General features: G+C 51.0%; 55 protein-coding genes (2 of these 55 running past the window's edge). 38 read left to right on the top strand and 17 right to left on the bottom strand.

All coding sequences use genetic code 11. The annotated features are described in order from the left end of the window. Positions 1-246, top strand: the final stretch of a protein-coding gene (glnA, locus tag AC0LWF_RS05835; protein WP_474650622.1) for a type I glutamate--ammonia ligase. 1179 nt of this gene lie to the left of the window's left edge; 246 of the gene's 1425 nt are visible here — the last part of the coding sequence; the start codon falls outside the window, past its left edge; it ends in the stop codon at positions 244-246. Positions 247-433: 187 nt separating this feature from the next. Next, positions 434-1522, top strand: coding sequence for a 3-phosphoserine/phosphohydroxythreonine transaminase (gene serC, locus AC0LWF_RS05830; protein ID WP_474650621.1), 1089 nt, complete (start codon positions 434-436; stop codon positions 1520-1522). Between the two features lie 285 nt (positions 1523-1807). On the opposite strand, the gene AC0LWF_RS05825 is transcribed toward serC, so the two are convergent. After that, on the bottom strand, positions 1808-2530 hold the full coding sequence (locus AC0LWF_RS05825) for a response regulator transcription factor (protein ID WP_474650620.1): 723 nt from the start codon (positions 2528-2530) through the stop codon (positions 1808-1810). A gap of 111 nt (positions 2531-2641) precedes the next feature. Between AC0LWF_RS05825 and trmL the strand changes: the two genes are divergently transcribed. The 3 genes from trmL (at position 2642) to AC0LWF_RS05810 (ending at position 5166) form a co-directional block, all read left to right on the top strand. After that, positions 2642-3106: a tRNA (uridine(34)/cytosine(34)/5-carboxymethylaminomethyluridine(34)-2'-O)-methyltransferase TrmL gene (trmL, locus tag AC0LWF_RS05820; protein ID WP_474650619.1), complete on the top strand. Its 465-nt coding sequence runs from the start codon at positions 2642-2644 to the stop codon at positions 3104-3106. 163 nt (positions 3107-3269) lie between these two features. Beyond that, entirely contained in the window at positions 3270-3521 is a 252-nt protein-coding gene (locus AC0LWF_RS05815) for an AbrB/MazE/SpoVT family DNA-binding domain-containing protein (protein WP_474650618.1), read from the top strand. 454 nt (positions 3522-3975) lie between these two features. Then, the gene (locus tag AC0LWF_RS05810; protein WP_474650617.1) at positions 3976-5166 is read left to right on the top strand and encodes an aminotransferase-like domain-containing protein; all 1191 of its coding nucleotides are present in this window, start codon (positions 3976-3978) and stop codon (positions 5164-5166) included. A 242-nt stretch (positions 5167-5408) separates the two neighbouring features. On the opposite strand, the gene AC0LWF_RS05805 is transcribed toward AC0LWF_RS05810, so the two are convergent. Further along, positions 5409-5732: a Rieske 2Fe-2S domain-containing protein gene (locus tag AC0LWF_RS05805; RefSeq protein ID WP_474650616.1), complete on the bottom strand. Its 324-nt coding sequence runs from the start codon at positions 5730-5732 to the stop codon at positions 5409-5411. A 33-nt stretch (positions 5733-5765) separates the two neighbouring features. Beyond that, positions 5766-6494 carry a DUF2161 domain-containing phosphodiesterase gene (locus AC0LWF_RS05800; protein WP_474650615.1) on the bottom strand — a complete coding sequence of 243 codons (729 nt, stop codon included), beginning with the start codon at positions 6492-6494 and terminating at the stop codon, positions 5766-5768. Between the two features lie 519 nt (positions 6495-7013). On the opposite strand from AC0LWF_RS05800, the gene AC0LWF_RS05795 reads away from it, so the two are divergent. The 6 genes from AC0LWF_RS05795 to AC0LWF_RS05770 all read left to right on the top strand — a co-directional run bounded on the left by AC0LWF_RS05795 (position 7014) and on the right by AC0LWF_RS05770 (position 13689). After that, the gene (locus tag AC0LWF_RS05795; RefSeq protein ID WP_474650614.1) at positions 7014-8912 is read left to right on the top strand and encodes a PrkA family serine protein kinase; all 1899 of its coding nucleotides are present in this window, start codon (positions 7014-7016) and stop codon (positions 8910-8912) included. 144 nt (positions 8913-9056) lie between these two features. Further along, on the top strand, positions 9057-9437 hold the full coding sequence (locus AC0LWF_RS05790) for a hypothetical protein (RefSeq protein ID WP_474650613.1): 381 nt from the start codon (positions 9057-9059) through the stop codon (positions 9435-9437). A 227-nt stretch (positions 9438-9664) separates the two neighbouring features. Beyond that, positions 9665-11122, top strand: a complete 1458-nt coding sequence (locus AC0LWF_RS05785) for a circularly permuted type 2 ATP-grasp protein (protein WP_474650612.1) — start codon at positions 9665-9667, stop codon at positions 11120-11122. Positions 11123-11150: 28 nt separating this feature from the next. Further along, positions 11151-12155, top strand: a complete 1005-nt coding sequence (locus AC0LWF_RS05780) for an alpha-E domain-containing protein (protein WP_474650611.1) — start codon at positions 11151-11153, stop codon at positions 12153-12155. After that, entirely contained in the window at positions 12152-13039 is an 888-nt protein-coding gene (locus AC0LWF_RS05775) for a transglutaminase family protein (RefSeq protein WP_474650610.1), read from the top strand. The genes AC0LWF_RS05780 and AC0LWF_RS05775 overlap by 4 nt, the downstream gene beginning before the upstream one ends. Before the next feature lie 65 nt (positions 13040-13104). After that, a complete protein-coding gene (locus AC0LWF_RS05770; protein ID WP_474650609.1) occupies positions 13105-13689 on the top strand; it encodes an NAD(P)H-dependent oxidoreductase in 585 nt (194 codons plus the stop codon). Positions 13690-13896: 207 nt separating this feature from the next. Here AC0LWF_RS05770 and AC0LWF_RS05765 read toward each other — a convergent pair whose 3' ends face one another. Further along, entirely contained in the window at positions 13897-15342 is a 1446-nt protein-coding gene (locus tag AC0LWF_RS05765; RefSeq protein ID WP_474650608.1) for a SpoVR family protein, read from the bottom strand. A gap of 161 nt (positions 15343-15503) precedes the next feature. On the opposite strand from AC0LWF_RS05765, the gene AC0LWF_RS05760 reads away from it, so the two are divergent. Next, entirely contained in the window at positions 15504-15899 is a 396-nt protein-coding gene (locus tag AC0LWF_RS05760; protein ID WP_474650607.1) for a hypothetical protein, read from the top strand. Here the strand turns inward: AC0LWF_RS05760 and AC0LWF_RS05755 are convergent. After that, positions 15896-16489 carry an ankyrin repeat domain-containing protein gene (locus tag AC0LWF_RS05755; protein WP_474650606.1) on the bottom strand — a complete coding sequence of 198 codons (594 nt, stop codon included), beginning with the start codon at positions 16487-16489 and terminating at the stop codon, positions 15896-15898. The two genes, AC0LWF_RS05760 and AC0LWF_RS05755, sit on opposite strands and share 4 nt — an antisense overlap. Positions 16490-16652: 163 nt before the next feature. On the opposite strand from AC0LWF_RS05755, the gene AC0LWF_RS05750 reads away from it, so the two are divergent. From AC0LWF_RS05750 to AC0LWF_RS05740, 3 genes are all read left to right on the top strand, one after another. After that, positions 16653-16796 (top strand): RAxF-45 family protein, encoded by a 144-nt coding sequence (locus AC0LWF_RS05750; RefSeq protein WP_474650605.1) that lies wholly within the window; start codon positions 16653-16655, stop codon positions 16794-16796. Between the two features lie 124 nt (positions 16797-16920). Continuing rightward, the gene (gene abc-f, locus AC0LWF_RS05745; RefSeq protein WP_474650604.1) at positions 16921-18852 is read left to right on the top strand and encodes a ribosomal protection-like ABC-F family protein; all 1932 of its coding nucleotides are present in this window, start codon (positions 16921-16923) and stop codon (positions 18850-18852) included. 123 nt (positions 18853-18975) lie between these two features. Next, the gene (locus AC0LWF_RS05740; RefSeq protein WP_474650603.1) at positions 18976-20229 is read left to right on the top strand and encodes an ATP-binding protein; all 1254 of its coding nucleotides are present in this window, start codon (positions 18976-18978) and stop codon (positions 20227-20229) included. Between the two features lie 87 nt (positions 20230-20316). Here AC0LWF_RS05740 and AC0LWF_RS05735 read toward each other — a convergent pair whose 3' ends face one another. Continuing rightward, on the bottom strand, positions 20317-22182 hold the full coding sequence (locus AC0LWF_RS05735) for an LTA synthase family protein (protein WP_474650602.1): 1866 nt from the start codon (positions 22180-22182) through the stop codon (positions 20317-20319). Positions 22183-22351: 169 nt separating this feature from the next. Between AC0LWF_RS05735 and AC0LWF_RS05730 the strand changes: the two genes are divergently transcribed. Beyond that, complete coding sequence (locus AC0LWF_RS05730; RefSeq protein ID WP_474650601.1) at positions 22352-23590, top strand: MFS transporter; 1239 nt, start codon at positions 22352-22354, stop codon at positions 23588-23590. Between the two features lie 620 nt (positions 23591-24210). Here AC0LWF_RS05730 and yhbH read toward each other — a convergent pair. The 3 genes from yhbH to AC0LWF_RS05715 form a co-directional block, all read right to left on the bottom strand. Continuing rightward, positions 24211-25371, bottom strand: a complete 1161-nt coding sequence (yhbH, locus tag AC0LWF_RS05725) for a sporulation protein YhbH (protein WP_474650600.1) — start codon at positions 25369-25371, stop codon at positions 24211-24213. Positions 25372-25488: 117 nt separating this feature from the next. Next, on the bottom strand, positions 25489-26028 hold the full coding sequence (locus AC0LWF_RS05720; protein ID WP_474650599.1) for a GDYXXLXY domain-containing protein: 540 nt from the start codon (positions 26026-26028) through the stop codon (positions 25489-25491). Further along, positions 26015-27256: a DUF2157 domain-containing protein gene (locus tag AC0LWF_RS05715; protein WP_474650598.1), complete on the bottom strand. Its 1242-nt coding sequence runs from the start codon at positions 27254-27256 to the stop codon at positions 26015-26017. Before AC0LWF_RS05715 ends, AC0LWF_RS05720 begins: the two co-directional genes overlap by 14 nt. A 186-nt stretch (positions 27257-27442) precedes the next feature. Here AC0LWF_RS05715 and AC0LWF_RS05710 point away from each other — a divergent pair, with 186 nt between their 5' ends. Together AC0LWF_RS05710 and AC0LWF_RS05705 are read left to right on the top strand one after the other, a co-directional pair. After that, positions 27443-28612, top strand: a complete 1170-nt coding sequence (locus AC0LWF_RS05710; protein ID WP_474650597.1) for a GntR family transcriptional regulator — start codon at positions 27443-27445, stop codon at positions 28610-28612. 213 nt (positions 28613-28825) lie between these two features. After that, positions 28826-29620 (top strand): phytanoyl-CoA dioxygenase family protein, encoded by a 795-nt coding sequence (locus tag AC0LWF_RS05705; RefSeq protein WP_474650596.1) that lies wholly within the window; start codon positions 28826-28828, stop codon positions 29618-29620. A gap of 61 nt (positions 29621-29681) precedes the next feature. Here AC0LWF_RS05705 and AC0LWF_RS05700 read toward each other — a convergent pair whose 3' ends face one another. Next, positions 29682-30134, bottom strand: coding sequence for a hypothetical protein (locus AC0LWF_RS05700; RefSeq protein ID WP_474650595.1), 453 nt, complete (start codon positions 30132-30134; stop codon positions 29682-29684). A gap of 93 nt (positions 30135-30227) precedes the next feature. Here AC0LWF_RS05700 and AC0LWF_RS05695 point away from each other — a divergent pair, with 93 nt between their 5' ends. Continuing rightward, positions 30228-30614 (top strand): DUF423 domain-containing protein, encoded by a 387-nt coding sequence (locus AC0LWF_RS05695; RefSeq protein WP_474650594.1) that lies wholly within the window; start codon positions 30228-30230, stop codon positions 30612-30614. Here the strand turns inward: AC0LWF_RS05695 and AC0LWF_RS05690 are convergent. Then, the gene (locus AC0LWF_RS05690; protein WP_474650593.1) at positions 30605-32608 is read right to left on the bottom strand and encodes a methyl-accepting chemotaxis protein; all 2004 of its coding nucleotides are present in this window, start codon (positions 32606-32608) and stop codon (positions 30605-30607) included. The genes AC0LWF_RS05695 and AC0LWF_RS05690 overlap by 10 nt on opposite strands. Before the next feature lie 172 nt (positions 32609-32780). Continuing rightward, the gene (locus tag AC0LWF_RS05685; protein ID WP_474650592.1) at positions 32781-33248 is read right to left on the bottom strand and encodes a hypothetical protein; all 468 of its coding nucleotides are present in this window, start codon (positions 33246-33248) and stop codon (positions 32781-32783) included. A gap of 208 nt (positions 33249-33456) precedes the next feature. On the opposite strand from AC0LWF_RS05685, the gene AC0LWF_RS05680 reads away from it, so the two are divergent. Next, a complete protein-coding gene (locus AC0LWF_RS05680) occupies positions 33457-33762 on the top strand; it encodes a YunC family protein (RefSeq protein WP_474650591.1) in 306 nt (101 codons plus the stop codon). Positions 33763-33846: 84 nt separating this feature from the next. On the opposite strand, the gene mtnA is transcribed toward AC0LWF_RS05680, so the two are convergent. Together mtnA and mtnK are read right to left on the bottom strand one after the other, a co-directional pair. Then, positions 33847-34911 carry an S-methyl-5-thioribose-1-phosphate isomerase gene (gene mtnA, locus AC0LWF_RS05675; RefSeq protein ID WP_474650590.1) on the bottom strand — a complete coding sequence of 355 codons (1065 nt, stop codon included), beginning with the start codon at positions 34909-34911 and terminating at the stop codon, positions 33847-33849. A gap of 24 nt (positions 34912-34935) precedes the next feature. After that, entirely contained in the window at positions 34936-36156 is a 1221-nt protein-coding gene (gene mtnK, locus AC0LWF_RS05670) for an S-methyl-5-thioribose kinase (RefSeq protein WP_474650589.1), read from the bottom strand. A 154-nt stretch (positions 36157-36310) separates the two neighbouring features. Between mtnK and AC0LWF_RS05665 the strand changes: the two genes are divergently transcribed. The 6 genes from AC0LWF_RS05665 to sufB all read left to right on the top strand — a co-directional run bounded on the left by AC0LWF_RS05665 (position 36311) and on the right by sufB (position 42297). Continuing rightward, positions 36311-36898: a DUF1802 family protein gene (locus tag AC0LWF_RS05665; RefSeq protein ID WP_474650588.1), complete on the top strand. Its 588-nt coding sequence runs from the start codon at positions 36311-36313 to the stop codon at positions 36896-36898. 220 nt (positions 36899-37118) lie between these two features. After that, positions 37119-37898: a Fe-S cluster assembly ATPase SufC gene (sufC, locus tag AC0LWF_RS05660; RefSeq protein WP_474650587.1), complete on the top strand. Its 780-nt coding sequence runs from the start codon at positions 37119-37121 to the stop codon at positions 37896-37898. A 20-nt stretch (positions 37899-37918) separates the two neighbouring features. Further along, positions 37919-39226 carry a Fe-S cluster assembly protein SufD gene (gene sufD / locus AC0LWF_RS05655; protein ID WP_474650586.1) on the top strand — a complete coding sequence of 436 codons (1308 nt, stop codon included), beginning with the start codon at positions 37919-37921 and terminating at the stop codon, positions 39224-39226. Beyond that, positions 39223-40449, top strand: coding sequence for a cysteine desulfurase (locus AC0LWF_RS05650; protein WP_474650585.1), 1227 nt, complete (start codon positions 39223-39225; stop codon positions 40447-40449). The genes sufD and AC0LWF_RS05650 overlap by 4 nt, the downstream gene beginning before the upstream one ends. Further along, positions 40436-40864 carry a Fe-S cluster assembly sulfur transfer protein SufU gene (gene sufU / locus AC0LWF_RS05645; RefSeq protein ID WP_474650584.1) on the top strand — a complete coding sequence of 143 codons (429 nt, stop codon included), beginning with the start codon at positions 40436-40438 and terminating at the stop codon, positions 40862-40864. Before AC0LWF_RS05650 ends, sufU begins: the two co-directional genes overlap by 14 nt. 35 nt (positions 40865-40899) lie before the next feature. Beyond that, complete coding sequence (sufB, locus tag AC0LWF_RS05640) at positions 40900-42297, top strand: Fe-S cluster assembly protein SufB (RefSeq protein WP_474650583.1); 1398 nt, start codon at positions 40900-40902, stop codon at positions 42295-42297. A gap of 362 nt (positions 42298-42659) precedes the next feature. On the opposite strand, the gene AC0LWF_RS05635 is transcribed toward sufB, so the two are convergent. Next, positions 42660-43715: an HD-GYP domain-containing protein gene (locus AC0LWF_RS05635; protein ID WP_474650582.1), complete on the bottom strand. Its 1056-nt coding sequence runs from the start codon at positions 43713-43715 to the stop codon at positions 42660-42662. 141 nt (positions 43716-43856) lie between these two features. Then, entirely contained in the window at positions 43857-44594 is a 738-nt protein-coding gene (locus AC0LWF_RS05630) for a molybdenum cofactor biosynthesis protein (protein ID WP_474650581.1), read from the bottom strand. 122 nt (positions 44595-44716) lie between these two features. Between AC0LWF_RS05630 and moaA the strand changes: the two genes are divergently transcribed. The 12 genes from moaA to AC0LWF_RS05570 all read left to right on the top strand — a co-directional run bounded on the left by moaA (position 44717) and on the right by AC0LWF_RS05570 (position 56083). Beyond that, complete coding sequence (gene moaA, locus AC0LWF_RS05625; protein ID WP_474650580.1) at positions 44717-45718, top strand: GTP 3',8-cyclase MoaA; 1002 nt, start codon at positions 44717-44719, stop codon at positions 45716-45718. Between the two features lie 43 nt (positions 45719-45761). After that, entirely contained in the window at positions 45762-46244 is a 483-nt protein-coding gene (locus tag AC0LWF_RS05620) for a hypothetical protein (protein WP_474650579.1), read from the top strand. A gap of 23 nt (positions 46245-46267) precedes the next feature. Further along, complete coding sequence (locus AC0LWF_RS05615; RefSeq protein ID WP_474650578.1) at positions 46268-47710, top strand: bifunctional metallophosphatase/5'-nucleotidase; 1443 nt, start codon at positions 46268-46270, stop codon at positions 47708-47710. Between the two features lie 45 nt (positions 47711-47755). Further along, positions 47756-48607, top strand: a complete 852-nt coding sequence (locus tag AC0LWF_RS05610) for an undecaprenyl-diphosphate phosphatase (RefSeq protein WP_474650577.1) — start codon at positions 47756-47758, stop codon at positions 48605-48607. A gap of 130 nt (positions 48608-48737) precedes the next feature. Beyond that, positions 48738-49853: an HD-GYP domain-containing protein gene (locus tag AC0LWF_RS05605; RefSeq protein ID WP_474650576.1), complete on the top strand. Its 1116-nt coding sequence runs from the start codon at positions 48738-48740 to the stop codon at positions 49851-49853. Between the two features lie 271 nt (positions 49854-50124). Next, positions 50125-51255 (top strand): radical SAM/CxCxxxxC motif protein YfkAB, encoded by a 1131-nt coding sequence (yfkAB, locus tag AC0LWF_RS05600; protein WP_474650575.1) that lies wholly within the window; start codon positions 50125-50127, stop codon positions 51253-51255. Positions 51256-51316: 61 nt separating this feature from the next. Then, positions 51317-52669 carry a hemolysin family protein gene (locus AC0LWF_RS05595; protein ID WP_474650574.1) on the top strand — a complete coding sequence of 451 codons (1353 nt, stop codon included), beginning with the start codon at positions 51317-51319 and terminating at the stop codon, positions 52667-52669. 177 nt (positions 52670-52846) lie between these two features. After that, positions 52847-53068, top strand: a complete 222-nt coding sequence (locus tag AC0LWF_RS05590) for a spore coat associated protein CotJA (protein ID WP_474651203.1) — start codon at positions 52847-52849, stop codon at positions 53066-53068. 3 nt (positions 53069-53071) lie between these two features. Beyond that, on the top strand, positions 53072-53335 hold the full coding sequence (locus tag AC0LWF_RS05585; RefSeq protein WP_474650573.1) for a spore coat protein CotJB: 264 nt from the start codon (positions 53072-53074) through the stop codon (positions 53333-53335). A gap of 27 nt (positions 53336-53362) precedes the next feature. Beyond that, entirely contained in the window at positions 53363-53932 is a 570-nt protein-coding gene (locus tag AC0LWF_RS05580) for a manganese catalase family protein (RefSeq protein WP_474650572.1), read from the top strand. A gap of 320 nt (positions 53933-54252) precedes the next feature. After that, positions 54253-55278 (top strand): phosphodiester glycosidase family protein, encoded by a 1026-nt coding sequence (locus AC0LWF_RS05575; protein ID WP_474651202.1) that lies wholly within the window; start codon positions 54253-54255, stop codon positions 55276-55278. A 124-nt stretch (positions 55279-55402) separates the two neighbouring features. Beyond that, positions 55403-56083: an HAD family hydrolase gene (locus AC0LWF_RS05570; protein ID WP_474650571.1), complete on the top strand. Its 681-nt coding sequence runs from the start codon at positions 55403-55405 to the stop codon at positions 56081-56083. 160 nt (positions 56084-56243) lie between these two features. Here the strand turns inward: AC0LWF_RS05570 and AC0LWF_RS05565 are convergent, their stop codons facing one another. After that, a protein-coding gene (locus AC0LWF_RS05565; protein ID WP_474650570.1) for a YheC/YheD family endospore coat-associated protein crosses the window boundary here: on the bottom strand, positions 56244-57303 show its 3' portion. It continues 71 nt past the right edge of the window; the window shows 1060 of its 1131 coding nt (coding positions 72-1131); the start codon falls outside the window, past its right edge; it ends in the stop codon at positions 56244-56246.

The raw sequence follows: 57303 nt of genomic DNA, 5'->3' as shown, positions 1-57303 counted from the left end.
GGATACGGTCCATTCGACAAAAACATCTACGATCTGTCTGATGAAGACAAAAAAGAAATCCGTTCGGTTCCAGGCACGCTGGACGAAGCTCTTGACGCTCTGGAAGCTGATTCCGAGTTCTTGACTGAAGGCGGCGTATTCTCGCAAGACTTCATCGAGAATTTCATTGCACTGAAACGTTCCGAAGCTAAAGCAGTATCGATCCGTGTTCATCCACACGAGTTCAGCCTGTACTTCGACTGCTAATTCCGGACTTATTATTTTCATTCAAACGAGCTCTCTACCCAGAGAGCTCGTTTTTATATCTTCATTAGAAGCTAAATCCGAATATTCTTAATAGAACTGTTGGAATATGTTCGACTTTTTGACTTGATGCAAGCCGTTAAACTTGCTATCATACACATAAGCAAATTAGAAGAGTGGAGTGAGCTACATGACGAATCGCGCTTATAACTTTAATGCTGGTCCAGCAGCGCTGCCGCTTGAAGTGCTGCAGCAGGCTCAGCAGGAATTCATTGATTATGCCGGTGCTGGCATGTCAATTATGGAGATGTCCCATCGCAGCAGCATCTTTGAAGAGGTCAATGACGGTGCTCAATCCCTTCTTCGTGAATTGTTCGGAATTCCGAACAATTACAAGGTGCTCTTCCTGCAAGGCGGAGCTAGCACGCAGTTTGCCATGATTCCGATGAATCTGCTCACGCCAGGCCAAACAGCGGCATTCGTGAACACGGGCAGCTGGGCGGATAAGGCGATTAAAGAAGCAAAGCTGTTCGGCGAGACTGCAATTGCGGCATCCTCGGAAGCGTACAAGTTCAACCGCATCCCTGAGCTTAGTGAAATCGAGATTCCTGCCAATGCTGCCTACCTGCACATCACTTCGAATGAAACGATTGAAGGCACGCAGTATGCTAAATATCCGGAAACGGGCGATGTGACGCTGATCGGCGACTTGTCGAGCGATATTCTGAGCCGTCCGGTTGATGTAAGCAAATTCGGCATGATCTATGCTGGTGCACAGAAGAATCTTGGCCCATCCGGTGTGACGATCGTGATCGTGCGTGAGGATCTCGTTGCAGAAAGCCCGAAATCGATTCCGACGATGCTTCGTTACGATACGCATGTGAAGAACAATTCGCTTTACAACACACCGCCGTCCTTCTCGATATACTTGGTCGGTCTGATGCTGAAATGGGTAAAAGAAAGAGGCGGCGTTGCCGCGGTTGAGCAGTATAATCGCGATAAGACGAAGCTGATCTATGACGCAATCGATCAAAGCGGCGGCTTCTACCGCGGCTTCGCTGAGGCAGGCAGCCGTTCACTTATGAACATTACGTTCCGCCTCGGAACGGAAGAGCTCGAGAAGCTGTTCGCGAAGGAATCGGAGCAGCATGGCTTCGTCGGCTTGAAGGGACATCGTAGTGTTGGTGGCCTGCGCGCATCGACGTACAATGCTGTGCCGCTGGAGAGCTGCAAAGCTTTGGCTGAGTTTATGGCTGACTTCCAGAAACGGAACGGGTAATAGAAGGCATGACCTGCGGTCGGTATGAGCCTGCAATCGCTGTTGTAGTTTGGATATCCCGGATTGTATAAAACATTTAGAGGTTGATATCCAACTACAAAGGCGCAAATGAGCTGCATAGGTTAGACCACGCAGCTCATTTCGCCTAGGCGATTTCCGGCTTCATACCGACCTCCGGTCACTTATGCTGCCGCGGCACTGCATTTTTTAAAAACAAAGAAGACCGCCGTTCCTTCGTGGACGGCGGTCTTCTGGTTGCGAAGAGCAAAGGGCAAGAGCAAAGAATTAAGCCAATGATGAATCGGCAGCGTTGCTGCCAGGGCCAGCTAGCTTATAGCCGACGTTACGAACGGTCATAATATACTCTGGCGTACGTGCGTTTTTCTCGATTTTGTCGCGAAGATGGCTGATGTGGACGTCAACGATACGCGTATCGCCGAGGAAGTGATAGTCCCACACGCCGTGAAGCAGCTGTTGCCTGCTAAGCACTTTGCCGCGGTGACGGCAGAGGAAGAGGAGCAGTTCGAACTCCTTCGGCGTAAGCTCGACTTGCTTGCCATTCACCTGCACTTCACGCTGCTCGGTGATGACTGTCAAATGACCGATCTCATGAACGGCTTCGTTACTCTTGCCTGGCAGAGACTGTGTACGGCGGAAGATCGCTTGAATACGTGATAGCAGCTCTTGGGGCGAGAATGGCTTCGTCATATAATCATCGGCGCCATTATCAAGTCCGGCGATTTTGTCAGTGACATCCTGCAAAGCCGTTAACATAATAATCGGCACCGCATTATTTTGCTTTCGCAGCTCTCTGCATACTTGAATGCCGTCCATCTTCGGGAGCATGAGATCGAGAACGATGAGGTCGGGACGAAACGGCTTTAAGAAGTCGAATACGGCTTCACCGTCAGCAGCGCAGCGCACCTCGTAGCCGGCAAGCTTCAAATTAAATTCAAGCAGCATGGAGATGGAAGGCTCGTCATCGACGATTAATATTTTCTTCTTCATCGTTTATGATCTCCTTTTCGTGCAATTATAATTGTATTATGGCAGTCATTTTTTTGCAGGAGATTATCCAAACGTAAAAGCTATGTAAAAACTAGAAGGGGAAGGTTAACAATGGCATTCCATATCGTACTCGTCGAACCGGAAATTCCGGCTAATACTGGCAATATTGCGCGTACTTGCGCGGCAACAGGCACGATTCTCCATCTTGTAAAGCCGCTCGGCTTTAATACGGATGACAAAACACTTAAACGCGCTGGTCTGGATTACTGGTATGCGGTCGAGATTCATTACCATGACTCTTTCCAAGAGCTGAAAGACCAGTACCCAGAGGGGCGGTTCTTCTGCGCAAGCACGCGCAGCTCGCAAGTGTACACGAAGCACAGCTACCGGGACGGCGACTTCTTTGTTTTCGGCAAAGAGACGAAAGGGCTGCCGCAGGAAATTCTTGATGCACATCTGGATACATGCATTCGAGTGCCGATGACAGATAAGGTAAGATCGCTGAATTTGTCAAATTCCGCGGCGATTGTCGTATTCGAGGCGCTGCGCCAGCTTGATTTTCCCGGTTTAGAATAAAACATTTAAAAAATGTTAACTTTCAAAATATTAAATGTTACACAATACTAAGAAATTTTAAAAAGTTGAAGGAATTACAGTTTCATTATCGAATCCTTGTAGAAAGCGATAATTGTCATAACATGTTAGCTTTCAAAATGCAACTTACAGGAGATGTGGAATTGTGAAACCGGCTGGTGTTGTGCGTAAAGTGGATCAATTGGGTCGAATTGTTTTGCCCAAATCGCTGCGCAAAAGATATTCGATGAATGAGGGGGATCCTGTAGAGATACTGGTCCAAGGGGATCAAATTATTTTGGAGCGGTACCGTCCTCGCTGCGTATTCTGCAATACGCTGGACGATGTGCGCGAATTTAAAGAACGTTATCTGTGTGCAGTTTGCATGACCGAGATGACTGGACTGCGCCGGGGTTAACGAGTGCAGTTCTTGTGTGAAATGGAATGAGTGTAAACAAAAAGAAGCTTTCGGCGAATGTTGAAGAACAATCGCTGAAAGCTTCTTTTTTAAGCAAAGAACTTGCGCTGCCATCGCACAGGAGAGCGCGGTCGTTCTTGCTGATGTCCATCTTACATGCCGCTAGTCTTATCGTCGTTGTAAGACGCAGTGAGCATTGCAATTAGGAACAAGGCTGTAACGGTGAGAACGATTAGAAAATTAATGGTCATTCTTCTTACCTCCTATACTGCATGTTGCATACTAATTATTATAACCAACGCTGTTCAAAAAGAAAACGATCTAAGTTGTGAACAAGTTGTTACAGGAGTATGCTATTTCATAGGCAAGGTTGTCGAACTTTGTTGTGGTTTGGAGTTGCCCCCTTCCCGCTTTGAGCGTAAAATGTTTTATAAAGGAAAGGGAGTGGACGATAGTGGAATATCGGTTCTCAGACAATGTGCAGCGGCTTCAATCCTCGGCCGTTCGCGATATACTTAAGCTAACGCAAGGTAAAGAAATCATTTCATTCGCCGGCGGTCTTCCGGCGGAGGAGCTATTCCCGCTTGAGGCGGTTCGGGATGCGGCGGAGCGTGTGTTCCGTACAGGCAAGAACTCGCTTCAATATGGCCTTACTGAAGGCTTCCTGCCTCTACGTGAGCAGCTATGCGTCCGGATGGCGCAGAAAAATATGCATGTTGCGCCTGACGAAATGATTGTTACGACTGGCTCGCAGCAAGCGATTGACCTCGTTACGCGAGTTCTTATGAATCCCGGCGATGTCGTGCTCGTCGAGAACCCGACCTATCTGGCAAGCCTGCAAGTATTTAACCTTAGCGGACTTACTGTTGTGCCTGTCGAGAGTGACAAAGATGGTATGATCATCGAAGAAGCTGAGCGTCTGATGAAACTGCATAAGCCTAAGATGGTTTATGTTGTTCCGACCTTCGGCAATCCAACAGGACGCGTATGGAGCTTGGAACGCCGCAAAGGGCTGCTTGAACTGAGCCATCGCTATGGCGTTGCTATTCTTGAGGATGATCCATACGGCGAAATTAAGTTCGATCCGAATGCAAATTATCCGACCCTGTTCTCCCTTGACGGCAAAGCAGGTCATGTTATTTATACAAGCACGTTCTCGAAGACAGTTGCACCGGCGCTGCGTACCGGCTGGGCGATTGGTAATCGGGAAGTAATCAGCAATATGGCAAAGGCGAAGCAAGCGGCGGATCTGCACTCCAGCACATTGGACCAGCAGACGCTGGATCAGCTGCTGCAGCATTTCCCGTTGGACGATCACATTCGTACCATTAGCAAAGCTTATGGCGAGCGGCTGCAGCAAATGCAGAGCCTGCTCACGCAGCAGGGCTGGAGCGATGTGAAATGGGTGGAGCCGAAGGGCGGCATGTTCCTGTGGCTTGAGCTGCCGGAAGCACTTGATTCGGAAGCGCTTCTGCGTGCTGCGGTGAAGAAGAACGTGGCATTCGTACCAGGAGCGTCGTTCTACGCGGCGGATCCACAGCGCAATAAAGCGCGGTTGAACTTCACGTATACGACAGGCGAGCGCATGGCGACGGGAATCACGCGATTCGCGGAGACGCTTAATGAGTTTTTGGCACGCTGCTAGATCCGAGAGAGCATGAGGGTAATAGCTGCGCTGTTGAATGTTCTTTCGATCGCTGTTGTATTCGGATTCCTTTTAACAATATGAACATGGTTGGAATCCGAATACAAAGGCGAACACTAACGTTTCTCCAGAATCATTCAACCGCTCCACTATTACTGACATGCTCATCGGTTTAAAAAGAACAAAAAAACCTCTAGCGGCTTTGCAGCGCTAGAGGTTTTTGCGTTTCACAGATCAATAGCTTAAGCCTCGACGAGAACGAACTTGCCGTCGCGGATTTCTAACGGAGCGCATTCGAGTGTTTCGCCAGGCACGTTCGTTGACTCGCCTGTATGTGCGTCGAAGCACCAGTAGTGCAGAGGGCAGACGAGCTCGTTCAGATGAGGGCGGACGATGCCGCCTGCATGCGGGCAAATTGCCGAGATCAGGGTGTAGCGCTGCTCTTCGCCTTCTTTGCGCTTAGCCTCTACAATATAGTGAGGCTGCATATCGACTTTTACATGCGCTGGGAAAGCTGTGAAATCCTCAACATTTCCAATTACTTTCACTGCATTTGACTCGCTCATTCGTAAATTCGCTCCTTTAATAATATGTACTTATTATGGCTGTTTGGCCCCTTGTTTCTTCCGCCACGCCTCCACGATTTCTTCGTGTGCAGCAAGCGCTGCAATCCCCTCGGGCTTCAGCCCATATAAGCCGCGCTCGATGCGCGTGAACCACTTGTAATAGTCATCCCGCACAATCTGGCCCGTATTCGCCACATCCGTCAGCTTCTTGATCGCGCTTGGAGACAGTTGCCCGTGCTCTCTGATCGCCCAAGCGACGCGGATCGCTTTCTCTTTATACGCGGTCATGAGCTTTCGTCCTGTGCTGCCCCCGGTATTGTAATCGCCGCTTCGCTCGCGGAATTCCGTCAGCAGCTTCGCCTGCCGGGTTCGCCGCTGCCCGCGGACAGGGGGATCGCCAGGCTCGCAGAGCATTTCGAGCAGCGGCTCCTTCGTCTTGAAGAAGGTGACCGTCATCAGCCCGATTCCAAGCATCCGGCATAGCTCTGCAAGATCGCCGAAGCGTTGGTTGTGTGAGCCGCCCTTTTTACGATTGCGTTCTACTGCGAGAATAACGTTGCCGCCGAGCCGAAGCCGCTCAACCCCTTGCAGAAGCAGGGCGAGATTGAACGTTTTCTTCATCTCAACCAGAATCGTTTCTTCCGTTTGCGGATGAATGGCGACGAGGTCGCAATGCATGATTTCGCCCTTCACCTCATAGCCTTGTCTTTCAAAATACGACTTGATTGGCTTATACAGCTCAGTTTCATGTGTGATTGCCATGTGCGCGAACGCCCCTTTCCTTGCCGGCGGCAGCGAGGCGCCACTTTCGCGCAAGACGTAAGTCTTTGGAGATTATATCATATTCCTGTCCGCTCCTTCAGCCTCATTTTTGGCTTACAACGGATGTAATAACTTTATTGTGTCAGGTTAGAGCGGCATTCGTCGTTTCTTGCTGCATTCGACATTTTTCATACGGGTAGGCCGAGTCACATACAGGTTGGCATTTCCCAGCGTTTCCAATCGGCGAGCAGAGGTGAATAAGCTGTCTGTGCAACCGGAAGTGTTGTCAATCCATCGGGGAGAGGCGCGAAAATTGGCGGAATCTTGTTTAAAAAATAGGGCAACTTCCCTTAAGAAAGCGCATAGGAATGTAATACTTCAATAAAAAATGCCGGGCAGCTTTAGATGGCTGGATGGTCAACGACCCGCATTCGACGTCTTGTAATGAGCACCGGATGAACTGCGTATATGCTAACGAAGTGAGTTTTGCCTCTAGCAAAACTTATAGGAGGTTACGGCATGGATATTTTGAAACGAATATCGGCGTACAAGGCGGAAAGTGAGAAGCTAACTTGGAATGGTTCATTCAAGGACTATCTCGAGCTGCTAAGGCAAGATCCTACTCCAGCCATGACTGCGCATGCTCGTGTCTACGAAATGATTGAGTCATTCGGGGTGGTAGAGGAAGGCATCGGTACGAAGAAATACAAGTTTTTTGAGCAGGAGATATTTGGACTCGATCGTGCTGTAGAGAAGCTGGTTGAGGAGTACTTTCACTCATCGGCACGCCGACTTGATGTCCGCAAACGGATTTTGCTGCTAATGGGTCCAGTCAGTGGCGGTAAATCAACCATTGTTACGATGCTCAAGCGTGGACTCGAACAGTTCTCGCGAACAGAGCGAGGCGCTGTCTATGCGATTAAAGGGTGCCCGATGCATGAAGAGCCGCTTCATCTCATTCCGCATGAGCTGCGGGCGGAGGCGGAGCGCGAGCTCGGCGTCCGGATTGAGGGTAGTCTGTGTCCTTCCTGCCAGATGCGCGTAAGAACCGAATACGGCGGTGATATCGAAAATGTTCAGGTTGAGCGCGTAGTTATCTCCGAGGAGAGCCGTATCGGTATCGGAACATTCAGTCCGTCAGATCCGAAGTCTCAGGACATCGCGGATTTGACTGGCAGCATCGACTTCTCGACGATTACTGAGTTCGGATCGGAATCGGATCCCCGTGCCTACCGTTTCGACGGTGAGCTGAATAAAGCGAACCGCGGTCTGATGGAGTTCCAAGAGATGCTGAAGTGTGATGAGAAGTTCCTCTGGAATTTGCTCTCGCTCACCCAGGAAGGCAACTTCAAGGCCGGCAGGTTCGCCTTGATTTCGGCTGATGAGCTCATCGTGGCGCATACGAACGAAACCGAGTATAAGTCGTTCATCGCCAATAAGAAGAACGAAGCGCTGCAGTCCCGGATGATCGTCATGCCGATTCCGTATAACCTCAAGGTGTCGGAAGAAGAGAAAATCTATAAAAAGCTGATCGGGCAAAGTGATATGAAGCATATTCATATTGCGCCGCATGCGCTCCGCTCGGCAGCGATCTTCTCGATTCTGACGCGTCTGAAAGAAACGAAGAAGCAAGGTATGGACCTCGTCAAAAAAATGCGTATGTACGACGGCGAGGAAGTGGAAGGCTATAAAGAAGCCGACCTGAAAGAAATGCAGTCGGAGTATATTGAAGAGGGTATGTCCGGCATTGATCCACGTTATGTCATCAACCGGATTTCCAGTGCTCTCATTAAGCAGGATCTGCAATGTATCAACGCCCTTGATGTGCTCCGCGCGCTGAAGGAAGGGCTTGATCAGCACCCTTCGATTACGAAGGAGGAGCGCGAGCGGTACTTAAACTTCATCTCGACGGCTAGAAAAGAATATGACGGACTCGCCAAGAAAGAGATCCAGAAGGCGTTCGTTTACTCCTTCGAAGAGTCTGCAAGAACGCTGTTCGAGAACTATCTCGACAACATTGAATCCTACTGCAACTGGTCGAAGATCAAAGATCCGCTGACCGGTGAAGAGATGGATCCAGATGAGCGGCTTATGCGTTCCATCGAGGAACAAATCGGCGTCTCTGAGAATGCGAAGAAGGCGTTCCGCGAAGAAATATTAATTCGGATCTCCTCCTATTCGCGCAAAGGCAAGAAGTTTGACTATTTCAGCCACGAACGTCTGCGTGAAGCGATTGAGAAGAAGCTGTTTACCGATCTGAAGGATATCGTCAAAATTACCACCTCGACGAAGACGCCGGACGAGAAGCAGCTCAAACGAATTAACGAAGTGACCAAACGGCTTATCGACGAGCATGGCTATTGCCCAGTTTGCTCCAATGAATTGCTGCGCTACGTAGGCAGCCTGTTGAATCGGTAAGAAAAGATGCCGCAGTACGCTGTCACAAGCGTGCTGCGGCTTTCCTTTGATAAGAGGTTTATGGCACATGCGTAATGTTAAGCAGCTCCAGTTATGATAAAATAGGAACATAAGTTCTTATTTTATTGTGAAGGAGTGTTGAACATGCAGCTGCTGCTATTGAATGAAGACGATCAGCCGGTATGGCTCGGGCTGGATGAGATTTGCATGGTCACTGCGTCGCCGAAAGGGCCTGTATTTATTGCCAAAGACGGGACAAGCTGTCGATATCCACTTACGATGGAGCAGCTTTCAGCGGCTCTTTGTAATTACGGATATGAGCGAATCGACCGGAATGTGATTGGTAATGTAGCGGCAGCTACAAGCTATGACCCGGCCAGCCGCAAGCTGGCATTCCAGCAGCAAGATGACTCTGAAGCGGGAGAGCTGTTATATGCGACTGTCTCCACGACGAACGTTTCGAAAGTAAAGCATTTAATTGTTCGTGAAGATGATTATTGGAAAAGCGCCTATCTCGCTGCGTGAGCATAGTATGAAAAGATGCCGGATGGGCGTCAGATCGGACATGTGATTATTGTAAAGGGTAAAAGGATCATCGATTATCGTCCAATCACCATGTCATATAAGTTGACACCATTGTTCGGTTTTGATATCATTTAAGTAAATAACAGGTAATAATTCGTTCATGGCTTGGACAATGTTTGACAAAAGCTGACATGAGATTGACACTGAAGGTGTTGGAGGCGGTAACGATGTCGATGGCGATGAAATCCGGTTTTAATCAGTACGATTCGCAATCATTCTACGACGAAATGTTCGATCGCGAGTCAAAGGTGCGAGAACATTATGAAGGTGTTCATCGAACGTTCGCCCGTATGAAGCCGCCTGAGCTTGCTGCGCGCCACACGAAGATCCAGCAGCGCATGCTGGAAGAAGGAATTACGTTCACCTTATATGCCCAAAATCAAAATGAACCGCTTGAGCGGACCATTCCTTTCGATTATATCCCTCGTATCATTCCGCGGCACGAATGGGAAGGAATCGAACGGGGCATGAAGCAGCGAGTACAGGCGCTTAACGCCTTCATCCGTGACATCTATCATGAACAGCGGATTGTGAAAGATGGTATTATTCCAAGGCAAATGATAATCAGCAACAAATACTTTCGCCCGGAGATGGCCGGGCTTCATGTGCCGCAGAACGTCTATATGACTGCTTCTGGCATAGATTTAATAAGAGACGAGATGGGTCAGTATTACGTGCTTGAGGACAATCTTCGCACCCCGTCTGGATTCTCGTACTTGTACAAAGGAAGAAGCCTCATGAGCGAGCTTTTCCCCGACTTGTACTTGTCGAGTACGGTTTCGGACATCGAACGAAGCCTCAATGTTTTCCTCGGTTCGCTGCGCAGCTTGGCGCCTTCAGGGAAGCGGGATCCACTCATTGTGCTGCTGACTCCCGGCGCATACAACTCCGCTTATTTCGAGCATGCATTCCTGGCACAGCAAATGGGCATCCATCTTGTTGAGGGACGCGACCTCGTGTACAAGGATCACAAAATCTATTTGCGCGACCTTCGCGGTTTGCGGCAAGTAGACGTCATCTACAGGCGGCTTGACGATGATTTCTTGGACCCGCTCGCTTTTCAAGCGGATTCGCTGCTTGGTGTTCCGGGGCTCATGAACGCATACAGGGCGGGCAATGTTGCGATTGCCAATGCACCGGGAACGGGAGTTGCAGACGATAAGGCCGTCTATGCCTATGTGCCGGATATGGTTCGGTATTACCTTGGCGAAGAGCCGATTCTGAACAATGTGCCGACTTATATTTTATCGCGCAAGGAAGACAGAGAATACGCGCTTGAGAATTTGAATCAGCTCGTCGTTAAAGAGACGTCGTTATCCGGCGGCTATGGCATGCTGATTGGACCAGCAGCAAGCGCGAAGGAAATCGGCGCTTTCGCCGATGCGATTCAGCGTGATCCGAGCCGCTACATCGCACAGACGACGATGAATCTCTCGCGTGCACCGGTCATGCTTGGCGGCTCGATGCAGCCGCGCCATATTGATTTGCGCGTGTTCGTGCTGATGGGGACGCAGACGCATGTCATCCCTGGAGGGCTTACGCGTGTTGCGCTGCAGGAAGGCTCGCTTGTCGTCAACTCCTCGCAAGGCGGAGGCGTGAAGGACACCTGGGTGCTTAGTCGCTAATGTCGGAAAGTATGAAGCGGAGGGATCTATGATGCTGAATCGTAATGCAGAGGCGCTGTTCTGGATCGGGAGGTACATGGAACGAGCGGAGAACCATGCCCGGCTTATAGATATACATTATCATTTGCAAGCCGATGATATGTCGGTTATTCCAAGAGGGGAGCCTGGCGAGAAGGCGCAGACTCTCTGCAAATGGGGACGCATCGTGGATGCGCTCGGCAGCCGTGATACCTATGAGCAGCTATATGACACGTATACGGAGCGTGATGTGATCCATTACATCACACTGGACCGTGACAACAATAATTCGCTTGTTACTTGCGTCAACTATGCCCGCGACAATGTGCGGACGATGCGTGAGAAGCTGCCAAGCGAGCTGTGGGATGTGACGAATGGGTTCTATCTATGGCTGCGCGAGAAGCAGGACGGCGACTTTACAAAGGAATCGCCGCATCAGTTTTTTGGCCGGATAAAAGAGTGGACAGCGCTATTCTATGGGGTTACGCAGTCGGTCATGCCCCGTGAGAATGAGTGGCATTTCATTGAGTGCGGCCGTTACTTGGAGCGGACGGAGAATACGCTGCGCATCTTGCAGTCTGCTATTATGTCTCGGACGATGATCTATCCGGATGTGGAAGGAAGTAATGACCTCTATCCGTTCCTTCAAGCGGTGCTTCGTTCCGTGAGCGGCTACCAGCCGTTCCGCCGCTATTATGCCGATGCTCTCTCGCCTGAGGCGATTATGGAATTCTTGATCTTAAGCGAGGTGTTTCCGCGCTCGGTTCATTACTCGCTGGATTCGCTCGATGAGCATCTGCGCGGCATTCAGCTGCAGGAGAAGCAGCTGCGCGTCGCTCATGACCGGATCATCCGCCAAGTCATGAAGCTGAAGGCGGAGCTCGCTTGCCTCGAACGGGATGATTTGCACATCCAGACCGAAGGTCATGTGACGGGTGAATTGCTGCAGGCGGCAGGACAGCTTGGCGCGTCGTTCGCATCTACCTTTTTTCGTATGGGGGAGGTCAGCGCATGAAGCTGTTCATAACGCACACGACACAATATTCGTATGGAGATCCGGTGATGGACAGTGTCAATGAGCTGCGACTGACGCCATTCACGAACGAGCAGCAATCCTGCTATCAGCATTCAATCTCAGTGGAGCCGAATTCGCCTCTCTTCAGTTACTATGATTATTTCGGCAATCGGGTCCATGTGTTCTCGGTGAATAATTCGCATAAAAGCCTTAAGATTCGGACGCAAATGACCGTGGTGACCAAAGAGGCGATTAAGCCGGAGCAGGGCGAAGAGGCGATGATTCCGCAGGAGGCATGGAGGTATTTGGCTTCTGACGGGGCGGTCAACGAATTTGCGGAGTATTTGCTTCCGACCGAATATACCGGCATTACGCCTGAGGTGGCTGCTTTTGCGGAAACGCCGGTAGAAGGCGGTACGAATGAGTTGGAACGGCTAGGCGTGTTTGTCTGGTTGTCCTGCGTCTCGAATCGCATCCGCAATGAATTCGTGTACGATACGGAAGCGACGAACGTGCACACGATTGCAAGTGATATGATTCACAGGCGGCGCGGCGTATGCCAGGACTTTGCCCATCTCATGATTGCGGCATGCCGGGCTAAAGGAGTGCCTGCGCGCTATGTGAGCGGGTATCATTTTGTCGGTGATTTACAAGGCGGCAGCGCGGACTTTGAGCAAGCTTCGCATGCATGGGTGGAAGCTTATGTGCCGGGGTTAGGGTGGTGCGGGTTTGATCCGACCAATGACGCGCTAGTCGGCGAGCGGTATGTGAAGCTGGGGCATGGACGTGATTACAAGGATATTGTGCCGGTCAAAGGCGTTTATCGCGGAACGGCCGAAGCGCTGCTGAGCGTCGCAGTTGATGTGAAACGGATAGATGAATAATTCCGATGGGTCCAGGGCAATTTGAATGAATTCCAAAATTCAGCTGTCATGGAGGGTTGCCGCCAATGAAACATCTTGTCGTTATTGCACATCCGAATCCAGAAAGCTTCAATCATGCGATTGCGAAGCGGCTTATTAGCACGCTTCAAGAGAAAGGGCACGAAGTAACCATCCGCGACCTCTATGGGATCGGATTCGAAGCCGTGTTGAGCATGAAGGACTTCGGAGCGTTGCGCGCAGGTGATATACCGTCAGATATTCGTGCAGAGCAGCAGTACATTAGCAATGCCGATGTTCTGACGTGGATTTATCCGATCTGGTGGACAGGCTTGCCGGCGATTCTCAAAGGCTACGTTGATCGCGTCTTCGCGTACGGCTATGCGTACGCATACGGCGATGACGGCAATATTGAGAAGCTGCTAGCTGGCAAGAAGGGCTTCATCATCAATACGCACGGAACGCCAACCGAGATTTACGAGTCAATCGGTATGCTAGGTGCGCTTCAGAAGACGTCGGATACCGGCATCTTCGAGTTCTGCGGCATCGAAACAGCGGGTCATCTGTTCTTCGGCAGCGTGCCGCAGGTAGACGACGCCGCGCGGGAAGCGATGCTGAAGCGGGTCGAGGATGAGGCAGGACGGTTGTTTTAGCGAGGCTGTAGAGGCAAGAGCTCCGTGGTAGCTGCCCATTGCAGCCACGAGAGTGCCAAATTAGTAATCTAAGCAGTGTAATAGCCGATTTTCAAGCGCGAAGAGATCCTATATGATCTCTCAGCTCCAGAAAGAGAAGATCGCATCCCCCGGAGCCATACACATGGCTGACTCCAGAGGATGCGATCTTCTCTTTTTTACAAACCCTTATATGAACTTCCGGCTCGTCTTCTTGCCGTCGCAGCTGAACACGATGCGTTTGTCCTCGACGATGGTTTCCAGGTGAACCGATTTGCCCCACAGCTGCACGACGTGAGGGAGCGTGCGCTCCACATATTTCAGATCAAGCTCTACGCCCTCGTACTTGTGGAACAGGAACATCTCGCCGACGCGGTTGAAATCCCCGTCTACGACGACTATGCTCGGGAAGCCGCCGTTGACGCGCGAGAACACGAGCTGCTGGCGCACGGATTCCCAGGCTTTCTCGGTAATTTTCCACTCCGCGCCTTTCTTCTCGAAGATATAAAGGTCGAGGTCGTCGACGAGCTGCTTCGTCAAATAATTGCGCAGGAATGAGATGTCGGAGTCGAACTCGCGCACCTCGAATATTTTGTCACGGCCCATGCCGGGCTTGCGTCCCTGGCGTTCCTGTTCTTCTCGAGTTGGATGATCCCACCGGCGCTCGATATCCTCGAATATCTTCAGCCCGAGATAGTAGGGATTCAGCGAGTGTCTTGATGGCTGCACGACCGCCGAATTGAGCTTCGCGAACTCGATCGTTTCCTCGCTCGTTAGGTCGAGCTCTCTCAGGATCCGTTGATGCCAGTAGGAAGCCCAGCCTTCGTTCATAATCTTCGTCTCGATCTGCGGCCAGAAGTAGAGCATCTCATCCCGCAGCATGGACATAATGTCACGCTGCCAATCCTGCAAATTCGGCGAATACTCTTCAATGAACCAGATGAGATCCTTCTCGGGCTGCGGCGGGAATTTCTTCGTGTCGGAGCCGCTCTTGGCTGCGTTGCTCGCTTGTTCCTTCTCCTCTTGGTCGAGATTCCATAGGTCGTCGTATTGCGAAATGCGAGGCGTCTTAATCAATTGATTTTCCTTATTCAGCAGCTCAATATACTGTGTTTTGTCCAGCTTATATGGCCGGATTATCGTCGAATCGACGTGCTCCTGAATCGCCAGAACAGCATCTATGAACTTCTCGACCTCATCGGTGCCGTATTCCATCTCATATTGGCTGACCCGCTCAGCGGTAGCCGACATGCTCTCGACCATATTCCGGTTCGTAGCGCTAAAGCGCGCATTGTTCTTGAAGAAGTCGCAGTGAGCAAGTACGTGAGCGACGATCAGTTTGTTCTGGATGAGGGAGTTCCCGTCTAGCAGAAAAGCGTAGCAAGGATTCGAGTTAATAACGAGCTCATAAATTTTGCTAAGGCCAAAATCATACTGCATCTTCATCTTATTGAAAGTTTTCCCAAATGACCAGTGGCTGAACCTCGTTGGCATGCCGTAAGCGCCGAATGTATAGATAATATCGGCAGGGCATATTTCATACCGCATCGGGTAGAAATCGAGGCCGAATCCTTGAGCAATCTCCGTTATCTCATCAATAGCTCGTTCGAGCGCTTTGACCTCATCCTGGTGCAAATTCGTTTCCCCCTTGTCGTGCAATTGTGCTTCATAGCTATATGTATGGGGACGAAAGTGGTGATATGTGCTTTTTTTGGGTATGGGAAATGGTAGATGAATATTTAACCAAGCCGTGATATGATTAGTTCAATAGAACTAGTAGATGTGAGGGTTGAGCTATGTCCAGAGAGCTATCTGTCGCCCACTGCCCAGGCTGTGGCAACGTTTTTCAGAAAAATTTGCGCAATCTATGTTCGGACTGTTCAGCGGCGGAGGATGCAGAGCTGAATGCGCTTGAACAAACACTCAGACGCAGCCGCCACTTGACGAATGAGCAGCTCTCCGAAGCCACTTCGGTCGGTGTTTCCCGGATTCGTTCGCTGATTCGCCGTGGAAAGCTGAAGCTATACGATTATCCGAACTTGGCCGATGCATGCGATCTGTGCGAATCGCCTGTCCGTCAAGGCAAGCTATGTACGAAGTGCGTGAGCCGACTCAAAGGAGATATTGCCAAAGATTTGGAGCAGAAGAGCCAGAAGAAAGAGCATGTGTTCTTATCCAAGTTTAGACGCTAGAGATGGGCACCGGCTTGCTCCAGCAATGCAGCAATTTCGTTGAAACGTCTGCGCTTCGCATGCCGGAGAGGGGTAACGCCTTCCTTATCGGGGATATTCACATCCGCGCCGTGCTCGATGAGCAGCTTCGCGACCTCGATATGATTCTGGCTGTTATTCCCGAGCACGATGACTTCCATGAGCGCTGTCCAACCGAGATTGTTAATATGATTGACGTTAATATCGCTACCCGTCAGCAGTTCGCGTACGACATCGACATAGCCGTGTTCCGAGGCAGGGATGAGAGCAACGCCGCCGTAACGGTTCCTAATCCGCGTGTTCGCACCAGCAGCGAGCAGCAGCTTGACGATTTCCAAGTGACCTTGAGCGCCAGCATACAAGAACGGGTTGTCCAGAATATGATCCTGTTTGTGAATGTCTGCGCCAGCATCGATCAATAATTTGGCGATAATCGGATGGTTCGCGTGAGTAGCGACAAGCAGCGGCGTACGGCCGCGCTCATCCGTTGCGTTAATATCAGCACCTGCATCAATCAGCGCTTGAACGGCGTCGGCATCGCGGCGAGCAACCGCTTGGAATAGGTTGTTCATAATGGGATTACAGCCTCCTTGTCTGGATAAACTTGGATTCCATTATACGATGCGCTCTATAATCGGAACAATAGGCTGCAGAAATAGGCGAAAGCCGCAGTTGCGTAACGACCGCAGCATATGGTAATGTAATCGTAACTAATGAGAAGGAGGTGAAGGTAGGATGAATGCAGAGAAGGTGAACGACCGTGTTAGCCAGCTTCCAATTGCGATGGCTGGCATCGTGCATGTTTTTGGACCTAACGGGATCAGTCTGTCCAAAAACACGAACACGGTTACACCACTCATGCGAAGACGCCTACCTTAGACCTCGATCGGATTATGACCGAAGAGTCGCGGGCAATTTGCCTGCGGCTCTTTTTCTTGTATCTATAATCAGGGATCGGGCCAAGGTAAGGCGGTGCTTCCGACTTTATTAGGAGGATTCCATTATGATAATTGTAAATGGCGGGCATATAAAAAAATATTACGGGGCGAACCTCGTCCTCGAAGACGTGACATTCGAAGTGCAAGAGAAGGAGCGTATCGGACTGGTCGGCCGCAATGGAAGCGGTAAGTCGACGCTTATCTCGCTGATCGCCAAGCTCTCGAAGCCGGACGAAGGCATGCTCACGATACGTAAAGAGCTGCGAATCGGCTATTTGGCACAAATACCAGCGCATTGGGATGACGGTTTAGTATACGACGTGCTGGCCTCAAGCTGCAAAGAGCTGCTTGCGTGCAAGGCTCGCATGACGGAGCTGGAGCAGCAGATGTCGGATCCAAATTCGGTGGCAGGCGATTCGCAGCGCCTAGAACGGCTGCTTGCCGATTATGCAAAGCTGCAGGAGCGGTTCCAGATCGAGGGCGGCTACGAGCTTGATGCGAGGATTGATACGGTGGCGAACGGGCTGCAAATTCCGAAGGCGATGTATGAACGAAGCTATGCGTCGCTCTCAGGCGGGGAGAAGACGAAGATTGGGCTTGCCGCACTGCTGATTAGCAAGCCGGAGCTGCTGCTGCTCGATGAGCCGACGAACCATCTGGATCTGCAGAGCGTCGCTTGGCTGGAGTCGTATCTGAACGGCTACGACGGCGCATGTTTAGTCGTCTCGCATGACCGGGCTTTTCTAGATCATGTCGTTAGCAAAATCATCGAGCTGGAGGATGGCGAAGCACAGAGCTATCATGCGAACTACAGCGGTTATGTGAAGGAGAAGGAAGAGCGGCTGCTGCAGCAGTTCGCCCAATTTCAAGAGCAGCAGAAGCAGATCAAGAAGATGAAAGAGTCGATTAGGCAGCTGACGGAGTGGGGGCGTAATGGCGGCGGCGAGAAGTTCTTCCGCCGGGCGGCCTCGATGCAGAAGGCGCTGGACCGAATGGAGAAGGTGAAGCGGCCGGTGCTTGATCCGAAGAGCGCTGAGTTCCAGCTGAAGCCGGAGGACCGTTCGGGGAAGCGAGTTGTAACGATGACGAACGTGAGCAAGCGTTACGGCTCTAAAGAGCTGCTGAACGAAGCGAATGGCTTGCTGCTGTACGGTGACAAGATCATGCTTCTCGGGCGCAACGGCACAGGGAAGTCAACGCTGTTCAAAATGATTACGGGGGAAGAGTCGCCCGATGACGGTATGATTGAAGTAGGTGCGCGGGTCGAGATCGGATACTTGGCGCAGCAGGAGTATCCGGCGGACGATAAGAAGAGCATGCTCGTTTATTTCCGTGAGCAAGCAGCGATGGAGGAAGGCGAAGCGCGGTCACACTTGGCCCGGTATCTTTTCTATGGTGCTGATGTGTTTAAGAGTGTTAGCCAGCTCTCTGGCGGCGAGTGGACGCGGCTTAGGCTTGCGCTTCTCATCCTGAGGAAACCGAACCTGCTCCTGCTCGATGAGCCGACGAACCATATGGACATCGCGGCGAGGGAAGCGCTTGAAGAGGCGCTAGAGGATTTTCCGGGTACGATTCTTGCTATTTCACATGATCGCTACTTCATTAATAAGCTTGCGAGTCAAATCTGGGAGCTGCGGAGCGGCCGAATAGATGTTTACCAGGGCAGCTATGACGATTATGCTGCGAAGCGAGATCAGCTGCTTGCGGCAGAGAACGCCTGGGCTGCGGCTGTTCGTGCAAAGCCAGCTGCGACATCGCAATCAGTGACGATGCACGCTTCCAACAAGCAGCCAACCAAGTCGGCGTCTTCTTCTGCGGACGGGGCGAAGCTGGAAGCTCGCATTGAGCAGGTGGAGAAGGAGCTCTCCTTGCTTGATGCAGAGCTCATGGAGCAGGCGATGCTGCTTCAAGCAGAGGAGCTAACGAAGCGATGGGCGCATAGAGAAGAACTGCAGCAGCAGTTAAATGAGCTATATGTGTGCTGGGCTGAGCAATGATTTGTCGAATTATGAGAAAAAACTGGTAGTAAGTGGACGGCCATGTGATATAGTTAGAGGGAAAAATAACTATATTTTCCTAACGGGAACTTGTCTATATCAAGAGGAGTCGATATTGCTGCTATGCTGTCCATTTTGGTGCAAGAATTTCATGGATTGCTTTACATTTTAACAGCATGTATGATGATCCTCATTGTAAAGCCGATTGCTATGGTTAAGGTTAAGCAGAGAGGCCTGCTGTTCATCGCGATATTCGTATTGTTAAGCATCTGTTACATGCTGATGGAGACGACCGATCCTCTTGTGTTCGCTTTGTATCTCATTCCGATTCCGACCGCGCTTGGCGCCATGTTTGAAGGTTGGTTGGCAGGATTGGTTGCCTGGGCTGCTTTTCTTGTATGCGGGTATTGGATTGTGGGGACGGAGCCCGTCGCGACGGTGGTAGGCACTTCCGTAATCTTGCTGCTCGGCATTCTGTTTCATCACAGATGGCTTCGTACATGTGAGCTCAGCCAGCTGATGTACAGGACACTGCTGCTTATCTCTATCTACGAAGCTGTTTATGTTGGCATCTACTATAAGCGCGGGTATGAGGTTGAACTCAGCTCGCTTGCTGTTATATTGGCGGGGACGTTCCTGTCTGCTGCGCTCGTATTCTTCGCATACTATCAAGTAAGGAATCACGAGCGGATGCAAGAAGAGCTGTACAATGCGGAGAAATACCATATGATCGGTCAGCTCGCCGCTTCCATCTCGCACGAAATCCGCAATCCGTTAACGACGACGCGAGGATTTCTGCAGATGATGGGCAAGCCGAATATTAACACCGAGTCGCTGGAGCGCTACCGGGCGCATGCGATTGAAGGCATTGAACATGCCAATTCCATCATCACCGACTATTTGAACTATGCGAAGCCGTCGATTGAGGATGCGCGCCCGATTGATGTGAAAGCAGAGATTAATGCGCTTATCCCGTGGGTTTCACCGCTGTCCGTGATGTCGAGCATCGAGATCAAGATCATCCATGAGCAAGAGGCGAGCTGCTACATTATGGGGGAGCCGAAGAAGTTTCAGCAGTGCTTGCTCAATCTGCTTAAGAACGCCATTGAGGCAATGCCAGGCGGCGGTGTGCTCACCATTACGACCAGGGTTGTCCAATCGAACGTATATATCCAGATTGCAGATACCGGCATCGGCATGAACAAGCTGCAGCTGAAGCGCATCGGCATGCCATTCTTCACGACGAAGGAGAAAGGGACTGGGCTTGGCCTCATGGTCGTCGTCAGTCTCGTGAAGGTGATGGGTGGTCAGATCGTATTCAGCAGCAAAACAGGAAAAGGCACTATTTGCGAAATTCGTTATGTTCTCTATGGATGACACAAAGGATGACACAAAAAAGAGCACCGCTTCTCTATCAGCCTGAAATGGCTCTTAGGGAAGCGGTGCTTTTGCATGCAGGACGGGTTAAGGCTGATCGACCGGCGGCAGCTGGCTCACATAACTGTCTGAGAGCTGGAGCAGCTTGAGTGCGCGGTTGTACTGGTCCTCCGAGGTGCTGGAGTTTGTCTGTACGGTCCCTTTCAGCGGGTGATGCGTACCGTCCTTATAGGCTGTGCCTGGGATGAATAGCTCATGATCGGTAATAACCGAACCGGAAGGCAAGTAATAACGTTCCGGCAGCATATTCGAAGTCTGATTAAGCAAGTCTTGTCCGAAGTGAATGTGATCGGCTAATGAGAAGCCAAGCAGATTCGAGACAGTCGGCATAATATCGGATTGCGCCCCGAGCTGCGGGAGCACTTGATGCGGCTCCTTGATGCCTGGGCTTGAAATAATGAGCGGTATGTTAATCATATCCGTCACTCCATAATCATGACCGTAAATCTCCCGCATAAGCGCCTTATCATCATTATTAAGCGAGTAGATCGGCAGACCGAGGTGGTCGCCGTAGATGACGAAGACGCTGTTGTCCCACAGACCGCGCTTCTTCAAGTCATCAATAAACAATCCCAGTGAATAATCGGCGTAGTTCTGCGCACGAATATAATCACCGACGAAAGTGCCATCATAACGATCAGGCAGCTCCAGCTTATATTTACCCTTAGGAATCGTAAAAGGGTGATGGGAAGACATCGTTATAAGCTGTGAATAGAACGGCTTGCCCGACTTCTGCATCGTGTCCAGCTGCTCCGCCGTTTTCTTGTACAGCACTTCATCGGATGGACCGAAGAATACCATATCGTCCGTTCCGAAGAAGGATTGATCGTAATATTTGTCCCAACCTAGCGCATTGTACAACTCTTTGCGATTCCAGAAGTCAACGACATTCGTATGGAACGTAGCGGTTTGATAACCGTTCTCCTCGGCCAGACGCGGCAGGCTCGGAAGCTTACGGTCGCTGTAGATCATCGTAGCGGCGCCGGTTGGAGGCGTGTAATACGACGTATTAACGACGAATTCAGCGTCGGATGTATTGCCTTGTCCGACTTGTTGATAGAAGTTAGGGAAGTACAGGTGCTCATGCGCCAATTTGTTCATATTCGGCGTAATTTCTTGACCGTCTATTTTCAAGTCGATCAGGAAATTCTGGAATGCCTCCATTTGAACGATAATCAGGTTTTTGCCGGATGCACTCTTCCAGTACTTCGGTGATTGCGGCTCCGTAATACCTTTTGCTTGATCGATCGTTTGCTGATTAATATCGGCCATCGGAATTTCCGGCATTTTGGAATCTGCGAAGATCGTGTAGAGCTCATAATTAAGAATACCCATATCCTCTGCCTTTACCAATTCGTTCATACTGGCGCGGTTGGGCAGGATGTTGAACAAGCACAGCGCAAGCGAGCATATGAACACAAGCGAAACGACAGCTTTGTTCAATGGCACTTGGCTAAATTTCTTCCAATTCTGCAGCTTCGACTTGCGAAGGAGCAGGAAGATAAAGACGATAATATCGAGGAAAATAAACAAATAATAAGGGTCGAGAAGAGAGAAGACGCTGCTCTTGACCGCAGTTACCTGATTTGCTTGCTCAAGTGCATGGTACGTTACGATAATGCCGAAATATTTATAATACATGATGACGGCAAACAGTATGGCCGTCACGAATAAGTTGGCCGTTACGTACAGGGCGAGCTTGCGTTTTGTAGCGAACCATTCGATTAAACAGAACAGGAGCCAGAAGAAAGGAAGCTCTGTAATGAATAACGTTAAGGATGGGCCTCCGTCGAAGATGACGAGGTAGGCTAGCATGCTTTTGACAACGAGAATGAGTGTGAAAAAAAGAAACGGCCTCATCTGCAGCAGCCGTTTAAGTTGCCTTATCGGCATGATGAAATCCTCCTACGAATTAATGTGCGTCGTTCCATAATAAACTCTCATCGTACATTATGCGCCTGTGCTAGATAGTTTGTCAAAATGGTAAATGCACACAAAGGCCCAGCTTAAGTGTATACTACTTATATCTTATGAATTCTCTATGAAGGGTAACGATTCTACTATGACTAGTATTCGAGCGATGGTCTCATCGCTTCGGTTGCAGCTCGGGCCAAGAGCCTGGCATAATTTCAGTTATGATGTAACCGCTTCCCTATTATTTAGCTTCTTCAACGTGGTCTTCAACCAGTTCTATATCCCGATGGCGATCCAACAAGGCGCATCGAATATTCAAGTCGGCCTCTTGTCGGCCGCGCCTGCAATCGGGCTGCTATTCTCCCCGATGTGGGCAGGCTGGATTGAACGTTCGCAGTCGCCGAAGCCGTTTATCATCGTGCCGAACTTTATCGCCAGAGCGCTTATTCTGCTGCCTGCATTCTTCGGCGTGCCGCTTGTCTATGTATGTGCAGCGCTTATGTTTCACATGCTTATGGGAATTCAAGCGCCGGCCTATGCCTCGTTAGTTGTGCGGATGTATCCTCCTGAGCATCGCGGGAAGCTGATGGGGAATACGAGGGTTGCTATGGGATTGATTATGATTCCGACGGCGTTCTTCATTGGCAAGTGGACGGATGTTTCCGGGCCGTCTGGTCCGCTGCTCTTCGCTTCCGTGACAGGAGTCATCTCGATTCTGGTCTTCAATCAGGTCAAAGCCCGCAAAGTTCCGCCGAGCGTTGGACAAGCCAAGAAACGGGCGTCGCTCCCCGAACAGCTGCAGCTTATTAAGCAGAAACCGGAGATCGGCATCTTCTTCCTCGCTTGCATGTTCAGCGGTTTCGGCAATCTCGTTGCGAATCCGTTGTATCAGATTATTCAAGTTAACCACTTAGAGCTGACGAATACCGAGATCGGCTTCGCGCGCATTGCGTATTTCTCGTGCCTGCTCGTGTCCTATATGATCGTCGGCAGCGTTATTGATAAACTGTCAGCCAAGCATACGGTCGTGTTCGGTTTTGCTGCTTTTGCAACGGTCCCGCTGCTCTACGCCATATTCGGTAATTATCCGGCGGTGCTAATCGGCAGCGGCATGCAAGGAATTGGCGATGCGATCTGGGACATCGGCTTCCTCGCCTATATGCTGCGCCTCGCTCCTGGACGCGAAGTGATCGTGTTCGGACTGCATCTCATGCTATTCGGCATCCGCGGCACGATCGGACCGCTGCTCAGCACGACGCTGTCGGAGGTCATCCCGATCGCAGATATTCTGTATGCGTCGGCGCTTTTTGGTATTGCGGGGGTTCTGACGTTTATGTTGTACAGCCGGAGCTCGTCTGGGAAAGTGCGGAAAGTGGAGCAGGTGTGAGTGGAATAATTTCAATAAAATGAGCAAGAGCTTCTATTGTCACGATGGATTCGTGGGGGTAGGGGCTTTTTTTAATTCTGAGCAGTAGAAGGGCCCCAGAGTCGTTTCATTCGCTGAAACTGCCTCATTTTCTTCTATCCATCTCCTGCGTTCCTTGCTCGATCATTCTAACGAATCGTATTGAGCTTATTTGCCTTAAAATCGCCATTTTGGAATTCTAAAGAACCTCAGCATCGTTATTTCGTGGTTTTTGAGCAGAAAAGCCACTTTTTGATCGAATAGCGCTTGTGAGATTCGTTAGAATTGTAAAACGTCGAGAATCGGTCGAATAGCGTGTATAGGATTCGTTAGAAATTCAGGTGTGCAGTTAGATTGCTTTAGTGCACAGCGAGCGTACGAAATTGATGCAAGTAGCCAAGTGATCGAGGTTCTGAAGCATTCTATCGTTACTCGCCGCCATCACAGTGGAGCAGAAAGGTCCGGCATATAAGCTGCAACGGAGCGGGGGCGACTGAATAGAAAGCCAACAGCTCTGCCAACGCGAAACAACGAAAAGACCTCCGCCCACTAACGTGGAACGGAGGTCTTCATACGTGGAACGTTAGTCCCGTTCGAATCCACTAAACAACCAACTCCCGCTTGCGGAAGAACGACTTCAGCGCGTTGTACACTTCGCCTTTCTCGCGGATGACGTAGTGCATGAAGTTCGGCAGGTTGATGTGCTTGTAGGCCGACATTAGCGTGCTGGAGCGGTTGTATTGGTTCACCTCGCCATAGCCGAACAGATTCGCGCGTTTGAGCAGCTCGCCGATCAGCTTCACGCAGCGCTCGTTGTCGCTCGTTAGGTTGTCGCCGTCGGAGAAGTGGAACGGATAAATGTTGTACACCGATGGAGGAAACCGGCTGTCGATAATATCGATTGCCTTAATATACGCCGACGAACAGATCGTTCCGCCGCTCTCGCCGCGGGTGAAGAACTCCTCCTCGGTAACTTCCTTCGCCTCGGTGTGATGCGCGATAAACACAATCTCCACATTCTCATATTGGTGCCGCAGGAAGCGAGTCATCCAGAAGAAGAAGCTGCGCGCCACGTACTTCTCGAAGGAGCCCATCGATCCGCTCGTGTCCATCATTGCCAGAATAACGGCATTGGACTGCGGCTTTATAATTTCCTCCCACGTCTTATACCGCAAGTCATCCGGCGAAATGCCGTGGATGCCAGGATCGCCATGCGTCGCATTCCGCTTCAGGTTCTCGAGGATCGTCCGTTTCTTATCGATGTTGGACATGATCCCTTTTTTCCGTATATCGTTAAAACGAATCTCTTTGGTCTCCAGCTGATCGCGATCCTTCTGCTTCAGGAACGGCAGCTCCAGCTCCTCGAAGAGCATCGTCTCCAGCTCCGCTAGGCTGATCTCTGCTTCGACAATATCGTCGCCTGGCTGATCGCCGGCGTTCTCGCCCTTGCCGCCTTTCTGAGCGGAAGCGGGGTCGACGCCGAGCACGTCGCCGACTTGGCTGTCGCCGTCGCCTTGGCCGACATGCTTATTTTTGTTGAAATTATAGACGAAGCGGTACTCGTCGAGACTGCGAATCGGTACTTTAATGACATGCTTCCCGTCGGACATGACAATGTTCTCTTCCGATACAAGATCGGGTAAGTTCTGTTTGATCGCCTCGCGAACCTTCTGTTGGTGTCTCGCCTGATCCTGATGCCCTTTGCGATGAAGCGACCAATCCTCACGCGACACGGTGTAAAGCGTTCCCTCATTATCTGCCATGCCTCCAGCACCTCCTCATACCGTTTAAGCTTGTTGTTATTCATTCTATTCAAGACTCGGACGGTTATGTGAACGAAAAAGCGCGGAGCTTCTAGCAATCTGTCAATCGGGACGGACTTAAGGCTCTATTCTTTCAATAGCCACGCTTCCCCAAGGGGCGGCTTTCACATCGACGACGAGATCGCCTGAACGCGCGCGCTCCTCCAGTGATTTTCCCGTATTCTCTGATACGTAATACTGCTCCAGCCCGTAATGGATACGGATCGTCTCGTCAGTGACGTACTGTACGCGGCCTTTCAATACTGCCTCGTCCGCGCCGTGAGAAGGTTTGCTGCGATAGACACCTTGCATCTCATACAAACCACCAGCACCAGCTTCCTGCAAAAGCACATACACGTTATCGCCGCGCTCTGCTTTCCGCCCCTCGGCCTTCCACTTCGACCAATCTGCATTATTAATTTTGTAATTAAGCTGTACATAATCGCCGTAGAGCTGGTCGCGTGGATCGACCGGAGCGGTCTGCAGCCGGATTTCTTTGCCTACCCAGAGCGCCGAGTAGTGGTAGAGAACAATGCCGGAGAGGAAGAGAAGCTGCATCGCAACGACCACTATGAGCCAGAAGGTCCCGCCACGTTTAGAGCGGTTATTTGTCGTCATGGCGATGTTCCTCCTCATCATGCAACTCGGTCAAAAACTGTTTTTTTCGCCGGTTCAAGAACCAGCTAAGCGCTAGCAGCAGTACGCCGCCGATGATGAAGAAGATTGATTTGTCCATAAAATCCCATGCCAGCTTTCCGTAAGCCGCCATCGTGCTCGTCAGGAACAGCAGCGTACCGAGGTTGATTTTGACCGCCCATTCTTCCGCATAGCCCCGCCATAGCAGGTAGAGGGAGAAAAGGAACAGCGTTATCAGGTAAGCGGCATCCGCGCCATGAGCGAGGTAGAAGAAGGGCAGCGCGAGAATCCAATCGACGCCCGAGGATAGTCGGCCGCTGCGATACTTGCCTGCAAGAGACAACCCGCAGAACAGCACGAGTGCAAGCGCGAACCAAACGGGCTGCGCGGCTAAGTCCTTCAAGAACGAGGAATCGTTCGAATCATTCCAGAACAGGACGATAAACAGATTGTGCACGAAAGCGGCGACGAGCGGAATCGCTTGGAACGGATACACCGATTTGCGTTCCTTCGTCCAATCCATAGCGGTATACAGCAGCCAGACCGGAATGAAGAACCAGGAGAACGCCCAGTCATGTACGGTCACAAGCAGTAAGCTCTGAATCGTGAAGCTTGCGGCGAGCAGCCACGCGAGCAGCGTATTTGGCCTGCGCAGCCAATAGAAGCCAAGCCCTATGATCATGATCGCAAACGCAACGTAGCTGAACTGGCTGAATTCCGTTGAGTTATACCATTGTAAGCAGGTGAAGATGAGCAGTGTGATGATGAAGAGATAGCGGCTCTTAATGAGCCACGTTAACAGAAGCCCTGCAGTACCCCACGCGATAAATGATGTAACGTCATATGCTTGCAAATGGAACATTTGACCGATGAGCACAATGCCTGCTCCGAAGGTCAGCAAGCCGAGCCCAATCAGAGCGACGCCGAGCTTGTCATAGCTTCTTCTGCGGAAAGCTTCGCCGGATGTATAGAAGCCGATCATCGCCGCCGCTATGATGAGAAGCCGGATGAGCTGCGGGATTTGCTGCCAATTCGCAGCGACAAAGCTGAGAATTCCGAGCCCGACGAGAATGCTGCCTAGCAGCGGAATGATGCCGATCGCACGCTTCTGCTGAGGGTAGAGCGCCAGGATGCGCTGATATTGCTCTGATGTAATAATGCCTTTCTGCGTCCATGATTGTCCTTCTTGCTGCAGCCACTTTCTATCCATGTGCGGCACCTCTTTCTTGCTTCTTACCTTCAGTATAATCATCGTTCTTGCAAAACATAGTACTAACTTTCCCTAGTACCGGAGATAAGTCTAATTCGCGCTTGTGCAAAATGTTATATTCGTTATAATACAACTATACAAATACGGATGAAAATGGTACAAAGACAAAAGGATAGGAGGGTTCGTATGCAGGATGGACGAATACCAATCTACCAGGTCATCCAGGAATATATTAAGAATCAGATTACGACCGGTTTCTGGAAGATCGGGGACAAAATCCTCACGGAGAAGGAATTGATGGAGAAGTTCGATGTAAGCCGCATTACGGTGTCGAACGCTCTAACGGGACTGGCGAAAGAAGGCTGGCTGTACCGGATTCAAGGCAAAGGCAGCTATGTGCAGGAAATGAAGAAACCGCTCGCCCACATGACGGGCGGCAGCGGCCCATCGACACAAGCAGGCACTCAGCAAGCGGACTCCCGCCGCATTATCGGCTTAATCATGCCTAACTTAAGCGATTTCTTCTCGATTCGTCTGAATGGCGGCATCAGGAAAGCACTATCGCAGACGGACTATAAGCTCGTCCTGATGTTCTCGGAGAATTCAACGGAACGCGAAGCTGTTGCGATTCGTGAATTGCTCGGCATGGGCGCTGCGGGTCTTATTATTTTCCCGGTTGATGCGGAGTCGTACAACGAAGAGATTCTTCGCCTGAAGCTGGATCGGTATCCATTCGTCATTATTGACCGGTATTTGTCCGGTATTGATACGCATTTCATCGGCTCAGACGGCGTGGAGGCATCGCGTCTTGCGGTTAATCACCTATACGAGCTTGGTCATCGCGACATTGCGATCTGTTCGGATGTGCCGCTCTCAACGACAACGATCGAGCAGCGGGTTTCCGGCTATATGAGAGCGCTCAAGGAGCGGGGCGAGATGATTAATCCGGCTCTCATGCTGACGGAGTTCCACATCAATCATGATGAAGCAGAGCTTGACCAGCAGCATCCGCTTTTCCGATATGTCAAGAACGGGCTTGCTACTGCATATATCGCCTTAAATGGCTATATGGCCATGCATTTGTACAAGATTGTTCGCTTCCTCGGTCTGGAAGTGCCGAAGGATCTGTCGATCGTCACGTTTGACAGCATATCGCCGAGCAAGGAGTTTAACTTCTTCACCTACATTGACCAGCACGAGCACGAAGTTGGACGAACAGCCGCCTTGCAGTTGCTTGATTTGCTGCAGCATCACAGTCTTTCATCGAGCGAAACAAAGTACCGCAAAATCATCATTCAACCGCATCTCGTGCCGAGCCAGTCAACGGCGCCTCTGCCACTGCGTACAAACAAATAACGTTTCTTTCTAAGTATGGAGAACCTTGCGAAAGGATCTTTTTGTAATGCGCTTAACAGGGCAAATCGTCTACTAAAAAAGGCGAATCTAGTTATTAACGCTTCGACAAAACCAGTCATTGACAGTAATTCGGCATTCGAAGTATTATGACGACATATTGTATATTACAATTGGCAGCTCATATGATTAACTAGAGTTAGGAGAGATGCTTCAATGCTTAACCCGGTAGTTGCACAAGGAGAGCTTACGGATACAGACCGTTTTATTTTTGAATCATGGGGATACATCATTATTCCTGACGTATTGAATGCAGAAGAAGTGCAGGCATGTCTGGAAGCTTCCAAACGCATTCACGATGCGGCTGGAACCGAAGGGTTCGGACAAGTTGGCCGTGGTTATGAAACGGAGCTCGCTCTGGAGAAGCTGATGGATCACCCGGCTGTGATTCCGAAAGTAAGAGGTATCTACGGTGACCGCTTCATTATGCAGTCCGGCTGGAATACGAAGCAGCCTGCCTTTGGTCCGGTGGGCGGCTGGCATCAGGACGGCTCAGGCGCGTATGACTTCAAGAAGCTGAGCTTCCATATACCGCTTCTTCAGCTTCGGGCGTCATTCTTGCTGACCGATCAGACGTTGCCGAGAATGGGTAATATGGAGCTGATCCCCGGCAGCCACCGCGCGCAGGTGCCAATGCCGGATTCGATTCGCAAAGAGAAGGGCGATATCTCCATCGGCCATGTCATCTGTGCCAAAGCCGGCGACGTCCTGCTGTTCCACAACGCCGTATGGCATCGGACTTATGCGCATGACGGAGACTATGACCGCTACACGATGCACTACATTTACAGCCCGCCATGGGTGAAGCCGTCGGATCGGCTGCAGAATTCGCAGGCGTTCCTCGACCGGACGACGCCGGTGCGTCGTGCGCTGATGGGCGAATTCCATCGCCCGGATGCACCATTTGGCGCTGGCTACGAACCGCCTCCGTTTGACGCGCCAGGCGAATAGAGTGGAATAAGCAAACAAAAAAAGTGCCTAGAAGCTTCGTAACTTCTAGGCACTTTTATTATTATTGCGAGCCTCCCAGAATGATGCCGATGAAGAACAAGCCGATCAGGCCAACTGGCAGTATCGCATTCAATATGATGCCAAGTATGGAGAACGCCTTCCGTTTGTTCTTTGAAGAGACGCCGACAATGCCGAGAATAAGCCCCACGATGCCGACGATGCCCGACAAAATGACTATAAGTCCGCCCATAATAATTGGCGCATATTCCGCCAGATCTTCTTCTTGCGCTTCAACCCTATTCTTGAAGGTGTTGATGTCAGGGAAGTTGTGGTTCATAATAAATGATGTTATAACTAGGATGGCGACGATGAAGCCGATAATGCTGATGAGTCCAAGTATAAATGACGCTATGCCAAGCTTGGATTGGGTTCTGACGGGTACGGCCGCGATTTCAGACGACTCCGGATCGAAATGATCTGGCGCATAATGCTGTCCATTGTCATGTTCATTCATCGTAAGATATCTCCTTTATCCACATTATCAATCGTTTGCTATCGTTCCAATTATACTTAGACATCATAGGATTCGGAAAGGAAGGAGAATGGCATGTTTAATAAATATGGCGCTTATGGAGCCATCCACGCCCTTGTTGCTGTTGTGCTTGGCGCATTCGCCGCACACGGCTTGAAGGATCGGCTGACAGCCGAAATGCTGAACGTATTCGAAACAGGCGTTCGCTATCATATGTACCACGGTATCGGACTTCTACTTATCGCGCTTGCTTCTGACCGGATCGGTCAACAGCGCGGCATTCGCTGGGCTGCCCGGCTGATGCATACCGGCATCTTCTTATTCTCGGGCAGCTTGTATGCGCTTAGCTTGTCCGGCATTAAGCCGCTGGGAATCATTACGCCTTTTGGAGGCCTTGCCTTTATTGTGGCGTGGGCAATGGCTGCTTATGCAATTTGGAAAGCGAAGAGCAATCAGGAATAACGGGCTACGCTGCTGCCCAGCTCCTGAATCTGTTCGTTCAATTCACTCATGACAGAGGTGATTCGGTTCACGGAGGCTGCTCTAGCTTCCGCGATGCCGGACACCTCTTTTGTTAATTGCGCTGCATTTCGCGATACGGTTTCTGTCTGCTCGACCATCGCGGCCATCTCTTGGCTGCCGGCAGTCATTTCTTCTGTAGCCGCCGCCACTTCCTGCAGCATCACATTCATGGAAGTGATCGAATCGGCGATGCGAGAGAAGGAAAGCTCGGCGGTTTGAACGAGCCGTGTGCCTTCGCTAACCTCGATATGCCCCTGCTGAATGCGAGCGACAGCAACCTTGATCTGCTCGCGAATTGTCGTCACTCGCTCCTGCACCTGACCGGCTGCTTCGCCTGCCTGCATGGCCAGCTTCCGCACTTCGTCCGCTACAACGGCAAAGCCCTTCCCATGTTCACCTGCTCGCGAAGCCTCGATGTTCGCGTTCAAAGCCAGAATATTCGTCTGCGACGCGATCTTGCCAATCCATTCGGCAATTTCCACGATGGATTCCGAATGCTTCTCCAGCTTCTGCATATCATTCACGACCTGCTGCACAGAGCCGCTTGCTTGGTTCATCTGTACGACAGCATTGTTGATGCTCGTGCGGCCATCCTCAGCGAATCCGGTCGACTCCGTCGCGCTATGCGTAACCGAAATCGTGCGTTCGTAGATTTGATGAATGCCGTCTGCGATGCCGGACATCGCTTTCGTACCGCTTGCCGCGCCGACGAGCTGGGCTTCAGCACCCTCGGTCAGCATGTGCATATGATCCACGATCTGTCCGATGCCTGTCGTAGTTTCCTCGGTCTCGCCTGACAAGACAGCTGCAGTTCCAGAGGCGGAGGTAGACGTCGTTTCGATGCCTTTCACAATATCATGCAGATCGGACACTGTCGTTTGCAGCGTACCGGTAATAAAGCCGATTTCATCGCGGCGCTTCAATTCGCCTGCCGGAGCTTGAGCCGACAAGCGGCCTTCAGCGACTAACTTCAAATAGGCATGGATCCGTTTGAGCGGGGTAATGATCCGGCGTTCGATGAAGAAGCCGATAATCGCGATCAGTACGAGAGCGGCAGCACCTGCTTGCAGACTCAGCTTGCTTAAGCCCGATGCCACTTCCGAGCTGACGCGCAGCTCTCTGGCTACCGACAGAACGCCGATCGGCTTGCCCGCATAATCGGTTACCGGCAACATTTTGACACTATAAGGATGGTCAGTTTGGTTCAAGCTCGCAATGATCGGTTGTCCCGGCGAAGTCGATTTCATCTGATCATCGTAGAGCTGTTCAGCGACAGCAGCTTCTTTAACTCCAGCCTTGTCCGAATCAATCCAGCCTGTATCGCCAAGCTTCGAGTAGAACGATACGTCGACGCCGACCGTGCTGGCAATGGACGACAATGCGTCTGCATTAAGGAGTCGGCCGAAGATGAGTACGCCGGGAGAGGAGAGCTTGTTCTCTTCGTCGTTTATTTTTGAAGCGGCAATGAACGCAATGCCTTTGGACGTAACAAGCAGGCCTGAGAAATCGCCATCTGACTTCGCTTTCTGCACAATGCCGAGCTTGCTGATGTTCGGAACCATGAAATCCGCTACGTCGCCGCTCTGAAGCACGACGTTGCCGTCATAGTCAGCCGAAACGGTAAAATCCAAATTTGGTATAATATTGACCGCGCCAGCCACGTTGTCTGTAATCCATTCGAGATCATGCGTGAGCATCGCGGTTCGATAGTCTCCCCAGTGGGAATTGGTAACGGTTACATCCATAACATGAGAAGAGAGAATCGTGAGCATTCCTTCTACGGATGCGGCAGATTCGTCGGTAGCACCGCGGTCCATGACCTCAAGCTTCGATGTGATGGAGTGATAATAGTAGAGGCCTATACCGGTAATTGGCGCAAGCAGGACTACTGCGATGAGCAGTATGATTTGTGAACGGACAGAAAAAGAACGCATAATAGATGAAGTCTCCTTTGATCGCCAAAATAAATAGGAATAGCACCTAAACTCTTCCACTTATTTTGACAGCAGACGACATGATTATCAATACCTATGTCGAAAGTCCTTGCAATGTGGCAAAAGAAAAGCCAAGTGCGCTTATTAGGCGCAGCTCGGCTTCATGATCGTCTTATACAAACTCTTCAATTTCGGAAAGCGCGAACGCATAGACCTGCTTCTCATCGACATGGTAGACGGTTATCATCTGTGACGCTTCATCAAGGTTGAGGATGCGGCATGGCATGTTTAGATTCTTCCCGAAGCCCTTGTTCGCCGTTAGCCGGATTAAACGGTTCTCTGCGATGCAAGCCTTAATTCGTTCCGTGCTAAAAGCCGTAGCCGCTGCGGCAGCTTCAGCCTTCTGGCCTGCCTTCGATGCTTTAGTATCCTTTGGCTTATTCGCAGCGCTTGTTTCAAGCGTCTCAATCAGCCGGCCGAGCTCAATGCCGGATTGAATGCGAAAATCAGCAAACCCTGCTTGGTTCAGCGCATGAAGCAGCCTCTCCATCGCAATGGCGTTGCTGTCACCTTGCACAAGAATGTCAACATTGAATAAATGAGCGGATGTTTGCTTTTGAAGTTTATCTGATTGATTCATTGTGCCACTCCATGACGTCATAAAGTATTCTAACTATATCATTATCGCTACAAATATTGTAGTGTCCCGAATTGATTTTTTGCAGTAAAAAAGCAGGCGCGTTTGGTCAGGCTGACGCAACACTCACCGGCAAGCGCGAGCATATAGTGAAAAGGAAAATGTAACGATGAGCTAAAAGCGCTTGCGGGTAGAAGGAGGTGGTTTTCGTTTGATGCGGATGGTTCCAATTGTGCTCGCAGACCAAACAACGGTTCTTGGCGTAGAAGTGCTTCTGCCCAAAACGACTTTGCTTGCGGTGACGACGGATAAAGGGTACATCATGTGCGGGGCGCTCGATGTCTCGCTTCTGAATGAACGGTTGAAAGATAGAGGCATCATTGCGGGGCGTGCAGTCGGTGTCAAAACGCTGGAAGAGCTGATGGCTGCGCCGCTTGAGTCGGTGACAATCGCAGCGGAGGCGCTTGGCATAAAGCCTGGCATGAAAGGTGCGGACGCGCTGCTGTTAATGATATAGAACGATCAACATTAATAAAGGGCCGCCTCAGGCAGCAGCATCTGCTGTTGCCAGGCGACCCTTATTTATTGCTTGAAGCGTGAATTAGCTGTTGAATAGCTTTTTAAGATTCACGTTATACGGAGGCTTCACGATGCCCTTCTCCGTAATAATTGCAGTTACATACTCGTTTGGCGTAACGTCGAAGGCCGGATTGAACACTTTGACGCCAACAGGCGCTGTCCGTTTGCCGAAGCCTTCTGTAATTTCTTCCGCATGGCGCTCTTCAATTGGAATCTCCGAGCCGGACGGCGTGTTCAGATCGATCGTCGAGAGCGGACTAGCGACATAGAATGGAATGCCGTGCGCTTTGGCAAGAACAGCAACGCTGTAAGTGCCGATCTTGTTCGCTACATCACCGTTTGCGGCAACGCGGTCCGTGCCGACGATAACGGCATCGATCCAGCCCTTGCTCATGACCATGCCGGCCATGTTGTCGCAGATAAGCGTAACGTCAACGCCTGCTTGCTGCAGTTCGAACGCTGTCAGCCTGGCGCCTTGCAACACTGGACGCGTCTCATCCGCAAACACGCGCAGATGGATGCCTTGCTCCAATGCGAGATAGAAAGGCGCGAGCGCTGTGCCGTATTTAGCAGTTGCGAGTCCGCCGGCGTTGCAGTGTGTCAGAACGCCCATTCCGTCTTGGAATAGCGTAAGCGCGTGCTCGCCGATGAGACGGTTCGTCTCTTCGTCTTCGCTTTGAATATTAATCGCTTCTTGCAGGAGCGCTTCCTTGCAGGCAGCGAGATCGCTGCCGTCAGCAGCAAGAGCATCCGCGCGTGCGCTCATCCGATCAAGCGCCCAGAACAGGTTCACGGCTGTCGGGCGGGAAGTGGCAAGGTGCGCAGCTGCTTCTTTCACAGCTGTCAGCCAGGCACCAGCCTCGCTAGCGTCGCGGCTGCCGAGCACAACGCCATATGCAGCGGCAATGCCGATTGCTGGAGCTCCGCGTACTTTCAGATGGCGAATGGCTTCCCATACATCTTGTGTCGTTACAAGTGGAAGATAGACGATCTCTTCCGGCAGAAGACGCTGATCGAGCAAATCCAATTGCACGCCAGCCCAAATGACGGATTGTAAACCTTTATAACTCGTTGTTTCCGTAGTCATAGTTAGGGGATTCCTACCTTTCTTTTATGCCTTGACAGCAGTCGAAGCCGAGAGCGCCGTATCGATAAGCTCTTCGATGGAAGCGGCTTTGCGTCCCTGCTTAATGAGCGATTTGCCGATGCTGAGCGCTAGTCGTTGCGCGCGTTCGCGTGCAGCTGCATCTTCGATCTTATCAATGTCCGCTACATGCGCGAGACCTACGATACGGCGAACCATTTTGCAGCCTGCGAACCCGATCGTGTCCTGCAGCAGGCGCCGCATGTAGTTCGCTTTGTAGCCTGAAGCAGCCGCAGCTAGGCGGTCAACGCCATGCGCATCCCACAGAGCAAGGAACTTGCTGTGGAACTGGTTCCATACGTCCTTGACCGTCTCTAGCAAGTAAGCGCGGTACTTTTCACGCTGCGACTCGTTGCTGTCGCGTCCTTCGCGTGCTGCATAGTTCAGCAGCAGGTTGGCAATAACGGCGCCGATGTCAAAGCCCATCGGGCCATAGTAGGCGAACTCCGGATCGATAACTTTCGTCGATTCTGGCGTGATAAAGATACTGCCTGTATGCAGGTCACCGTGAAGCAGCGCCTGCGATTGTGTCAGGAATTTCTCGCGCAGCAGCGCCACTTCAAGATGGAGCTCGCCATCATTCCAGAGAGCTTCTGCTTCATCGCGAATCGCCTCTTCGAAGCTGTTCGTTTCGGCATTCGTATAAGGGTCGTCGAAGATAAGATCTTCGGTGATTTTGCAAAGCTCTGGATTGATGAAGCTTGCCATGCGCAGCTTCTTCTCCTGTTGATTATGTCCAAGATCCGAGGTATAAAATAGCGTCTGCGCCATGAAGCTCGAGATATGATCGGCAAACAGCGGGTAACGTCCGCCATTAATCAATCCCTGCCTCATGATGACATGGTCACTGAGGTCTTCCATTATAGTTAGCGCAAGGTCCTTGTCGTATAGATATACGGCTGGAACAAGCCCTGGAGCAAGCTTGCCTTCGAGAATAAGCGCTTCACTCTCGATACGAGCGCGGTCGAGCGTGAGCGGCCATGATTCGCCGACTACTTTGGCGTATGGGAGTGCCTGCTTCATAATAATGCTGCTGCCCTTTGCCGGATCGGAAATATGGAACACCAAATTCAAGTTGCCATCGCCGATTTCACGGCAATTCAGCTCTGCGCCTGGGGCAAAAACACCATCAAGCGTACGAGCGATTTCGATTGCTTCTGCTTCGTTTAACGGATGATACGTAGACATCTATAGCACACCTCCGGGTCGTAATAAAGCTTCGAGCTAGACTGCCATGTGTAGGCTGATCCGCAAATATGTATAGTATAGCGAATTTTTTCGCTTTCGAACACCTTGATTTGCTATAATGGTTGTTACTGCGGATGAAACGGAGGGGAAATAGGTGAATAATGGATTCGATCAAGAGCAGCCGGTCGCGCTTAAAGAGTGGGCGGTCGCGGTGAAAGCGTTGACCGAGGGGAAACAAATTATCGTTCTGCGCAAAGGCGGCATCGCGGAAGAAACGCGAGATTTTCAGCTAAAGGCACCTCGATTCTATCTAATGCCCGCTTATGAGCATCAGAGGCCTGAGTTGCTTAAGGAGCCGTACCGGGACGATGTGCGAGAGTTGATGGCGGCATGGCAGCCGAATGCGGCAACGGTCGAGATTAACGTGGTCGCGGAAGCTGTGGACGACATCGAAATTTATGATCAGGACACACTTCGTCTGTTAGATGAGTATCATATTTGGACAGATACTTTCGCAGATGAGAGGCTTAAGTGGAAGAAGACCAAACCGCTGCATTTGTTGCTGCTTCGGGTAAGCAAGCTGGAGCGTCCAGTTCTACTGCCGATGCAAGACCATTTTAACGGATGCAAATCATGGGTGGAGCTAGGGTCATCTTTCGAAGGCGTGAAAGCGCAACCTGTCTTGAGTGACAAGGAGTTTGAGGCGCAGGTAGAGCAGATACGCAGCAAGATTGGGCGGTAATCTGTACAAGCTGGGCGTGAATGAAGGTGCTGGCTCATTGATTTCATTCGAAAACTATACTAATATATAATTGAGAATCACTGAGAATCAATTTAGAATAATTATAAAAGAGGAATTGTTTCAATAAATGCATTTCAGAAATTACCGCCTTCACTAAGGCGGGTTTCGTTCGTGCAGGGCAGAGACATTCGTCGTAACCATCTGGAGGGAGCAGTTTACCATGGCAACACATTTTAAGATCGATGGCCTCAAAGCGGCTATTGACGGTAAAGAAATTTTGAAAGGACTTAGCCTTGAGATTAAAGGCGGCGAAGTTCATGCAATTATGGGACCGAACGGTACTGGTAAAAGTACGCTAGCATCATCGCTTATGGGGCATCCTAAATATGAAGTAACGGGCGGCGAAGTTACGCTTAACGGTGAAGATGTACTGGAGATGGCTGTAGATGAGCGCGCTCGCGCTGGCCTGTTCCTAGCCATGCAATACCCAAGCGAAATTAGCGGCGTAACGAACTCCGACTTCCTTCGCAGCGCAATTAACGCACGCCGTGAAGAAGGCAAAGAAATCTCGCTGATCAAGTTCATCCGCCTAATGGAAGGCAAGATGAAAGAGCTTGAGATGAACCCTGAGTTCATGCACCGTTACTTGAACGAAGGCTTCTCCGGCGGCGAGAAGAAGCGTAACGAAATTCTTCAAATGATGATGCTCGATCCATCTCTCGTTATTCTTGACGAGATTGATTCGGGTCTTGATATCGATGCTTTGAAAATCGTTGCGAACGGCGTTAACGCTATGCGTTCCGAAGATCGCGGCTTCTTGATCATCACTCACTATCAAAGGTTGCTCGACTACATTAAACCAGACTTCGTTCACGTCATGATGCAAGGTCGCATCGTGAAGTCCGGCGGACCAGAGCTTGCTGAGCGTCTGGAAAGCGAAGGCTACGATTGGGTGAAAGAAGAACTCGGCATCGTAGACGAAACAGTCGGACAGGTTTAATCGGAGGAGGAGCAAGTGAAATGAGTACACAACTATCAACTCCGGTTAACCGCCAGACAGTTTCTGCTTTATCGCAAAGCAAAGGCGAGCCGGCATGGCTTGAAGAAGTAAGATCGAAGGGCGCCGAGCTAGCTGAAACGCTGGAATGGCCGAACCCGGAGAAGGTCCGCATCAGCCGCTGGAATTTGACAGCGATTGGTAATCACAAGGCAGAAGCTGCGATTGCAGCTGTAGATGAGCTGCCTGAAGCTGTTCGCGAATTGGCGGGACAGGATCAAGCTGGCCTTGTTGTACAGCGCAATTCCGCGAGCGTGCTTCGCAAACTATCCCCTGAGCTTGCAGCGAAGGGAGTTATTTTCACAGATTTGGAAACTGCTGCTCGTGAGCACAGTGACCTCGTGAAACAGTATCTGTTCAGCGTGGTACCTCAGGATGAGAATAAATTAACGGCTCTTCACTCCGCGATCTGGAATGGCGGCGTGTTCCTATACGTACCAAAGAATGTGGAAGTTGAACTGCCGCTTCAAGCGCTGTTCATCAGCGACGACGCTTCGGCTGCTTTCGCTCCACGCGTACTGCTCGTTGCAGACAGTCACAGCCGTGTCACTTACGTTGACAATGTCGTGAGCACATACGGCGATGCGGCAGCTGCTATCACGAAGCCGACGATTGTAGAAGTTATCGTGAAGCCTGGCGCAACCGTACGTTATGCAACGGTGCACAATATGTCGGAGAACTTAGTCGACCTAACGATTCGTCGTGCGGTTGTTGAGAACGACGGTCGCATCGAATGGATTATCGGCGATCTGCATGACGGGCACACGTTGTCCGATACGCAATCGCTTATGAAGGGCAATGGCTCGAGCTCGGATGCGAAAGTCATCAGTATCGGATCAGGCAGTCAGCAGATGAGCCTGACAACAGGCGCGGTTCACTTCGGACGCAGCACAGAGAGCAACATGGTTACTCGTGCCGTCATGAAAGAGCAAGCGACTGCGATCATCAATGGCATCACGAAGATCGAGAAGGGCGCTACGAAGGCAGGCGGGTTCCAAACAGAGAAAGTTCTCATGCTGAGCCCGAAAGCGCGCGGCGACGCGAATCCGATTCTGCTCATCGATGAAGATGATGTTAAAGCCGGACACGCAGCAAGCGTTGGTCAAGTGAACCCGGAGCAAGTGTACTACCTCATGTCCCGCGGTATTTCGAGAGCGGAAGCGGAGCGTTTAATTATATATGGTTTCTTGGCCCCAGTCGTTTCGGAAATTCCGGTAGATGCGGTCAGAGAACAGCTCCAGCGTCTGCTGGAAAGGAAGCTGGAAGGATGAATGTACAAGCGATCAGGGAGCAATTTCCGATCCTTCATCAAACGATAAACGGGCATCAGCTCGTTTACTTGGACAGCGCGGCGACTTCACAGAAGCCGCGTTCCGTCATTGATGCCGTCAGCCGCTATTATGAGCATGACAATGCCAATGTGCACCGCGGCGTTCATACGCTCGGTTCGCGGGCAACGGATGCTTACGAAGGCGCGCGCGAGAAAGTAACGAAGTTTCTGAATGCGGCAAGTCCGCAGGAAATTATTTTCACGCGCGGCACTACTACAGCGCTAAATATTGTCGCTTCGAGTTACGCGAGAGCGGTTTGCGGCGAAGGCGACGAGATCGTCATTACGCAGATGGAGCATCACTCCAATCTCATCCCTTGGCAGCAAGTTGCCAAAGCAACTGGCGCGACGCTTAAATATATTCCGCTTGAGCAAGATGGTTCCATCAAGCTCGAGAACGTGGAAGCGACAATTACAGAACGTACGAAGGTCGTATCTGTGATGTATGTTTCGAACGTGCTTGGCGTTGTAAATCCGATTAAAGAAATTACAGAGATTGCACATCGCAACGGCGCTGTTATGGTTGTCGACGGTGCACAAAGCACACCGCATATGAAGGTGGACGTTCGTGATCTCAATTGTGATTTCTACGCATTCTCCGGCCACAAGATGTGTGCTCCTACCGGAATCGGTGCGCTGTATGGCAAGAAAGCGCTGCTGGAAGCGATGGAGCCGATTGAGTTCGGCGGCGAAATGATTGATTTCGTTGATTTGCACGATTCAACCTGGAAAGAGCTTCCTTGGAAGTTCGAAGGCGGCACACCGATCATTGCAGGCGCAGTCGGCCTCGGCGCAGCGATCGATTTCCTGAACGAAATCGGCCTTGATGCAATCGAACAGCATGAGCACAAGCTTGCAGCTTACGCTTATGACCGTTTGAGCACGATAGATGGCATTTCGATCTTCGGACCTAAGCAGAACCGAGCTGGACTTGTAACATTCAACCTGAATGATGTTCATCCGCATGACGTTGCAACCGTGCTCGATACGAAGGGTATTGCCGTTCGTGCCGGACATCACTGCTGCCAGCCTCTCATGCGCTATCTGAATGTTTCTTCAACGGCTAGAGCAAGCTTTTATTTATACAATACCGAGGAGGACGTTGACCGTCTGGTCAATGGCCTTACGGAAACAAAGGAGTTCTTCGGTCATGGAATTGGATGATTTGTACCGCCGCGTCATCATGGATCATTACAAAAATCCACGCAACCGCGGAACGCTGGATGAGGATTCGGTAACGGTCAACCTCAATAACCCAACCTGCGGCGATCGCATCAGCCTACAGCTTCAAGTGGAAGGCGGCATCGTCAAGCAGGCCAAATTTACAGGTGAAGGATGCTCGATCAGCATGTCTTCGGCATCGATGATGACCGAAGCGGTAACAGGGAAGACGACGGAAGAAGCGCTGGAGCTTGCTGAACGTTTCTCCACCTTCATCAAAGGCCAGCCTGCTGAGTTTGAAGAGCTTGAGGACATTGAAGCTCTCTCCGGTGTCAGCAAGTTCCCGGCCAGAATCAAATGCGCAACACTTTCCTGGAATGCACTGCGCAAAGGAATTGAGCATCAGAATCAATTGTAACGTGGGAGACCGCGTACGATAGGAGGATTTTACTTATGGCAAAGGAAATGCCTGATTTAGAAGATTATAAATATGGCTTTCGCGACGAGCATAAGGCGATTTTCCAGTCCGGTAAAGGGCTGACGCCCGAGATTGTTCGTACGATCTCGGAAATTAAAGGCGAGCCGGAATGGATGCTGGAGTTCCGTTTGAAATCGTTGGAGCAATTCTATAAGATGCCGATGCCGAAGTGGGGCGGCAACATGGATGATCTGGATTTCGATGATATCCAGTACTATGTTCGTCCTTCCGAGAAGCAAGGTAAAACTTGGGAGGAGGTTCCAACTGAAATTAAAGAAACGTTCGACAAGCTCGGTATTCCTGAAGCGGAGCAGAAGTTCCTCGCAGGCGTATCCGCTCAATATGAATCTGAAGTTGTTTACCACAGCATGCAAGAGGATCTTGAGAAGCAAGGGGTTATCTTCACGGATACGGACACTGCGCTTCGCGAATATCCAGAGCTGTTCAGGGAATACTTCGGAACGATCATCCCGCCAGCGGACAACAAGTTCGCAGCGCTAAACAGTGCGGTATGGTCCGGTGGCAGTTTCATTTACGTGCCTAAAGGCGTGAAGTGTGAAATTCCGCTGCAAGCTTACTTCCGAATCAACTCCGAGAACATGGGTCAATTCGAGCGTACGCTGATCATCGCGGACGAAGACAGCTTCGTTCACTATGTAGAAGGCTGTACAGCTCCAATCTATAGCACGAACTCGCTTCACAGCGCAGTCGTTGAAATTCTCGTACTGAAGAACGCTCGTTGCCGCTATACAACGATCCAGAACTGGGCGCCGAACATCTACAACCTCGTTACAAAGCGTGCGGTAGCAGATGAGAACGCGACGATGGAATGGGTTGACGGCAACATCGGTTCGAAGCTGACGATGAAATATCCAGCAGTTGTGCTCAGAGGCCGCGGCGCGAAAGGTATGGTTCTGTCGATCGCAGTAGCGGGCAAAGGCCAACACCAAGACGCAGGCGCGAAGATGACGCACCTTGCACCGGATACGACTTCGACAATCGTATCGAAGTCGATCAGTAAGCACGGCGGTAAAGTAACTTACCGTGGTTTGGCGTCGTTCGGCCGTAATTCCGAAGGCTCCAAAGCGAACATCAAGTGCGATACGCTCATTCTTGATAATGAGTCGACTTCGGACACAATTCCGTACAACGAAATTATGAACGACAACATTACGCTTGAGCATGAAGCAACTGTATCCAAGGTATCCGAGGATCAGCTCTTCTACCTGATGAGCCGCGGTATGACTGAAGCGGAAGCGACGCAAATGATCGTTATGGGCTTCATCGAGCCATTCACGAAAGAATTGCCGATGGAATATGCGGTTGAGATGAACCGTTTGATTAAGTTCGAAATGGAAGGCTCGATTGGTTAAACATTTCCGCTGCGCATGTCGAATGTTCCTCCGATCGCTGACGCTTCTCCGGAAGCATTCGACCTGCTCCACTCTCGTTTAATCGTGTGTGTATGGGCAAAACAAAAAGAACTCCGAACCACGCTGCATTTCGCAGCTAACGGTTCGGAGTTTTTGTTTTATAAAGGCGGGTGCGCCTGAATGAGAAGCGTGTCCCGAGTCCCGACAGGGACGAAAGCGAGTGCTACGCACGACGTAGAAAAGGAGCTGCAAAAAGCAGCTCCAACCACCATACCTTCCGGGTGTCCAGAGGGTTGATAAACCCTCTGGATCCCCCTTCCATGGGGAATTAGGGGGTCATTTGTCTAGGGGGGTAATGACTTCTATATGGTGATGTGCTTTACTTCCAGATCGCGCTCAATAGACAAGTCGATGAATTGATCTTCGATGCGTATAAGAGGGCGGAAGTAATCAGTTGGATGCGTCATTACGATCGTACCGGTCTCTCCGGAGACAAGCTCGACTTGTTTGCCGATGAAATTTGGGATCATATGCTTGATGAACGTGTGCGTTGTATTAGGATCAAGCTCGCTGAAGCTCATTCGATGCAGCTCTCTCAAGACGATCAATAAGTCGCGTTTCTTCTGGTATACGCGTGAAGAGATCATAGCGCTATACACATCTGCTACGGCAACGATTTTGGCCACCGGATCCATCTGATCGCCTAGCAATCGATTCGGATAGCCGGTTCCGTCAATGCGTTCGTGATGCTGCAACGCAACCGTTGAGGCTATCGATTCGCCGAACGATTCGATGATGATTTTGTGTCCGAACACGGTGTGCTTCTTAATCATTTCGAATTCGTCATTGGACAGCTTGGATGGCTTGTTCAGGATATCGTCGGTAATTTGACATTTGCCGATATCATGAAGGAACCCGGCTTGTCCAATCCTCACCGTTTCTTTCTCATCATATCCAAGCCAACCCGCCAAGTAGTAGGATAACATGCCAACTTGCACGGAGTGCTGATACGTATAGTCGTCCTTTGTATTAAGCAAAAGCAGCATGGATACAACATCGCGTTCGAGCTTGAACGTATCGACCAGAGGCTGGAACGTTTGGTCGACGTCTTCTTCATTGATTACGCCATTCTGATAGGCGTCGAGAAACAGCTGTTCACATCCGTTAACCGCATCCTGATAGATCGGCGTAACGGTCGGCAGCCACTTCGGGCTGAGTCCGCTTTCAATTGTTCGAATGGAAACTTCCGTAAATAACCTCGAATCAATATCAACATAATCTATGTGATGCTGAATTAGCTTGGAAATTTCTTTCATTTGCAGGCTCGTGCCGCTTGAAAGCACGTGAAGCCCATAAGAGTTGAAAATGTCGTTACTTAGGATGTCTCCCTCTTTAAGCTCGGTCACATGAATTCTCATAATCCACCTCGAATGGCACATCAAATATGAAGGAAATGATAAGACCATGGTAGCAATAAAATGGAAAATTGGCAATAAGAGTGTAAAAGAAGCAGTGCTCTAGACGCTAAATCGCGACCATAGCACTGCTTTTTAATAAGACTAAAGTTGTGGTGTTGTCGGGTTCCAGGGGCCTTGCTGATGGCCTTTCCACTCGGAGCCGTCTTCCCATATTTCTTTTTTCCAGATTGGGACGATCTGTTTAAGTCTCTCGATCGCATAGCGGCTTGCTTCATAGCAGGCGTCACGATGCGGAGCTGATACGGCAATGACGACACTGATCTCGGCAATATCGACAACGCCGATCCGGTGCGCGATGGCACATAATGCACCTGGCCAGCGCTCCGTAATCTCAGAGCCGATCTGCTTGAGTGTTTTCACCGCCATAGGGACATATGCTTCGTATTCAAGACGTACAGTGCGGGCGCCGTGTGTCCATTCGCGTGTCGTACCGGTAAACGTCAGCGCCGCTCCATTGTTAGGCGCGATGACGAGCGCAGTGATTGCTTCGACAGACAATGGCTCCGCTGTAACCACATATTGGGCTTGCTCAGCAGTAGAAGCGGCTGGGTCGATGGTTTGCTCTTCGCCTCCCGACACTGGAGGAAGCAATGCAAGCTCATCTGCTGCTTGAATCGTTTGCTCATCTACCGCATAGGCTTGATTACACGCCATAAATGAGACGGATAGCAGTGAAGCGTGAGCAGGGTAGCGGCTCATTAACTCTTGCTTTAGCTCAAGCACCGTGAGTGTAGCTTTCTCAAGGGTTAATGAAAGCGTAGCTTGGCCGAAACGCTCGGATAATCCAGCAAACAGATGTATATTCCAATTTACAGACATGTTGTTTAACCTCTCGGATCTTAATGTTAATGGTCTCCATAGCATACCATAATGGGTTTAAAAATGTTATGCTAGAGTATAGAGACTTTAGCGCTTTGATGGCGTGGGAAGGAGTGAGGGCTATGGCTGCATTAACGGATCGTTTTGGGCGTCTGCATGATTATTTGCGCATCTCTGTGACCGATCGGTGCAATTTGCGCTGTCTGTACTGTATGCCTGAGGAAGGCGTGAAATTCGAGCCTGCAGAAAACTTGCTCAGCTACGACCAAATTACAGAAATCGTTCGCGTAGGCGCTAAGCTAGGGATTGCCAAGCTGCGTATTACTGGAGGAGAGCCGCTTGTGCGTCCGGGCTTGGCGGAATTAATCGGCCAGCTCTCTAGCATTCCTGGCATTCGGGATATTTCATTAACAACAAACGGAGTACTGCTTGCGGACCAAGCGGAGGCATTGCGAGCTGCAGGCCTCAATCGAGTCAATATTAGTCTCGATACGCTCGATCCAGCCCGTTTCAAGTTTATTGCGCGCCGCGGCGATTTGCAGCGGGTCATGCAAGGTATTGTAGCGGCTGCAAGTGTTGGCTTCGCTCCGATCAAGCTGAACTGCGTGCTGTTAAAAGGTGTCAACGAGGACGAAATCGCTTCATTCCTCAGGATGGCTGCCGAGCAGCCGCTTCATGTACGGTTTATTGAATACATGCCGATTGGTCATGCGGATGACAATTGGCGCAATCATTATTTGCCGCTGTCGCGTGTGCTTGAGATTGCAAGCGAGATTGGTCTCGGTATAGAGCCGATCAGCGATGTACTAGGCAACGGTCCTTCCGAGGACTATCGAATTGCTGGCGGCAAAGGGACTTTTGGGCTCATTCATCCGATCAGCGACCAGTTCTGCAAACGATGCAACAGGCTTCGGTTGACGGCTGACGGAAGCATTAAGCCATGCCTCTATTGGGTCGATGAGCTGAATGTAAAGCCAGCGCTAGGCAACCCCGATGAGCTGGAGAAGGTGTTCCTGCGTGCGATGGATATTAAGCCGCTGAATCATGAGATGGCGGAGAAGCTGGCCGGCGATGCGCAGAGCCATGAGCCAACGACGCGGCGCATGTCCCAGATCGGCGGATAGCTGAGTGTATTCGTATTTGAAATAGAAGAAGCGAGGGATTGCCATGACGGAGCAAGGAGAGGCGAAGAAGATTTCAATCGCATATATCGGACAGGAAGCGATTGCAGTAACTCCGGAGGACATGGCCGCGCTTGCAGGTCGTGTCTTCCCTTTGTCAGAGCGGGTTGTAGGCGGTACCGGCGAGGCGTTTGACTTCGCGGAATGGCTCAGCGCCTTCCGCAGCGGACAAGGAGTGGCGGAAGATGCGCCACTGCCGACGCATCTGAAAGTGGAGGCCGTCGATACGTTCGAAGCGGTTATTCCATGGGAGCAGCTGAAGGATGCGGCGGTTCAGTTCGCAGTAGATGGCGCGCCGCTGCCGAAGGGCGGTCCAGTACGGCTGTATGTGCCGAATGGTTCCAGTGAATGCTTAAATGTGAAAAGCGTCATTGTCTTCCGATTGCTGCATGACGAAGGTAATCGCGGCGAAGCTTCATACGGCTTCAAATCTACATTTACACCAGATGAAATGCGAATGAAGCGATAGTCCCTTATAAGCGGGAGGCCAGCATGAACGAATTAGCAACGGATGCGCCAAACGTCGTGCTGCTACATAGCAACGACATTCACAGCCGCTTGGAGCAGGCCGCCAGGATGGCCGCGTATATAGATGAAATACGGAGCTCTCATGGAGCCGAGCATGTGCTCACCTTGGATATCGGGGACCATATGGACCGGATGCGAGTTGAAACGGAAGCAAGCGATGGTCTTGCGAATATTGCATTAATGAATGCTGCCGGCTACGATGCCGTTACAATTGGCAACAACGAAGGGCTGACGTTCACACAGGAGCAGTTGGATGAAGCGTATGGCAAGCATGCCCGATTTCAAACGGTGTGCGCGAACTTCTTCCATGCGGACACGAAGCAGCGACCTTCGTGGATGAAGCCTTCTACCATAATCAACAGGGCAGGGATACGTTTCGGATTAATTGGAGCGTCCGCAGCTTTCGTAGATTTCTATGAACTGCTCGGCTGGGAGGTTTCTGATCCGCTTTATGAAGTCGCAGAGCAAGTGAAGCAGCTACGCTCTCAAGTAGACGTGCTGATTATTATGTCGCATCTCGGGATTACGCTTGACCGGCGGATGGCGCAGGAGATCGCTGGCATTGATTTAATATTAGGCGCTCACACGCATCATCTGTTGGAAGAGGCTGAAGTGATCGGATCTACGCATGTGTGTGCTGCCGGGAAGTTCGGCGAGTATATGGGACGTGTAGATATTTGGTTCGATTTTGCCCTGAAGCGGCCGAGGTTCAAAGCAGTTTGTACACCGATGGAAGCGCGCATCGAACAGCCAGAGGCGACAGCTATTATTGGTAGCTTCAAGGCGGAAGGCGAGCGCCATCTTAGCCGGGTCGTCGCCGTGCTGGACGCGCCGCTGCCGTTGACTGCTGAGCGGGAGTCACCGCTTGGCAATTTGCTCGCTGCGGGGCTAAGGCGCTGGACGAAAGCCGATATCGGCATCGTCAACGCGGGGCAGCTGCTCCGTGGCCTCACAGCAGGCGAAGTGACAGCAGGCGACTTGCATGCGCTGTGCCCGTCGCCGATTAATCCGTGCCGGATGCAGCTAAGTGGCAGGATGATCCGCTTGTCGCTCGAAGAGGCGCTGCTGCCGGAGTATATCGACAAGCCGATTCGCGGCTTTGGCTTTCGAGGGCTTGTCCTAGGCACGCTTGCTGTTGACGGACTGGTGATCGAGTATATGCCGGACAATCCGGCTTCTAAGAAAATCGTTTCCGTCCTGGTGAATGGCGAACCGCTGCTTGACGATAAACTGTATGTCGTCGGAACGATCGACATGTTCACGTTCGGCGTCGGCTATGAGAAGATGAAGAACGGGCTGGATATCGCCTATTACTTGCCGGAGTTTATCAGGGGCGTATTAGAGCAAGAGCTTCAAGATAAAGAAGCAATTGCCGATAGCCGCCGTACACGCTGGCAATCGGTTTAAAGGGTTAACGAAAGATTGATATTGGTTCAGGTGCAGGAGGATCTAATGGAAAACATTATTCATGCGGTTATTTTGGGAATTGTAGAAGGCTTGACAGAGTTTCTGCCGGTTTCATCATCCGGACATATGATCTTAACGAACAAGCTGCTTGATATTGCGTCGGACGATCAAGCGATCGTTACTTTCGAGATTGTCATTCAGCTTGGCGCGATACTAGCGATGGCTATCGTTTACTGGAACCGAATTCTTGATCTGTTCGGTCTCTCGCGCAAGCAGCAGTCGCTTGGCACGCTGTCTGCTGGTCGCAGCGCATTAAAGCGCCGCAAGTTGAATCTTATTCATGTAGCGCTCGGTATCGTTCCGGCAATGGGGCTCGCTTATTTATTGAAAGATATCATTAAAGGTGAAGGCTTTAACCAGGCGCCGGTGCTCTTCTCACTCGTTGTTGGCGGTATCTATATGATCGCGGCGGAATGGCTGAATCGGACACGCCGAGTGAAGGTCGTTGCTGAGACGATGGACGATATTTCCTATAAACAGGCATTCATGATCGGACTGCTGCAATGCTTGTCGCTGTGGCCGGGCTTCTCTCGTTCGGGTTCGACGATAGCGGGGGGGATGCTGACAGGAACAAGTTATAAAGCTGCTGCGGACTTCTCCTTCCTGATGGCGATACCGATTATGGTCGCTGCGACAGGATACGAAATGCTTGATAACTACAAATATATCGAAGGCGACAATCTAATGTTCTTCATCGTCGGCTTCCTCGTTTCGTTCGTAGTCGCATGGCTCGTCATCATATTGTTCCTGCGCTTCATTCAGAAGATCAAGCTCACTCATTTTGCCATCTACCGGTTCGTTCTCGCGGCGTTGTTCTGGATTTTCGTCATGAGATAAGAAAATTAACAGATATTGTCGATGTTTGGCGAATCTGTTGTTGCTCTTTTTCCATAAATCCCTTACATTAAACTTACGAGGATCATGCTCGAAATTACCAATTTATGGATGCAAGGCAGGGGTCGATACGATGCGATTATTGCCCATACAGATGTGCCGACCAGGTATGCAATTAGCCAAGAAGATTTATTCAGAAGAAGGAGTCGTTCTCCTCAGTGAGAATGTCGAACTATCAGCGCGGCTGATTAACCGTCTCTCTGAATGCGGGGTTCATTTCGTTTACATCCAAGACCCACGATTGGCTGACCTTGTTATACCTGATCTTATCAGCGAAGAGACTAGACAACGGGCACTTAGTGAAATTCGCACAAATTTCCGTGATCTAATGGATCGGCCCAATCGAAAAAGCGGCGTTACCTATCCTTATATCGCAAAGTCATTCAAACAAATCATGGGAATGGTCATTGATGATTTGACGGGCCAGAAGGATGCTATGATTATGCTCATGAATATGGGCATTGTGGATGATTATTTATTTCAGCATTCGCTGAATGTTGCCGTATACACAACACTGCTTGGCATTGCGAACGGCTACAGTAAGGACGAGCTGATGAAGCTTGGTCTTGGCGCGATGCTTCATGATATTGGCAAGACGCAGATTAGCCCGAACATTCTCAAGAAGCAAGGCTCGCTTACGATGGATGAATATGAAGAGATGAAGCGGCACGCCGAGCGCGGCTATTATTTGCTGAAGGATGAGCCGAACATTCCGCTCATTGCCGCACATTGTGCGTATCAACATCATGAACGGCTGGATGGCAGCGGATATCCACGGGGCATTGAAGGGGATCAGATCCACGAATATGCAAAGTGGATCGGGCTTGTCGACTCTTATGATGCGATGACGACAACACGAATCTATCGCAGGCCGATGCTGCCGCATGAGGCGGTGGAGTCGTTGTATGCAGGGACGGGTACGTTGTACGAGCAGAGAATGCTTCAGCTGTTCCGGGATAAGGTTGCGATCTATCCGCTCGGTATAACCGTTAAGCTGCAATCAGGTGAACTCGGCGTCGTTGTCGACATTAATTCCTCTTGTCCGCACCGCCCGGTTGTGCGAGTGCTGAATAATGAGAATGGCGAACAGCTGAATGCGCCATACGAGCTGGATCTGTCGAAGCAGCTGACAACGATGATTGTCGGCGTGAACGATGATCCGCATTTGCCGGAAGCTTCCGGCACGTAAGGATTACGATACCACTTTTTTCATACGAGATGACAGAGGAGCCGATGAGGCTCCTTTTTGCTGGATCTCTGAATTGGTTAGGTCAGCAGGTTTGCAACAAGCGAGCTTGAACATTACAATAAGAAGATATGATGAATGAACGTTTATTTAAAAATCTAAGAAAGTATAAGTTTTCGATATCCTTTGCTTAGATTTCTCCGCGAAACGTAAGCTTTTGCCGAGAAGGCGGCGACAGCCGTTTACACTTATTAAAGTCAGGTGCTGAGAATAAATGCAAAATGCAATACGGTTAACTGATTTAGATTCAAAATACTCGCCATCCAACGATCATTGGGATCCGATTATCTCACTTAGACAGCATGGCCGGCATGTGCTGACAAGCGTCGAGATGACCATGTCCAATCTATGCAATATGCGCTGCGAGCATTGTGCCGTTGGCGACACGCTCGTCATGGCTGAGCCTGCGAAGCTGCCGCTTGATCAGATGCTGCGCAGGCTAGATGAAGTGGAGCATTTGAAGACGATTAGCATTACCGGCGGAGAGCCGACCTTCTCGTCGCGCACGGTGAAGGAATATATCATACCGCTCTTGAAATACGCGCGCAGCCGCGGCTTAACCTCCCAGATCAACTCTAACATTACGCTTGATTACAGCCGGTATGAGGAGATTGCCCCATACCTCGACGTCATGCATATCTCGTTTAACTATACGAATAGCGATGATTTTCACGAAATCGGGTTTGCGAAGAGCGGCCATCCGGTTCCGAAAGAAACGGCTGAACGGATGTATGAACGGATGATCAACAATGCGCGTCGGCTCAGCGATGGTGGACTATTCGTCTCGGCGGAGTCCATGATTAACTATCGCACCTATAACAAAATGCCCGAGATTCACAAGCTTATCCTCGAGATGGGCTGCAAACGCCATGAGGTTCACCCGATGTATCCGAGTGCGTTCGCAGCAGATTTGCCTGTTATTACTCCTGCTCAAATGCGCGACGCGGTTAACGCCTTGCTCGACAGCCGTGATCCATCTATTTGGATGCTGTTCGGTACGCTGCCGTTCTACTATTGCAACGAGAATGTGGAGGACCGCAAGCTGCTTCAGCGCCTTGCGGCTGAGAAGCTCGTTACCGTTCGGAACGATCCGGATGGCCGTAACCGGTTAAACGTCAATTTGTTTACAGGCGATGTGTTCGTGACAGACTTCTCCGACGTGCCGGCATTCGGTAACATTGGCAATGACAGGCTGGACGAACTGTTTGGACGGTGGCTTCAGCATCCGCTTGCTCGCAGCGTAGACTGTCATTGTCCGGCTGCTGCTTGCTGCGGACCGAATCTGCTTGTGAAAGAAATGTATTATCGGGATGTGGATTTCGGTACTCGACAAGCTATTCTGTAGAAGTGAAGGCGAAGTCGAGGCGACACCGGCTGCATACCGATGAGAGGAGCGTTCAAACGCTGTGCATGAATTTGAATTCGGCAAAATCGTACTCTATATTTCTCTTGTCCTGTTTCTCGTATTGCTAAACGGTTTCTTCGTCGCGGCGGAATTTGCGCTGGTCAAGGTGCGGCAATCCCGCTTGACGCAGCTGTCCAACGAAGGGCATACGCGTGCCAAATACGCGCTGAAAGTTAACAAAAGGCTGGACTCTTATCTATCCGCTACCCAGTTCGGGATTACGCTCGCATCGCTGGCGCTCGGTTGGTTGGGCGAGCCGGCGGTTACCGATCTTATCGTTGAGCCGATTTTCGCGGCTATCGGTTTGTCAGATGGTCCTGTCTTGCATACGATTTCGGTCGCGATCGGCTTCTTGGTCATTACTTTCCTACATATCGTGCTTGGCGAGCTGGCTCCAAAATCGCTTGCGATTCAGAAGTCTGAAGCGACTTCGCTCTGGCTGTCGATACCATTGCTGTACTTCTACCGGATGTTCCTTCCGTTTATTTGGGCGCTGAACGGCTCTGCGAATGCACTGCTGCGCTTCATTGGGGTCGAACCGGCAAGCGAGCATGATTCCGCACATACGGAGGAAGAAATTCGGATTCTTATGGATGAGAGCGCGAAGAGCGGCATCATCAACAAAGAGGAGCTGCAGCTGTTCGATAATATATTCGAATTCTCTGACCGGCTTGCACGCGAGGTGATGTTGCCGCGGACCGATATGGACTGTCTGTATGCAGACCAATCCTTCGCAGAGAATATGAAGATCGTCTATTCGACGAAGCATACACGGTATCCGGTCTGCGTGGAAGATAAGGATCAATTGATCGGGTTCGTACATATCACCGATTTGCTGACAGCGGATCCGGATGAAGAGCTGTCGGTGCGCCAATTCCTTCGCCCGATATTGAATGTGCCGGAATCGATGGAGATTAGTCACGTGCTGAAGCTTATGCAGCGTAAGCATTCCCAGCTTGCCATCGTAGTCGACGAATATGGCGGTACGGCAGGCATGCTGACCACCGAGTCGATTCTTGAAGAAATTGTCGGTGAAATTCATGACGAATTTGACAATGAACAGCCGAACGTTGTCGTTAACGGCGACATCACTTCGGTAGATGGCCGGATGCTAATTGAAGAGATGAACGATTTGTTCAATTTGGATATTGAAGATGATGACGTTGATTCGATTGGCGGCTGGCTGTTCACGAAGCTCGAGGGCAACCCTGTCGTAGGCAAGAAGATCGAGACAGGCGGGTATGTGTTCGAAGTGGCGGAGAGTGAGCGGCTGCGCGTGCTGCGCGTTCACATCTATGCTGCGCCGAAGGGAACGGCTCGGGATAGCTCCTCTGAGGAGCAAGAGCAAGAATAATGTTGGAGTCTGTGCCTGTTTATCAGGTGCAGGCTTTTTTTGTGTGCGTAGAGTTATGTATTGCCCGGGAAATCATTTAATAAGTCGAATAGGAACTAAAACTAGGCGATTGTCATATATTTGAAAAATGAAGCATTGTTTGAGAAGCGCATTGTGAGGAGGAATACACAGGTGAATGTGACGAAGCAAACGCGCGAGTGGTATCCTTTTGTCGGCCCCTTCGACCCTTGTCCGCCTAAGTATGTGAAGTCCTATTCCGTTCCGCCCAATCAGTTTATTCCTTATCAGCCGATGAATTTGCCGCAATTTCCGCTGGCGGATGCACTGAGGCTGGGCACGCTCTGGCCTGCATTGTATAGCCCTTACGAGTCTAAATGCAAGCCGGGAGGAGGCACATAACGGATGAACAAGAAGCTGGATGAGAACTATTACCGCAAGCTTCTGGAGCTGCAGCAGCTGGATTTTGCACTCGTTGAGCTAACTCTATACCTCGATACGCATCCGAATGATCTGCAGGCGCTTCAGCAGTTTAATCAGCTTGCTCAGCAGCGGCAGCAATGCGCGATGCAGTACGAGATGGAATATGGACCTCTTATGCAGTATGGGCACAGCTTTTCCAAATATCCTTGGCAATGGGTCGAGAGCCCTTGGCCTTGGCAAGTCTAAGCGCAGACGAAGGGAGGGCGATGCTGCATGTGGATATATGAGAAGAAGCTGCAATACCCGGTTAGGGTCAGCAAATGTGATCCGCGGGTCGCGCGCTATCTTGTTGAGCAGTACGGCGGGGCAGACGGCGAGCTGTCGGCGGCGCTTCGTTACTTAAACCAGCGATATTCGATACCGGATAAAGTAGTTGGCTTACTTACGGATATAGGTACGGAGGAATTCGCTCATCTTGAGATGATTGCGACGATGATCTACAAGCTGACGAAGGATGCGACACCGAGGCAGTTGGAAGAAGCGGGTCTTGGTTCGAACTATGTCAATCACGATAACGGACTGTTCTATGCCAATTCTGCTGGCGTGCCGTGGACGGCAGCGTATATCGCTACGAAAGGCGATCCGCTCGCTGACCTCTACGAGGATATTGCAGCAGAGGAGAAGGCGCGTGCGACGTATCAATGGATTATCGATATGACGGACGACGTGGATTTGCAGGATGGATTGAAGTTTCTGCGTGAGCGGGAAATTGTCCATGCGATGAGGTTCAAGGAAGCAGTCGAGATGATCAAGGCGGATCGAGATACAAAAAAAGTGTTTTAATGGCCTTGAAGGGTAGAAGAAAGCTAGTGTGCCATTACGGTATGCTGGCTTTTTTTGACGTGTGCATGAACAAGAAGATTATGTAAATTTCCATGAGCTGCTGAAACTTTTCTGGGGGAGGCGGCGTCTACATGGTACGGACAATTATTCGACTTTTGGAAATGAGGCAGCTTTCATAGATGGAAACGAATTTACCAACACGCGGCAGACCGGGAACGACCTCTGTTCCGCCAAGTAGAACCAACCCTCCGCAGTCACCTTTTGCCAGACGTCTTAAGCGGATTGTAAGAGGAGTCGCAATCACGGCAATTATATTGTTTATGCTCGGCATAGGCGGTATCATCTGGATGTTTATTACGCCTTCAGGCAACAATTTTCGCTATTTGATCGCGGATACGCTCATTACGACGCAGCACCGTTATTTGGCCAAATATATTATTGGGCAGCATGAGCTCGATTCACGGGTGAAGGAGTACCAGAACCGATTCGACGCGATGGGTGATGAGCGGGATACGCATGAGATCAATCCTTCAACAGGGGAGCAGACGAGTGAGGACAGCGGTGCTGCAGAGCAGGAGAAGCCGCTCGTTCAGATTGAGAAAATTTCCGGGCATGGATACAGCGGATACGTCATGACCGTCAATGATCCGAAGAAGGTCCGCATCGCCGTGCCGGAGAAGGCGGGCCGAGGAGAACGGGTGCTGAGCATGGTTCAGCGTACTGGCGCGGTAGCAGGAGTGAACGGCGGCGGCTTCGCCGATCCGAATTGGCAGGGGAACGGGTTCCAGCCGATTGGCATTGTGATGTCGGGCGGGGAGCTGTTCTATAGCGACCTGGGCAAGTCGCGTTCGACGCAGGTCGTTGGGCTCGATAAGCAGGGCAAAATGATCGCTGGCCGCTATTCGCTCGCAGAGCTGCAGCAGCTTGGCGTGCAGGAAGCGGTGACGTTCCAGCCACGTATTATCGTCAATGGCAAAGGGCTCATTAAGAATGCCGCAGACGGCTGGGGCATTGCGCCAAGAACGGCGATGGGGCAGCGGGAGGACGGGGCCATTCTGTTCGTCGTCATTGACGGTCGTCAGCCGGGCCACAGCATTGGAGCAAACCTGTACGATGTGCAAAATATTATGCTCGCGCATGGCGCAGTCATCGCCGCGAACCTCGACGGCGGCTCTTCCACGATGCTCGTGAAGGATGGAGCGGTGCTGAACAAGCCGTCAACGAAGAGCAGCGAGGGACGGTACTTGCCGACGGCGTGGCTCGTGTTTGAGCATCCGGAGCAGGCGATTATTTCGAATGTTTGGGCAGGATTGAAACCAGGCGATATCGATCCGGGGAAATGGTAAGGGATAGAGGTAGAGCAGCGAAATTGGTGAATAGCGACAAATGGTCAGCGCGGCGCGTCTTGCGCCTCTGGCTTCTTTTCCAGTATGATAAAAGGCAATAAATGGTGAAATGGGGATTGTTCGCTTGAGCAGCTTGGTACAGTTAGCGAAACCTGAAGCAATAATTTTTGATATGGACGGTACGTTGTTCGAGACCGATACACTGCTTGTTCACGTGCACGAGCGGATTTTCGAGACGCTTCGCAACGAAGGGCTGTACATGCAGCCTACGCCACCGGTGGAGAAGCTGCTGGCATGTCTAGGCATGCTGCTTGAAGATATATGGCGCAAAGTGATGCCGGATGCCTCGGAAGCAGCGCAGCGTCGAGCGGACGAGCTCATGCTGCAATATGAGCTGGAGGGACTTGCAGCTGGCGAGGGACAGCTGTATCCATATGTGGAGGAGACGCTGCGGGCTTTGAACGAGCGCGGGTTTAAGCTCTTCGTAGCCAGCAACGGACTGGAGAAGTATGTGAAAGAGGTGGCGCGCTACAAGGGCATCGCACCTCTGTTCGACGGCTTGTACAGCGCAGGCGAGTTCGGCACCGCCTCGAAGGTTCAGCTTGTCGCGCGGCTGATGGCCGATCACGGCGTTAAGACCGCATGGATGGTTGGCGACCGCTCCTCGGATGTGGAGGCGGGTAAAGGCAACGGCTTGCAGGTCGTCGGCTGCGCCTACGCCGTCTACGGGCGGCAGGAGGAGCTGCAGGGCTCCGACGCGTTGATCAGCGACTTCCGGCAGCTGCTGGAGCTGGCGGGGGCGTAGGCGGCACTTGGGAAGCGCTTCGACGCGTGGCGCGTGAGCAGCTCACACAGTCGTGAGAGCAACGTGGATATCCGAGGAATGATCGGCATGCGGCGGAATCGACCTCAATAGCAATAACAAAGAAACCCACCGTTTCAATAAAACGTGGGTTTCCCTAATCTTAATCATATGACGACGGGACGAGCTTCTCTTTCCGTCGTTTTTTTTGTTCGTGCAGCCAGATGGCGTATTCTAACGGCCTAATGATAGCGGTCCGGTAGGTGTCGTGTTCGCCTGCTTGGATGAACACTTCGCGCGCTGGCTTCGGGTTGACCTCGAGCAGCCAGATTTGGCCCTTGCGGTCAATCGCAAGGTCAAGCGCAAGCTCGCATAGCCGTCCGTAGGACTGCTCGAGGAATTCGGCGATCTCGACGCCGAGCAGCTCCGCCCGCTCAATGATGTCTTGCGTCGCTGTATCGTCCTTGATCCACTCGCTGAGCAGCTCTTTCATTTTGACCGCTTGCCCGCCGCCGTGCAGATTGGACGTGATGCTGCGAGAAGCGCCAATCCTGCCGGCACAGCCAGTTACAACCCATTCGCCTTGCCCATTCTTCTGCACGAGCATCCGGTAGTCGTGGACCCGCCCGTTCGGCAGCTTTAGCTGAATGCCCTGCTGGACGAGATAGTGGTTATCCTTCAAGTTCCATGAGGCCAGCCTGTTCTGAATGCTGGAAAGCGCGACCCGCTGCGGCGATACAATCCGGCGATCCTGATCCCGCCCTTGAATCGAGTAGCTGCTTCCTATTTTCTCAATCCGAAGAATGCCGCGGCCGCCGGTGCCGTTGATCGGCTTTAAGTAGACGAGCGGATACTTGCGGATCATCTCCATCAAGTCATTCGAACTCTCATACATACGAGTTAGAGGCAGATGCTCCTTGAAAACCTCTTCTTTACGCATTGTTTTGTAAACCGTCCATTTGTTGCGCAGCACGCGGTTCAGGAAAGTGAGATGCCCATACTTCCTCCGAAAATGGCTCAGCTCCACGAATCGATGGCTCTTCTGAATCCGGCACCTGTCATAGATCATATGGGGAAACGAACGCCACTTCCGCGTCCAGCTCTGCGTTGCGGCATCATACATATGTGCGTTAATCCGGTTCTGTGTATAGTTCACATCTGAAGGCGTGAATACGAATACCTCCAGGCCAAGCTTCTTTCCTGCAATGATCATCTTCTGATAG

It is taken from the genome of Paenibacillus sp. sgz302114 (genome assembly GCF_056120345.1).
Note: the sequence above shows the minus strand (reverse complement) of the source record. Positions and strands in the feature narration are given on the sequence as shown.

What these genes read in the sequence shown, in the direction of transcription:
- serC (WP_474650621.1), top strand. Translation starts at nt 434, where the DNA reads ATGACGAATCGCGCTTATAACTTTAATGCTGGTCCAGCAGCGCTGCCG.
- AC0LWF_RS05825 (WP_474650620.1), bottom strand. Translation starts at nt 2,530, where the DNA reads ATGAAGAAGAAAATATTAATCGTCGATGACGAGCCTTCCATCTCCATG.
- trmL (WP_474650619.1), top strand. Translation starts at nt 2,642, where the DNA reads ATGGCATTCCATATCGTACTCGTCGAACCGGAAATTCCGGCTAATACT.
- AC0LWF_RS05805 (WP_474650616.1), bottom strand. Translation starts at nt 5,732, where the DNA reads ATGAGCGAGTCAAATGCAGTGAAAGTAATTGGAAATGTTGAGGATTTC.
- AC0LWF_RS05800 (WP_474650615.1), bottom strand. Translation starts at nt 6,494, where the DNA reads ATGGCAATCACACATGAAACTGAGCTGTATAAGCCAATCAAGTCGTAT.
- AC0LWF_RS05795 (WP_474650614.1), top strand. Translation starts at nt 7,014, where the DNA reads ATGGATATTTTGAAACGAATATCGGCGTACAAGGCGGAAAGTGAGAAG.
- AC0LWF_RS05790 (WP_474650613.1), top strand. Translation starts at nt 9,057, where the DNA reads ATGCAGCTGCTGCTATTGAATGAAGACGATCAGCCGGTATGGCTCGGG.
- AC0LWF_RS05785 (WP_474650612.1), top strand. Translation starts at nt 9,665, where the DNA reads ATGTCGATGGCGATGAAATCCGGTTTTAATCAGTACGATTCGCAATCA.
- AC0LWF_RS05780 (WP_474650611.1), top strand. Translation starts at nt 11,151, where the DNA reads ATGATGCTGAATCGTAATGCAGAGGCGCTGTTCTGGATCGGGAGGTAC.
- AC0LWF_RS05775 (WP_474650610.1), top strand. Translation starts at nt 12,152, where the DNA reads ATGAAGCTGTTCATAACGCACACGACACAATATTCGTATGGAGATCCG.
- AC0LWF_RS05770 (WP_474650609.1), top strand. Translation starts at nt 13,105, where the DNA reads ATGAAACATCTTGTCGTTATTGCACATCCGAATCCAGAAAGCTTCAAT.
- AC0LWF_RS05760 (WP_474650607.1), top strand. Translation starts at nt 15,504, where the DNA reads ATGTCCAGAGAGCTATCTGTCGCCCACTGCCCAGGCTGTGGCAACGTT.
- AC0LWF_RS05755 (WP_474650606.1), bottom strand. Translation starts at nt 16,489, where the DNA reads ATGAACAACCTATTCCAAGCGGTTGCTCGCCGCGATGCCGACGCCGTT.
- AC0LWF_RS05750 (WP_474650605.1), top strand. Translation starts at nt 16,653, where the DNA reads ATGAATGCAGAGAAGGTGAACGACCGTGTTAGCCAGCTTCCAATTGCG.
- abc-f (WP_474650604.1), top strand. Translation starts at nt 16,921, where the DNA reads ATGATAATTGTAAATGGCGGGCATATAAAAAAATATTACGGGGCGAAC.
- AC0LWF_RS05740 (WP_474650603.1), top strand. Translation starts at nt 18,976, where the DNA reads ATGCTGTCCATTTTGGTGCAAGAATTTCATGGATTGCTTTACATTTTA.
- AC0LWF_RS05735 (WP_474650602.1), bottom strand. Translation starts at nt 22,182, where the DNA reads ATGCCGATAAGGCAACTTAAACGGCTGCTGCAGATGAGGCCGTTTCTT.
- AC0LWF_RS05730 (WP_474650601.1), top strand. Translation starts at nt 22,352, where the DNA reads ATGACTAGTATTCGAGCGATGGTCTCATCGCTTCGGTTGCAGCTCGGG.
- yhbH (WP_474650600.1), bottom strand. Translation starts at nt 25,371, where the DNA reads ATGGCAGATAATGAGGGAACGCTTTACACCGTGTCGCGTGAGGATTGG.
- AC0LWF_RS05720 (WP_474650599.1), bottom strand. Translation starts at nt 26,028, where the DNA reads ATGACGACAAATAACCGCTCTAAACGTGGCGGGACCTTCTGGCTCATA.
- AC0LWF_RS05715 (WP_474650598.1), bottom strand. Translation starts at nt 27,256, where the DNA reads ATGGATAGAAAGTGGCTGCAGCAAGAAGGACAATCATGGACGCAGAAA.
- AC0LWF_RS05710 (WP_474650597.1), top strand. Translation starts at nt 27,443, where the DNA reads ATGCAGGATGGACGAATACCAATCTACCAGGTCATCCAGGAATATATT.
- AC0LWF_RS05705 (WP_474650596.1), top strand. Translation starts at nt 28,826, where the DNA reads ATGCTTAACCCGGTAGTTGCACAAGGAGAGCTTACGGATACAGACCGT.
- AC0LWF_RS05700 (WP_474650595.1), bottom strand. Translation starts at nt 30,134, where the DNA reads ATGAATGAACATGACAATGGACAGCATTATGCGCCAGATCATTTCGAT.
- AC0LWF_RS05695 (WP_474650594.1), top strand. Translation starts at nt 30,228, where the DNA reads ATGTTTAATAAATATGGCGCTTATGGAGCCATCCACGCCCTTGTTGCT.
- AC0LWF_RS05690 (WP_474650593.1), bottom strand. Translation starts at nt 32,608, where the DNA reads ATGCGTTCTTTTTCTGTCCGTTCACAAATCATACTGCTCATCGCAGTA.
- AC0LWF_RS05685 (WP_474650592.1), bottom strand. Translation starts at nt 33,248, where the DNA reads ATGAATCAATCAGATAAACTTCAAAAGCAAACATCCGCTCATTTATTC.
- mtnA (WP_474650590.1), bottom strand. Translation starts at nt 34,911, where the DNA reads ATGACTACGGAAACAACGAGTTATAAAGGTTTACAATCCGTCATTTGG.
- mtnK (WP_474650589.1), bottom strand. Translation starts at nt 36,156, where the DNA reads ATGTCTACGTATCATCCGTTAAACGAAGCAGAAGCAATCGAAATCGCT.
- sufC (WP_474650587.1), top strand. Translation starts at nt 37,119, where the DNA reads ATGGCAACACATTTTAAGATCGATGGCCTCAAAGCGGCTATTGACGGT.
- sufD (WP_474650586.1), top strand. Translation starts at nt 37,919, where the DNA reads ATGAGTACACAACTATCAACTCCGGTTAACCGCCAGACAGTTTCTGCT.
- AC0LWF_RS05650 (WP_474650585.1), top strand. Translation starts at nt 39,223, where the DNA reads ATGAATGTACAAGCGATCAGGGAGCAATTTCCGATCCTTCATCAAACG.
- sufU (WP_474650584.1), top strand. Translation starts at nt 40,436, where the DNA reads ATGGAATTGGATGATTTGTACCGCCGCGTCATCATGGATCATTACAAA.
- sufB (WP_474650583.1), top strand. Translation starts at nt 40,900, where the DNA reads ATGGCAAAGGAAATGCCTGATTTAGAAGATTATAAATATGGCTTTCGC.
- AC0LWF_RS05635 (WP_474650582.1), bottom strand. Translation starts at nt 43,715, where the DNA reads ATGAGAATTCATGTGACCGAGCTTAAAGAGGGAGACATCCTAAGTAAC.
- AC0LWF_RS05630 (WP_474650581.1), bottom strand. Translation starts at nt 44,594, where the DNA reads ATGTCTGTAAATTGGAATATACATCTGTTTGCTGGATTATCCGAGCGT.
- moaA (WP_474650580.1), top strand. Translation starts at nt 44,717, where the DNA reads ATGGCTGCATTAACGGATCGTTTTGGGCGTCTGCATGATTATTTGCGC.
- AC0LWF_RS05620 (WP_474650579.1), top strand. Translation starts at nt 45,762, where the DNA reads ATGACGGAGCAAGGAGAGGCGAAGAAGATTTCAATCGCATATATCGGA.
- AC0LWF_RS05615 (WP_474650578.1), top strand. Translation starts at nt 46,268, where the DNA reads ATGAACGAATTAGCAACGGATGCGCCAAACGTCGTGCTGCTACATAGC.
- AC0LWF_RS05610 (WP_474650577.1), top strand. Translation starts at nt 47,756, where the DNA reads ATGGAAAACATTATTCATGCGGTTATTTTGGGAATTGTAGAAGGCTTG.
- AC0LWF_RS05605 (WP_474650576.1), top strand. Translation starts at nt 48,738, where the DNA reads ATGCGATTATTGCCCATACAGATGTGCCGACCAGGTATGCAATTAGCC.
- yfkAB (WP_474650575.1), top strand. Translation starts at nt 50,125, where the DNA reads ATGCAAAATGCAATACGGTTAACTGATTTAGATTCAAAATACTCGCCA.
- AC0LWF_RS05585 (WP_474650573.1), top strand. Translation starts at nt 53,072, where the DNA reads ATGAACAAGAAGCTGGATGAGAACTATTACCGCAAGCTTCTGGAGCTG.
- AC0LWF_RS05580 (WP_474650572.1), top strand. Translation starts at nt 53,363, where the DNA reads ATGTGGATATATGAGAAGAAGCTGCAATACCCGGTTAGGGTCAGCAAA.
- AC0LWF_RS05575 (WP_474651202.1), top strand. Translation starts at nt 54,253, where the DNA reads ATGCTCGGCATAGGCGGTATCATCTGGATGTTTATTACGCCTTCAGGC.